General features: G+C 63.0%; 61 protein-coding genes and 1 tRNA gene (1 of these 62 only partly in view). 6 read left to right on the plus strand and 56 right to left on the minus strand.

The annotated features are described in order from the left end of the window. Both FJ956_RS18735 and glnA read left to right on the plus strand, forming a co-directional pair. Window positions 1-109 (plus strand): P-II family nitrogen regulator (locus FJ956_RS18735; RefSeq protein ID WP_281405623.1); only part of this gene is annotated, 109 nt, incomplete at its 5' end. Between the two features lie 46 nt (window positions 110-155). Further along, window positions 156-1,565: a type I glutamate--ammonia ligase gene (gene glnA / locus FJ956_RS18740; RefSeq protein WP_140646263.1), complete on the plus strand. Its 1,410-nt coding sequence runs from the start codon at window positions 156-158 to the stop codon at window positions 1,563-1,565. A gap of 161 nt (window positions 1,566-1,726) precedes the next feature. On the opposite strand, the gene FJ956_RS18745 is transcribed toward glnA, so the two are convergent. After that, the gene (locus FJ956_RS18745) at window positions 1,727-2,017 is read right to left on the minus strand and encodes a hypothetical protein (protein ID WP_140678286.1); all 291 of its coding nucleotides are present in this window, start codon (window positions 2,015-2,017) and stop codon (window positions 1,727-1,729) included. 232 nt (window positions 2,018-2,249) lie between these two features. Between FJ956_RS18745 and FJ956_RS18750 the strand changes: the two genes are divergently transcribed. After that, window positions 2,250-3,797, plus strand: coding sequence for a winged helix-turn-helix domain-containing tetratricopeptide repeat protein (locus tag FJ956_RS18750; RefSeq protein WP_140678288.1), 1,548 nt, complete (start codon window positions 2,250-2,252; stop codon window positions 3,795-3,797). 174 nt (window positions 3,798-3,971) lie between these two features. Here the strand turns inward: FJ956_RS18750 and FJ956_RS18755 are convergent, their stop codons facing one another. Further along, window positions 3,972-5,009 carry a glutamine synthetase beta-grasp domain-containing protein gene (locus FJ956_RS18755; RefSeq protein ID WP_140678290.1) on the minus strand — a complete coding sequence of 346 codons (1,038 nt, stop codon included), beginning with the start codon at window positions 5,007-5,009 and terminating at the stop codon, window positions 3,972-3,974. Window positions 5,010-5,322: 313 nt separating this feature from the next. Here FJ956_RS18755 and FJ956_RS18760 point away from each other — a divergent pair, with 313 nt between their 5' ends. Further along, window positions 5,323-5,514, plus strand: coding sequence for a DUF2735 domain-containing protein (locus tag FJ956_RS18760; RefSeq protein ID WP_140678292.1), 192 nt, complete (start codon window positions 5,323-5,325; stop codon window positions 5,512-5,514). 85 nt (window positions 5,515-5,599) lie between these two features. Here the strand turns inward: FJ956_RS18760 and FJ956_RS18765 are convergent, their stop codons facing one another. From FJ956_RS18765 to rpsL, 41 genes are all read right to left on the minus strand, one after another. Next, the gene (locus FJ956_RS18765; protein ID WP_140678294.1) at window positions 5,600-7,489 is read right to left on the minus strand and encodes an MFS transporter; all 1,890 of its coding nucleotides are present in this window, start codon (window positions 7,487-7,489) and stop codon (window positions 5,600-5,602) included. A gap of 185 nt (window positions 7,490-7,674) precedes the next feature. Next, on the minus strand, window positions 7,675-8,466 hold the full coding sequence (locus tag FJ956_RS18770) for an ATP12 family chaperone protein (protein WP_140678296.1): 792 nt from the start codon (window positions 8,464-8,466) through the stop codon (window positions 7,675-7,677). 10 nt (window positions 8,467-8,476) lie between these two features. Then, the gene (locus tag FJ956_RS18775; RefSeq protein ID WP_140678451.1) at window positions 8,477-9,352 is read right to left on the minus strand and encodes a DMT family transporter; all 876 of its coding nucleotides are present in this window, start codon (window positions 9,350-9,352) and stop codon (window positions 8,477-8,479) included. A 43-nt stretch (window positions 9,353-9,395) separates the two neighbouring features. Beyond that, window positions 9,396-10,376, minus strand: coding sequence for an RluA family pseudouridine synthase (locus tag FJ956_RS18780; protein WP_140678299.1), 981 nt, complete (start codon window positions 10,374-10,376; stop codon window positions 9,396-9,398). Window positions 10,377-10,483: 107 nt separating this feature from the next. Further along, complete coding sequence (locus tag FJ956_RS18785) at window positions 10,484-10,846, minus strand: DUF779 domain-containing protein (protein ID WP_140678301.1); 363 nt, start codon at window positions 10,844-10,846, stop codon at window positions 10,484-10,486. Between the two features lie 66 nt (window positions 10,847-10,912). Then, on the minus strand, window positions 10,913-12,430 hold the full coding sequence (adh, locus tag FJ956_RS18790) for an aldehyde dehydrogenase (RefSeq protein WP_140678303.1): 1,518 nt from the start codon (window positions 12,428-12,430) through the stop codon (window positions 10,913-10,915). Window positions 12,431-12,566: 136 nt separating this feature from the next. Next, a complete protein-coding gene (locus FJ956_RS18795) occupies window positions 12,567-13,532 on the minus strand; it encodes a helix-turn-helix domain-containing protein (protein ID WP_246672089.1) in 966 nt (321 codons plus the stop codon). A gap of 247 nt (window positions 13,533-13,779) precedes the next feature. Beyond that, on the minus strand, window positions 13,780-14,607 hold the full coding sequence (locus FJ956_RS18800; protein ID WP_140678307.1) for an aspartyl/asparaginyl beta-hydroxylase domain-containing protein: 828 nt from the start codon (window positions 14,605-14,607) through the stop codon (window positions 13,780-13,782). Between the two features lie 154 nt (window positions 14,608-14,761). Then, entirely contained in the window at window positions 14,762-16,072 is a 1,311-nt protein-coding gene (locus FJ956_RS18805; protein ID WP_140678310.1) for a replication-associated recombination protein A, read from the minus strand. 104 nt (window positions 16,073-16,176) lie between these two features. Beyond that, window positions 16,177-17,664: a DegQ family serine endoprotease gene (locus FJ956_RS18810; RefSeq protein ID WP_140678312.1), complete on the minus strand. Its 1,488-nt coding sequence runs from the start codon at window positions 17,662-17,664 to the stop codon at window positions 16,177-16,179. 193 nt (window positions 17,665-17,857) lie between these two features. Then, entirely contained in the window at window positions 17,858-18,289 is a 432-nt protein-coding gene (gene rplQ, locus FJ956_RS18815) for a 50S ribosomal protein L17 (RefSeq protein WP_140678314.1), read from the minus strand. A 104-nt stretch (window positions 18,290-18,393) separates the two neighbouring features. After that, window positions 18,394-19,404 (minus strand): DNA-directed RNA polymerase subunit alpha, encoded by a 1,011-nt coding sequence (locus FJ956_RS18820; protein ID WP_140678316.1) that lies wholly within the window; start codon window positions 19,402-19,404, stop codon window positions 18,394-18,396. Window positions 19,405-19,501: 97 nt separating this feature from the next. Then, the gene (gene rpsK, locus FJ956_RS18825) at window positions 19,502-19,891 is read right to left on the minus strand and encodes a 30S ribosomal protein S11 (protein WP_006205444.1); all 390 of its coding nucleotides are present in this window, start codon (window positions 19,889-19,891) and stop codon (window positions 19,502-19,504) included. 127 nt (window positions 19,892-20,018) lie between these two features. Further along, complete coding sequence (gene rpsM / locus FJ956_RS18830; protein ID WP_027170351.1) at window positions 20,019-20,387, minus strand: 30S ribosomal protein S13; 369 nt, start codon at window positions 20,385-20,387, stop codon at window positions 20,019-20,021. A gap of 232 nt (window positions 20,388-20,619) precedes the next feature. Then, window positions 20,620-21,210 carry an adenylate kinase gene (locus FJ956_RS18835; RefSeq protein ID WP_140678318.1) on the minus strand — a complete coding sequence of 197 codons (591 nt, stop codon included), beginning with the start codon at window positions 21,208-21,210 and terminating at the stop codon, window positions 20,620-20,622. Next, on the minus strand, window positions 21,207-22,547 hold the full coding sequence (gene secY, locus FJ956_RS18840) for a preprotein translocase subunit SecY (RefSeq protein ID WP_140678320.1): 1,341 nt from the start codon (window positions 22,545-22,547) through the stop codon (window positions 21,207-21,209). Before secY ends, FJ956_RS18835 begins: the two co-directional genes overlap by 4 nt. A 258-nt stretch (window positions 22,548-22,805) precedes the next feature. Further along, complete coding sequence (gene rplO, locus FJ956_RS18845) at window positions 22,806-23,279, minus strand: 50S ribosomal protein L15 (protein WP_095765506.1); 474 nt, start codon at window positions 23,277-23,279, stop codon at window positions 22,806-22,808. 22 nt (window positions 23,280-23,301) lie between these two features. Further along, on the minus strand, window positions 23,302-23,499 hold the full coding sequence (rpmD, locus tag FJ956_RS18850) for a 50S ribosomal protein L30 (RefSeq protein ID WP_027170355.1): 198 nt from the start codon (window positions 23,497-23,499) through the stop codon (window positions 23,302-23,304). Between the two features lie 25 nt (window positions 23,500-23,524). Then, entirely contained in the window at window positions 23,525-24,088 is a 564-nt protein-coding gene (gene rpsE, locus FJ956_RS18855; protein ID WP_032933400.1) for a 30S ribosomal protein S5, read from the minus strand. Window positions 24,089-24,236: 148 nt separating this feature from the next. Then, the gene (gene rplR / locus FJ956_RS18860; RefSeq protein ID WP_140678323.1) at window positions 24,237-24,599 is read right to left on the minus strand and encodes a 50S ribosomal protein L18; all 363 of its coding nucleotides are present in this window, start codon (window positions 24,597-24,599) and stop codon (window positions 24,237-24,239) included. Window positions 24,600-24,756: 157 nt separating this feature from the next. Further along, window positions 24,757-25,290 (minus strand): 50S ribosomal protein L6, encoded by a 534-nt coding sequence (rplF, locus tag FJ956_RS18865; RefSeq protein WP_140678326.1) that lies wholly within the window; start codon window positions 25,288-25,290, stop codon window positions 24,757-24,759. Between the two features lie 113 nt (window positions 25,291-25,403). Beyond that, window positions 25,404-25,802, minus strand: a complete 399-nt coding sequence (gene rpsH, locus FJ956_RS18870; RefSeq protein ID WP_027170358.1) for a 30S ribosomal protein S8 — start codon at window positions 25,800-25,802, stop codon at window positions 25,404-25,406. Between the two features lie 12 nt (window positions 25,803-25,814). Next, window positions 25,815-26,120, minus strand: a complete 306-nt coding sequence (gene rpsN / locus FJ956_RS18875; RefSeq protein WP_140678328.1) for a 30S ribosomal protein S14 — start codon at window positions 26,118-26,120, stop codon at window positions 25,815-25,817. Window positions 26,121-26,146: 26 nt separating this feature from the next. Continuing rightward, the gene (rplE, locus tag FJ956_RS18880) at window positions 26,147-26,725 is read right to left on the minus strand and encodes a 50S ribosomal protein L5 (RefSeq protein WP_095765509.1); all 579 of its coding nucleotides are present in this window, start codon (window positions 26,723-26,725) and stop codon (window positions 26,147-26,149) included. After that, entirely contained in the window at window positions 26,718-27,032 is a 315-nt protein-coding gene (gene rplX, locus FJ956_RS18885; RefSeq protein ID WP_040970381.1) for a 50S ribosomal protein L24, read from the minus strand. Before rplX ends, rplE begins: the two co-directional genes overlap by 8 nt. 12 nt (window positions 27,033-27,044) lie before the next feature. Further along, the gene (rplN, locus tag FJ956_RS18890) at window positions 27,045-27,413 is read right to left on the minus strand and encodes a 50S ribosomal protein L14 (RefSeq protein WP_006205457.1); all 369 of its coding nucleotides are present in this window, start codon (window positions 27,411-27,413) and stop codon (window positions 27,045-27,047) included. Between the two features lie 82 nt (window positions 27,414-27,495). Next, window positions 27,496-27,735, minus strand: coding sequence for a 30S ribosomal protein S17 (gene rpsQ / locus FJ956_RS18895; RefSeq protein ID WP_140678331.1), 240 nt, complete (start codon window positions 27,733-27,735; stop codon window positions 27,496-27,498). Between the two features lie 11 nt (window positions 27,736-27,746). Beyond that, a complete protein-coding gene (rpmC, locus tag FJ956_RS18900) occupies window positions 27,747-27,947 on the minus strand; it encodes a 50S ribosomal protein L29 (protein WP_137934271.1) in 201 nt (66 codons plus the stop codon). Between the two features lie 12 nt (window positions 27,948-27,959). After that, complete coding sequence (rplP, locus tag FJ956_RS18905; RefSeq protein WP_027170364.1) at window positions 27,960-28,373, minus strand: 50S ribosomal protein L16; 414 nt, start codon at window positions 28,371-28,373, stop codon at window positions 27,960-27,962. 27 nt (window positions 28,374-28,400) lie between these two features. Next, the gene (rpsC, locus tag FJ956_RS18910; protein ID WP_140657155.1) at window positions 28,401-29,132 is read right to left on the minus strand and encodes a 30S ribosomal protein S3; all 732 of its coding nucleotides are present in this window, start codon (window positions 29,130-29,132) and stop codon (window positions 28,401-28,403) included. Next, window positions 29,132-29,521 carry a 50S ribosomal protein L22 gene (rplV, locus tag FJ956_RS18915; RefSeq protein ID WP_006205462.1) on the minus strand — a complete coding sequence of 130 codons (390 nt, stop codon included), beginning with the start codon at window positions 29,519-29,521 and terminating at the stop codon, window positions 29,132-29,134. The genes rpsC and rplV overlap by 1 nt, the downstream gene beginning before the upstream one ends. Before the next feature lie 2 nt (window positions 29,522-29,523). Beyond that, window positions 29,524-29,802 carry a 30S ribosomal protein S19 gene (gene rpsS / locus FJ956_RS18920; RefSeq protein WP_015317982.1) on the minus strand — a complete coding sequence of 93 codons (279 nt, stop codon included), beginning with the start codon at window positions 29,800-29,802 and terminating at the stop codon, window positions 29,524-29,526. A gap of 16 nt (window positions 29,803-29,818) precedes the next feature. After that, the gene (gene rplB / locus FJ956_RS18925; RefSeq protein ID WP_140678334.1) at window positions 29,819-30,652 is read right to left on the minus strand and encodes a 50S ribosomal protein L2; all 834 of its coding nucleotides are present in this window, start codon (window positions 30,650-30,652) and stop codon (window positions 29,819-29,821) included. Between the two features lie 22 nt (window positions 30,653-30,674). Further along, complete coding sequence (locus FJ956_RS18930; RefSeq protein ID WP_040983033.1) at window positions 30,675-30,968, minus strand: 50S ribosomal protein L23; 294 nt, start codon at window positions 30,966-30,968, stop codon at window positions 30,675-30,677. Continuing rightward, window positions 30,965-31,585, minus strand: coding sequence for a 50S ribosomal protein L4 (gene rplD / locus FJ956_RS18935; RefSeq protein WP_140646283.1), 621 nt, complete (start codon window positions 31,583-31,585; stop codon window positions 30,965-30,967). The genes FJ956_RS18930 and rplD overlap by 4 nt, the downstream gene beginning before the upstream one ends. Then, entirely contained in the window at window positions 31,585-32,301 is a 717-nt protein-coding gene (gene rplC, locus FJ956_RS18940; RefSeq protein ID WP_095765515.1) for a 50S ribosomal protein L3, read from the minus strand. Before rplC ends, rplD begins: the two co-directional genes overlap by 1 nt. 107 nt (window positions 32,302-32,408) lie before the next feature. Further along, entirely contained in the window at window positions 32,409-32,717 is a 309-nt protein-coding gene (gene rpsJ, locus FJ956_RS18945; protein WP_006205468.1) for a 30S ribosomal protein S10, read from the minus strand. A gap of 69 nt (window positions 32,718-32,786) precedes the next feature. Then, complete coding sequence (tuf, locus tag FJ956_RS18950) at window positions 32,787-33,962, minus strand: elongation factor Tu (RefSeq protein WP_140646975.1); 1,176 nt, start codon at window positions 33,960-33,962, stop codon at window positions 32,787-32,789. A 65-nt stretch (window positions 33,963-34,027) separates the two neighbouring features. Continuing rightward, on the minus strand, window positions 34,028-36,118 hold the full coding sequence (fusA, locus tag FJ956_RS18955) for an elongation factor G (protein WP_140646984.1): 2,091 nt from the start codon (window positions 36,116-36,118) through the stop codon (window positions 34,028-34,030). Window positions 36,119-36,147: 29 nt separating this feature from the next. Continuing rightward, window positions 36,148-36,618: a 30S ribosomal protein S7 gene (rpsG, locus tag FJ956_RS18960; RefSeq protein WP_027170372.1), complete on the minus strand. Its 471-nt coding sequence runs from the start codon at window positions 36,616-36,618 to the stop codon at window positions 36,148-36,150. A 9-nt stretch (window positions 36,619-36,627) separates the two neighbouring features. Continuing rightward, the gene (gene rpsL, locus FJ956_RS18965) at window positions 36,628-36,999 is read right to left on the minus strand and encodes a 30S ribosomal protein S12 (protein WP_006202128.1); all 372 of its coding nucleotides are present in this window, start codon (window positions 36,997-36,999) and stop codon (window positions 36,628-36,630) included. Window positions 37,000-37,460: 461 nt separating this feature from the next. Between rpsL and FJ956_RS18970 the strand changes: the two genes are divergently transcribed. Both FJ956_RS18970 and FJ956_RS18975 read left to right on the plus strand, forming a co-directional pair. Then, window positions 37,461-37,742 (plus strand): transcriptional regulator, encoded by a 282-nt coding sequence (locus FJ956_RS18970; RefSeq protein ID WP_140646983.1) that lies wholly within the window; start codon window positions 37,461-37,463, stop codon window positions 37,740-37,742. Window positions 37,743-37,825: 83 nt separating this feature from the next. Further along, window positions 37,826-38,755, plus strand: a complete 930-nt coding sequence (locus FJ956_RS18975; protein WP_140678336.1) for a Gfo/Idh/MocA family oxidoreductase — start codon at window positions 37,826-37,828, stop codon at window positions 38,753-38,755. A 7-nt stretch (window positions 38,756-38,762) separates the two neighbouring features. Here the strand turns inward: FJ956_RS18975 and FJ956_RS18980 are convergent, their stop codons facing one another. The 13 genes from FJ956_RS18980 to tuf (FJ956_RS19040) form a co-directional block, all read right to left on the minus strand. Further along, on the minus strand, window positions 38,763-39,428 hold the full coding sequence (locus tag FJ956_RS18980; protein ID WP_140678338.1) for an O-methyltransferase: 666 nt from the start codon (window positions 39,426-39,428) through the stop codon (window positions 38,763-38,765). 80 nt (window positions 39,429-39,508) lie between these two features. Continuing rightward, window positions 39,509-43,705: a DNA-directed RNA polymerase subunit beta' gene (rpoC, locus tag FJ956_RS18985; RefSeq protein WP_140678340.1), complete on the minus strand. Its 4,197-nt coding sequence runs from the start codon at window positions 43,703-43,705 to the stop codon at window positions 39,509-39,511. A 130-nt stretch (window positions 43,706-43,835) separates the two neighbouring features. After that, complete coding sequence (gene rpoB / locus FJ956_RS18990) at window positions 43,836-47,972, minus strand: DNA-directed RNA polymerase subunit beta (RefSeq protein ID WP_140678342.1); 4,137 nt, start codon at window positions 47,970-47,972, stop codon at window positions 43,836-43,838. A 281-nt stretch (window positions 47,973-48,253) separates the two neighbouring features. Continuing rightward, entirely contained in the window at window positions 48,254-48,634 is a 381-nt protein-coding gene (gene rplL / locus FJ956_RS18995; RefSeq protein ID WP_140678344.1) for a 50S ribosomal protein L7/L12, read from the minus strand. 54 nt (window positions 48,635-48,688) lie between these two features. Continuing rightward, the gene (gene rplJ, locus FJ956_RS19000; protein ID WP_140545996.1) at window positions 48,689-49,207 is read right to left on the minus strand and encodes a 50S ribosomal protein L10; all 519 of its coding nucleotides are present in this window, start codon (window positions 49,205-49,207) and stop codon (window positions 48,689-48,691) included. A 426-nt stretch (window positions 49,208-49,633) separates the two neighbouring features. Beyond that, the gene (rplA, locus tag FJ956_RS19005) at window positions 49,634-50,332 is read right to left on the minus strand and encodes a 50S ribosomal protein L1 (protein ID WP_140637120.1); all 699 of its coding nucleotides are present in this window, start codon (window positions 50,330-50,332) and stop codon (window positions 49,634-49,636) included. A gap of 4 nt (window positions 50,333-50,336) precedes the next feature. Next, on the minus strand, window positions 50,337-50,765 hold the full coding sequence (rplK, locus tag FJ956_RS19010; protein WP_042642146.1) for a 50S ribosomal protein L11: 429 nt from the start codon (window positions 50,763-50,765) through the stop codon (window positions 50,337-50,339). Window positions 50,766-50,948: 183 nt separating this feature from the next. Further along, window positions 50,949-51,476 (minus strand): transcription termination/antitermination protein NusG, encoded by a 528-nt coding sequence (gene nusG, locus FJ956_RS19015; RefSeq protein WP_027170382.1) that lies wholly within the window; start codon window positions 51,474-51,476, stop codon window positions 50,949-50,951. 27 nt (window positions 51,477-51,503) lie between these two features. Continuing rightward, complete coding sequence (gene secE / locus FJ956_RS19020) at window positions 51,504-51,707, minus strand: preprotein translocase subunit SecE (protein ID WP_095765634.1); 204 nt, start codon at window positions 51,705-51,707, stop codon at window positions 51,504-51,506. A gap of 351 nt (window positions 51,708-52,058) precedes the next feature. Beyond that, window positions 52,059-52,134, minus strand: a tRNA-Trp gene (locus FJ956_RS19025). A gap of 138 nt (window positions 52,135-52,272) precedes the next feature. Further along, entirely contained in the window at window positions 52,273-52,758 is a 486-nt protein-coding gene (locus FJ956_RS19030) for a group II truncated hemoglobin (protein WP_140678346.1), read from the minus strand. Window positions 52,759-52,847: 89 nt separating this feature from the next. Then, entirely contained in the window at window positions 52,848-54,440 is a 1,593-nt protein-coding gene (locus FJ956_RS19035) for a hypothetical protein (protein ID WP_246672090.1), read from the minus strand. A gap of 218 nt (window positions 54,441-54,658) precedes the next feature. After that, window positions 54,659-54,969, minus strand: the final stretch of a protein-coding gene (tuf, locus tag FJ956_RS19040; RefSeq protein WP_140646975.1) for an elongation factor Tu. Its footprint extends 865 nt past the window's final position; 311 of the gene's 1,176 nt are visible here — the last part of the coding sequence; the start codon falls outside the window, past its right edge; the stop codon is at window positions 54,659-54,661.

The raw sequence follows: 54,969 nt of genomic DNA on the forward strand, positions 1-54,969 counted from the left end.
CCGCAAGGCGGCGCAGACCGGCCGCATCGGCGATGGAAAAATCTTCGTCTCCAACATAGAGGAAGTCGTGCGCATCCGCACCGGTGAGACCGGCATCGACGCCATCTGACCGACCTTCAATCATTCCGGACGTCATCACACAGGGAAGAAATGACATGACGACAGCCAAAGACATCATGAAGCAGATCAAGGACAACGACGTAAAATTCGTCGACCTGCGCTTCACCGATCCGCGGGGCAAGCTGCAGCATGTGACGATGGATGTCGTCGAGGTCGAGGAAGACATGTTCGCCGACGGCGTCATGTTCGACGGCTCCTCGATCGCCGGCTGGAAGGCGATCAACGAGTCCGACATGGTGCTGATGCCGGACACGGATACTGTCCACATGGATCCGTTCTTCGCCCAGTCGACCATGGTCATCCTGTGCGACATCCTCGATCCGGTCTCGGGCGAAGCCTATAACCGCGACCCGCGCGGCACCGCCAAGAAGGCCGAGGCGTATATGAAGTCCGAAGGCATCGGCGACACCATCTATGTCGGCCCGGAAGCCGAGTTCTTCGTGTTCGACGACGTCAAGTACAAGGCCGATCCCTATAACACCGGCTTCCGTCTCGACTCGACCGAACTGCCGTCCAACGACGACACCGACTACGAGACCGGCAATCTCGGCCACCGTCCGCGCATCAAGGGCGGCTATTTCCCGGTGCCGCCGATCGATTCATGCCAGGACATGCGCTCCGAGATGCTGACTGTGCTCGCCGAGATGGGCGTGCGGGTCGAAAAGCACCACCACGAGGTCGCCGCCGCACAGCACGAGCTCGGCATCAAGTTCGACACGCTGGTGCGCAACGCCGACAAGATGCTGATCTACAAGTATGTCGTGCACCAGGTCGCCAATGCCTACGGCAAGACGGCCACCTTCATGCCAAAGCCGGTGTTCGGCGACAACGGCTCGGGCATGCACGTCCACCAGTCGATCTGGAAGGGCGGCAAGCCGACCTTCGCCGGCAACGAATATGCCGGCCTGTCGGAGAGCTGCCTGTTCTACATCGGCGGCATCATCAAGCATGCCAAGGCGATCAACGCCTTCACCAACCCGCTCACCAACTCCTACAAGCGTCTGGTGCCGGGCTATGAGGCGCCGGTGCTGCTCGCCTATTCGGCGCGCAACCGCTCGGCCTCCTGCCGCATTCCGTTCGGCAACTCGCCGAAGTCGAAGCGCGTCGAGGTCCGCTTCCCCGATCCGGGCGCGAACCCCTATCTCGGCTTCGCCGCCATGCTGATGGCCGGCCTCGACGGCATCAAGAACAAGATCCATCCCGGACAGCCGATGGACAAGGATCTCTATGACCTGCCGCCGAAGGAGCTGAAGAAGATCCCGACCGTCTGCGGGTCGCTGCGCGAAGCGCTGCAGAGCCTCGACAAGGATCGCGGCTTCCTGAAGGCCGGCGGCGTATTCGACGACGACCAGATCGACAGCTATATCGAGCTCAAGATGGCCGAGGTCATGCGCTTCGAAATGACCCCGCATCCGGTCGAGTACGACATGTACTATTCGGTCTGAGCAATTCTCTCAGAGACAAGAAAACCCCGGCGGAGACGCCGGGGTTTTTGTTTGGTCGGATGGGCTAGGCCTCGATGCGTCAACAACAGCCACGGCGCAGGCAAATCAAGCCTGCGCCGTGGTGAATGCTCAGGCAGCAGCCGAAACCTTGCCGCTCTCCATCAGTGTTCGCCGCGAAAGCGGCGGTCAGCCATCACCTTCGCCAGGACCTCTGTCGGGTCGCGATCGACCGGCAAGGCGAAGGCGTTCTCGACATCGCAACCGGTGAGGCCGATATCACGGCGCTCGCACTCGCTCATGGCGGCCAGACATGCGAGCTGGCTGCGCGCCTTCCAGAACCGTGGCAGCCACAGCAGCGTCCATTTCGTCGCCGCGTACAACCTGAAAAGCAGGGCGAAGGAAGGGCGCTGCGCGTGGCCGGTTTCGGTACCGATCAAATGATCGGCCGTCATGGCGTTTGTCTTCGTGCTGGACATGGTTGCCTCCTGTTGCGATCGCCGACAATCGGTGCAGCCTTGGCCTACACGCCGGTTGCAGCGATCTTGCCCACGCGTTGCGGTTTGGGTTTCTTGCCACCTTCATCGTTGAGTGCGAGATTGCGCTGTTCCGACATGCTTGTCCGGAAAGCGGCCTGAAAGAGTACTGACGAAGCTCTGAAAAGTTCCGAGGAGCAGACAGTCGCGGATGAACGCCGAGCCACAGCCGATCTACCGCTTCGCCGGCTTCAACCTCGACACACGCGCCGGAGTGTTGCGTGATGGTTTGGGCGAGATCGCGCTGCGGCCGAAGTCGCTCGATCTGCTGATTTTTCTTATTCGCAATGCCGGTCGGCTGGTGTCGAAGGACGAGCTTCTGCATGCGGTGTGGAGCGACGTGATCGTCACCGAAGATTCGCTTACCCAATGCATCAGCGACATCCGCCGCGCGCTGGGCGACAAAGGGCAGACGCTGATCCGCACCATGCCGCGCCGCGGCTACATGTTCCCCGGCGAGATGCTTGAGGGACCACCAGCTGTCGAAGCGCGTCCGTCGCTTCAGCTCCCTGACAAGCCGTCGCTTGTCGTGCTTCCGTTCCAGAACCTGTCATCTGACGCGGAGCAATCCTACCTCGCTGACGGCACGGTCGAGGAGATCACGGCGGCGCTGGCGCGCATTCGCGGCCTGTTTGTCATGTCGCGTAACTCGGCTTTTGCCTACCGCGGCCAGGCGCTCGACCTGCCGCGCATCGGCCGCGAGCTCGGCGTCCGCTACGTGCTGGAAGGAAGCGTGCGCCGGCATCTCGATCAGATCCGCATCTCGGCGCGGCTGGTCGAGGCAGAGACCGGCAGTCTGATTTGGGCGGAAGGCTTCAAGGGTGACATCGCGGATGCGTTCGCGCTGCAGGACAATGTGACGGCGGGTGTCGCAGGCGCCATTCTGCCGTCGATCCAGATGGCGGAAATCGAGCGTGCGCGCCGCAAGCGGCCGGGCGACCTGCAAACCTACGATCTGGTGATGCGCAGTCTGCCGCATGTCTGGGCACTCGGCCGCCAGGACAATGCGATCGCCATCGAGACACTTGGGAAGGCTTTGCTGGGCGATTCCGATTATCCGCTGGCCCTGTCCCTGCTGTCCTGGTGCCATGCGCAGCGCAATATCTACAGTTGGTCGACCTCGCCGGAGGTCGACCGGCGCCGTGCGCTGGAGCTGGCGGAGCGATCTGCCGAACTCAACGGTGATGATCCATTTTCCCTGGCCGTGCTCGGCGCTGCCCACACCGTGTCGGGCAATTTCGTCACCGCAGCCGCTCTGCTTGAAAAGGCGCGTTCGATCGATCCCAATTCGGCCTTCGCCTGGAACAGGAGCGGCTGGGTTGCAGCCTACCGAGACGAGGTCGAGCGGGCGGCGGAATGCTTCCAGCGCTCGCTGCGACTTGGGCCATTCGATCCCATGGTTTATACCTGTCATTTGGGCTTGGCTGTCGTGCATTTCAGCGCGGGGCGGCCCGGTCAGGCGGCGGACCTATATCTGCGTATCCTGGCGGAGCATCCGAATGCCTTGTGGATACTGCGCACGCTGATCCCGGCTCTTGTCGAAGCGGGACGCCTCGACGAAGCCCGGCAGCAAATGGCGCGTTGTCAGCTCGAATATCCGGAGCTCACCTTGCGATCGGTGCGCGACTCGATGCCCTTTAGAGATGAAATTCTCGACCGACACGAAAACGCGCTGAGAAGCCTTGGAATGCCGGAATAGAAGACTACTTGCCGGATCGGTGGCCGGAACAGACAACCAAGTGGGAGACCATGAGGCTATTTCCGCCTCTGGAGCCCCCGGCAACCGGCTCGCAACAAAAAGCCCCGGCGTTTCTGCCGGGGCTTTTCTTCAGGAGTATCCCGACGGGACCTTTCAGCCCGTCGCGACAAAAGATCAGGCGGCAGCCGAAACCGCGGCCGTCGAAACCTCCGAGATCGTCTTCAGGACCTGCGAGGCGATCTGGTAGGGGTCGCCCTGCGAGTTCGGGCGGCGGTCTTCCAGATAGCCCTTATAGTCGTTCTTGACGAAGGAGTGCGGAACGCGGATCGAGGCGCCGCGATCGGCGACGCCGTAGCTGAACTTGTTCCACGGCGCGGTCTCGTGCTTGCCGGTCAGACGCTTGTCGTTATCCGGGCCGTAGACGGCGATATGGTCCATCAGGTTCTTGTCGAACTGGGCCATCAATGCCTCGAAATAGGCCTTGCCGCCGACTTCGCGCAGATAGCTGGTCGAGAAGTTGCAGTGCATGCCCGAACCGTTCCAGTCGGTGTCGCCGAGCGGCTTGCAGTGGAACTCGATGTCGATGCCGTATTTCTCGGTCAGGCGCAGCAGCAGGTAGCGCGCCATCCACATCTGGTCGGCGGCCTTCTTGGAGCCTTTGCCGAAGATCTGGAACTCCCACTGGCCCTTCGCCACTTCGGCGTTGATGCCTTCATGGTTGATGCCGGCGGCGAGGCACAGGTCGAGATGCTCCTCGACGATCGTGCGCGCGACATCGCCGACATTCTTGTAGCCGACACCGGTGTAATAAGGACCCTGCGGCGCCGGGTAGCCGCTCTCGGGAAAGCCGAGCGGACGGCCGTCCTTGTAGAAGAAATACTCCTGCTCGAAGCCGAACCAGGCGCCCTCGTCATCGAGGATGGTGGCGCGCTTGTTGGAGGCATGCGGCGTCACGCCATCGGGCATCATGACTTCGCACATGACCAGCACGCCATTGCTGCGGGCCGGATCCGGGTAGACGGCGACAGGCTTCAGCACGCAGTCGGAGCTGTGGCCCTCGGCCTGGTTGGTGGACGAGCCATCGAAGCCCCACAGCGGCAGCTGCTCCAGCGTCGGGAACTCGGCAAACTCCTTGATCTGGGTCTTGCCGCGCAGGCTGGGGGTCGGGACGTGTCCGTCGAGCCAGATATACTCGAGCTTGTATTTGGTCATTCCAGTGCCTCTCGTTGCTTGGGCGCCGCAAGTGGGCGGCGTCAATGCATGGCCGGGCTCGCCGGCCTGCCGATGGTTAAAAAGCAATTCGTATGCCACTCCGCCTTCGGCGGGTGCGGCAAAATGGTCATGGCAAGACGTTGATTTTGCTCAACGGCCTCAATACTGCGCTCGGATCGCTCAATCGATATTTCTGCACAAATAATTGGCAAATAATGATCTTTTTGTAGGCATATTGCCTAAATGAATCGCGGAACCTATCTTGCTTGGTAAGTTGAATCGGCAAGTCCCCGGACAAGCAAGGAGGTCGCCAATGCAGGTCATGCAACCGCGTCCGTCGGCAAAAATCCTGATGTTCCCGTTGGCAGGACGCAAGTCTGCCTCAAATTTAGGCGCCAAGGCGAAATTCGCGGCAGAGCTTGCGGCGCTTCGCGGCGAGCACGCCGACTTCGACGGCTGGTACCACGAAGCGGCCGTCGAGGAAGAAAATCAGCGCAAGAGCTGAGCTGACCGCCTCTTCCAATTCGGCACGAAAAAAGCCCGGCGTGATCGCTCACGCCGGGCTTTCTGTTTGAGCGGGATGACCCGGGTCAGTCCTTGGTGTGCAGGTCTGTGCCGAGCGTATCCCTGACGAAGATCATGCCGATGATGAGCGACATCGCCGCGATGATCACTGGGTACCAGAGGCCATAGTAGATATCGCCCTTATAGGCGCTGAGCGCGAACACCGTCGCCGGCAGCAGGCCGCCGAACCAGCCATTGCCGATGTGATAGGGCAGCGACATGCCGGTGTAGCGGATGCGGGTCGGGAACATCTCGACCAGGATTGCGGCGATCGGCCCGTAGACCATGGTCACGAACAGCACCAGGATGAACAGGATGCCGATCGTCAGCGGCCAATTGATGGCTGCCGGATCGGCAGTCATGGCGAACGGACCGCCGCCCGGGATGTTGTAGACGGTGACTTCCGGCGCGCCGGCTGCTTCATCCTTGGTCAGGAGCTTGTCGGCGATCGCCTTGTCGGTCGGAACCGTCGCCTTTTCGCCGCCGCGGATGGCCGCCGCGTCGAGCTTGAGCTCGGGATTGGCCGCGATGAAGGCATCGAGCTTCTGGTCCGGTACCTTGGCAGCAGGGCGCTTCAGCGGATAGCCGCCGTCCCGCAGCGACATGTTCACCGCCTTGGTGAAGGCGGCGTCCTTGGCCTTGGCCTGATCCCCGGCGGCGACGACGTCGTAGGAATCGACGGTCTCGTTGCCGATCTTGACCGTGGCCGCCGTGCCCGGTGCCGCCGTCGTGACGACGTCATAAGGCACCGAGTTTTTGGTCAGGAACGAGGTCGCGATATCGCATGACGTTGTGAATTTCGCGGTGCCGACCGGGTTGAACTGGAACTTGCAGTCGCCGGGCGCTGCCGTCACCGTCGCGCGGGTGTTCTGCTGGGCGGTGGCCAGAGCCGGATTGGCGGCCCAGGTCAGCGCCTTGAACAGCGGGAAGGTGCAGACGATGCCGAGCGCGAGGCCCGCCATGATGATCGGCTTGCGGCCGATCTTGTCCGACAGCCAGCCGAAGACGACGAAGAAGATCGAGCCGACCGCAAGCGCGATCGCGATCATGATGTTGACCGACTGTGCGTCGACCTTCAGCACGTTCGTGAGGAAGAACAGCGCGTAGAACTGGCCATTGTACCAGATCACGGCCTGGCCGGCGGTGAGGCCGAGCAGCGCCAGCAGCGCGATCTTGGCGTTCTTCCACTGTCCAAAGGCTTCCGTCAGCGGCGCCTTGGAACCTTTGCCCTCTTCCTTCATGCGCTGGAAGGTCGGCGACTCCGAGAGCGACAACCGGATCCAGATCGAAATGGCAAGCAGCAGGAAAGAAACGATGAAGGGAATGCGCCAGCCCCAGGCGGCGTAGGTTTCCTTGCTGAGCGAGCCCTGAACAATCAGGATGACGATCAGCGACAGGAACAGGCCAAGCGTCGCCGTGGTCTGGATCCACGATGTGTAGTAGCCGCGGCGGTCGTCAGGCGCGTGCTCGGCGACATAGGTCGCCGCACCGCCATATTCGCCGCCGAGCGCCAGACCTTGCAACATGCGCAACCCGATCAGGATCAGGGGGGCCAAGATGCCCAAGGTTGCGTAGCCCGGCAGCAGGCCGACCAGGAAGGTCGACAGGCCCATGATCGTCATGGTGACGAGGAAGGTATATTTGCGGCCGACGAGATCGCCGATGCGCCCGAAAAGCAACGCGCCGAACGGGCGGACAAGAAAGCCGGCGGCAAAGGCAAGCAACGCAAAGATGTTGCGCGTCGCCTCGGGAATCGCCGGGCTGAAGAAGGTCGAGCCGATGAAGGCGGCCAACGAGCCGTAGAGATAGAAATCGTACCATTCGAAAACGGTGCCGAGCGAGGAGGCGAAGATGACTTTCTTCTCCTCCCGCGTCATGCCGCGGCTGGTTCCGCCGGCGGTCGAAGCCATTGCCATTGAACTATCCTCCCGTGAGATCCCGTCTGTCCTCGATGGCTGCGCGCCACCGTCCGCGCTCCTCCGAACGCGGACTCAAAGACGCAGCCAACGAAGGAAAAAATGACAGAAAGGGCGGGCGAAAGGCACCGCGACGATGGGATTATGACTTTGGTATTAGGTGCGCTGCGAAAGCGGCGCCGCGCTCAGGCCTGCAGCGCCTCGAGCAGGCTGACCGCCGCCATCATATCGCGCTTGCGGGCCGAGCGGCGCGCCAGGGCCTCGGCATCCTGGCCCCAATGCTCGATCTGCCAGTCCTCGTCGACATGGCCAGCAGCCCAAGCTTCCTCGCTGTCGATCTCGCCGAAATCGACGGCCAAGGCCAGCAGCGCCGAACCGGTTAGCGCGGTCATGACATGAATGGCGGCCAGCCGCATCGGCTCGACACGCTGGCCAAGATGCGCGCCGAGCACGGCGATCGCCTCGCGCGGCTGCTCGACATGGATGACGCCTTCGGCGAGATTGAAGCGCGCGCCGAGGTGGGTGCGCGCCCAGTCCAGCACCGGATCCCAGAGCTTGTTCTGGCGATCGACCAGTCCCTGCGGGCCATCGGCGCGGTAGCAGAGCAGATCGGACGAGGCGAAACGCAGCACATCCTCCAGCACTGCCTGCGGATCCGAGGCGACGCCGTCGATGGCGGTGTTGACGAGCCGCATGACAGGCATCGTCACGGGATCGATGACCTCGCCTTGCGCGCTGAATTCATCGGCAACGAGCCCGGCAGCGTTTTCGGTCGGCAGCACCATCACAACCTTGCCCGGCGTGCGCACGGGCCGGCCGTCCAGATGAACGGCAAAGCCATTCTCGACGGGCACGACCGAAACCGCCTTGTAGAACCGCTTCGGCAGCGGCGTCTTCATCTGGATCTGGGCGCGGCGCACCGGATCGGGATCGGAAAGCTGCTTTCCCGCTTCGAGGTCCTCGAGAATGTCGCGCATGTCCAACTCCTTACACTGTGGGCTGCCTGCGCGCCGGGCGATTGACGATGATCAGCCCGGCGGCGATCAGGCCGAGCGCCAGGAAAATCCTAGCCGTCGGCGGCTCGCCCAGCAGCACCGCGCCGCACAGGACGCCGAACACCGGCGACAGAAAGGCGAAGCTCGACAAGCCGGCCGCCGGATAGCGCGTGAGCAGCCAGAACCACAACACATAGGTGAAGGCGACGATATAGAAAGACTGGAACAGCAGCGCCAGTGTCGGCAAGGCGGCAACCGCGCGGATCGGCGGGCCGGCGAAAGGCATCACCAGCAGGCCGACGACGGTTGCGCCCGCTAGCTGGTAGAGCAGAAGCTTTTCGGCGCTGGTTTCCACCAGTTTCGACCGCTTTATGAAGATGCTGGTCGCCGCCCAGAGAATGCCCGAGCCGAGACTGAGCAGGTCACCCGTCAGTGTCGCGTCGCTGCCGCCAACGACGCCGTCCGAGAACACTGCCACGAGGCCGCAGAAGGCCAGGACAAGCCCGCCGAGCTTGCGCGCATTGATGCGCTCGCCAAGCAGGAAATGGCCGCCGATCAGCACCCAGAACGGCATGGTGTTGACGAGGAGCGTGTTGCGGGCAACAGTCGTGTATTCGAGCCCGATATAGAGGCACAGGAACTCGACGCCGAAGAGCACGCCGACGACGATGCCGGCGGCCAGCGTCCGATCCGCCTCGAACAGACTGATGCCGCGCAGCCGGCACCAGCCAAGCACGCAGGCTCCTCCAATGAGCGATCGTGCGACCGAGACGAAGACAGGGTCGTAGCCAGCGTATGAGACCTTGGCCGCGACGTAGTTCAGGCCCCAGGAAAAGGTCAACCCGACCATGATGGCCGCTGCCGCCATGTCGACTGCATCGCGACGATCCAATGCGGGAGCGACAGCCAAGTCAGTCCTCCGCGCTCTGGTCGTCGAAGCCGATCAGGTTCCAGCTCTGGCGCATATGCGGCGGCATCGGCGCCGTGACGTCGATGACGCCCCGGTCAGGATGCGGGATGATAATGCGGCGCGCATGCAGGTGCAGGCGGTTTTGAATGCCGCCCGGGAAATCCCAGTTGGTATCGGCCTCGAAGTATTTTGGGTCGCCGATGATCGGGCAACCTATGTAGGCGGCGTGAACGCGAAGCTGATGGGTGCGGCCGGTATAGGGCTCCATCTCCAGCCAGGTCATCGTCTGCGCCGCCTGCTCGATGACGCGGTAGTAGGAGACGGCGTGGTCGGCGCCCTTCTCTCCATGCGCGGCCACGCGCACGCGGTCGCCATCCTCCGTCGGCTCCTTGATCAGCCAGGTCGAGATCTTGTCCTCGCGCTTGGGCGGCACGCCCTTGACCAGCGCCCAGTAGGTTTTCTTGGTTTCACGCGCCCGGAACGCTTCCGACAGCTTCATCGCCGCAAGACGGGTGCGGGCAACCACCAGCACGCCCGACGTGTCACGGTCGAGGCGGTGGACGAGGCGCGGCTTCTCGCCCTTTTGGTTGCGCCAGGCCTCCAGCATGTCGTCGACATTGCGGGTGACGCCGGAGCCGCCCTGCACCGCCAAGCCGGCCGGCTTGTTGAAGACGAAAACCTTCGGATCCTCATGCAGGAGCATCTTGGCGAGCACGTCGGCATCGCCCTGGTTGCGGATCGAGTGGCCGGTGAGCGGCGCATCGCCCTTCTTGTCGACGTCGAGCGGCGGAACGCGGACAGACTGGCCGGGCTCGACACGCGTGTCGGCCTTCACCCGGCCGCCATCGACGCGGATCTGGCCGGACCGCAGCAGTTTCTGCAGATGGCCGAAGCCGAGGCCGGGATAATGGACCTTGAACCAGCGGTCGAGCCGCATGCCCGCCTCGCCAGCCTCAATCGTGATCTGTTCAACACCCGCCATGACTTCGCTTTTCCGTTTGAAAGCGGCGCCATAGCACTAAGGCGAAGAGGTTGCGAGCCAAAGACCCAACAAAGCGCGACGATTACCCCAATCGTCGCGTTATTAGATCAACTCTCCGAAGGGGTCGGTACCGCGCATATGGTGGAGCGGGTCAAGAAGCGCTTCTCGCGGCCATTGTCGAGCGAGAACATGCCGCCCCTGCCCTTCACCACATCGATGATAAGATCGGTGTGCTTCCACGCCTCATATTGCGAGGCGCCGATATAGACCGGCGTGTCGCCGATTTCGCCCAACTTCACGTCATTGTCGCCGATCATGAACTCGCCACGTGGGTAGCACATTGGCGAGGAGCCGTCGCAGCAACCACCGGACTGGTGGAACAGAACCGGGCCGTGATCGGCAATGATCTCGGCGAGCAGCGCCTCGGCCTCCGGCGTGGCCGACACCTTGCCCAATGAAGGCTTGTCCATCAAATCCTCCTCCAACTGACGGGAGGACGCGGGGTGAACCGCGCCCTCCTCTTGGCCCAGGGAGGATCAGAAGAAGCCGAGCTTCTTGGGGCTGTAGCTGACCAGCATGTTCTTGGTCTGCTGGTAGTGGTCGAGCATCATCTTGTGCGTCTCGCGGCCGATGCCGGACTGCTTGTAGCCGCCGAAGGCGGCATGTGCCGGATAGGCGTGATAGCAGTTCGTCCACACGCGTCCGGCCTGGATGGCGCGGCCGAAGCGGTAGCAGCGGTTGGCGTCGCGGCTCCAGATTCCGGCGCCGAGACCGTAGAGCGTATCGTTGGCGATCGACAGCGCCTCGTCATCGTCCTTGAAGGTCGTCACGGAAACGACAGGGCCAAAGATTTCCTCCTGGAAGATGCGCATCTTGTTGTTGCCCTTGAACACGGTCGGCTTGACGTAGTAACCGCCAGCAAGGTCGCCCGGCAGATGGTTCTGCTCGCCACCGGTCAAGACTTCGGCACCTTCCTGGCGGCCGATGTCGAAGTAGGACAGGATCTTTTCCAGCTGCTCGCTCGACGCCTGCGCACCGATCATGGTGGCGGGATCGAGCGGATCGCCCTGGACGATCGCCTCGACACGCTTCAGCGCGCGCTCGATGAACCTGTCATAGATCTTCTCATGCACCAGCGCGCGGCTGGGGCACGTGCAGACCTCGCCCTGATTGAGCGCGAACATGACGAAGCCCTCGATCGCCTTGTCGAAGAAATCGTCGTCTTCGGCCGTCACATCCTGGAAGAAGATGTTGGGCGACTTGCCGCCAAGCTCGAGCGTCACCGGAATGAGGTTCTGGCTGGCATATTGCGAGATCAGGCGGCCGGTGGTGGTCTCGCCGGTGAAGGCAATCTTGGCGATGCGGTTCGACGATGCCAGCGGTTTGCCGGCCTCCAGGCCGAAACCGTTGACGATGTTGAGCACGCCTTCGGGCAAAAGGTCGCCGATCAGGTCGGCCCACAGCATGATCGTGGCGGGTGTCTGCTCGGCGGGCTTCAGCACCACGCAATTGCCGGCGGCAAGCGCCGGGGCCAGCTTCCACACCGCCATCAGTAGCGGGAAGTTCCACGGAATGATCTGGCCGACGACACCAAGCGGCTCGTGGAAGTGGTAGGCGACGGTGTCGTGGTCGATTTCCGAGATCGAGCCTTCCTGGCTGCGCAGCACGCCGGCGAAATAGCGGAAATGGTCGATGGCCAGAGGCAGGTCGGCGGCGGTCGTCTCGCGGATCGGCTTGCCATTGTCCCAGGTCTCGGCGAGCGCCAGCAGGTCGAGATTGTCCTCCATGCGGTCGGCGATGCGGTTGAGGATCAGCGCGCGGGCCGCGGGGCTGGTCTTGCCCCAGGCGTCCTTGGCCTTGTGGGCCGCGTCGAGCGCGGCCTCGATGTCATTTGCGTCCGACCGGGCGATTTCGCAGAGCGGCCGGCCGGTGACCGGCGAGATGTTTTCGAAATATCTGCCGGAGATCGGCGCCGTCCACTTGCCGCCAATAAAGTTGTCATAGCGCTTGGCGAAAGGAACCTTGGCCGTACGCGAGAATTCCACCTTGTTCATCACTGCCTCCCAATGAGCACGCCGCGGGATGCGGCGCTATGGAGGAAGGATTGCGGATCGGCGCTGGCTTGTCAGCCCGGGGCCAGTCGATCGCTGGTACCGACTGTCGCAGAACTGCGACAGGTCAGGTCTGGAATCAATGTGGTCGGCGAATGTCGAGGCGGGCGAGCTTGCGATGCAGGGTCGCGCGGGAGATGCCGAGGTTCTGCGCGGCGGCCGAGACGTTGCCGCTGGCGCGCGCCAGCGCCCGCTGAACCACACCGCGCTCGGCATCGTCCAAATCTTCAGCGGTCTTTGCACAGTCGCCGAGAATATCGGTGGCAAGCAGTCCCCTCGCCAGCGCTTCCCGCGTTATGCCGAGACCAAGGCGGGCAGAGCGCGTCGCGCCGATGACAAGATCATCTGAGTCGACCGCTATCAGCGCACCGGCGCTGCGCTCGGTGACGGGTGCGAGCAAGATGCGGGCATCTGAGAACACCATGCGGAAATTTTCCGCTTCGATCCGGCGCGCGGCGTCGCCGACCGCAACCGCGATGAGCTGGACAAAGCCCTCGGTCAGGTCCGACCGGCAGGACGAGACATCGAGCGCCGCCGCCAGATTGCCTTCATGATCATAGACCGGAGCCGTGGTGCAGCTCAGCAGCGTGTTGCGGGAGAAGAAATGCTGATCGCGGTGGATGGTCAGAGCGCGCTGGTCGGCGATGCAGGTGCCGATGCCGTTGGTGCCTTCGCTGTCCTCGCTCCAGACAGTGCCGGTCCAAAGGCCCCATTCATCGAATGTCTCGTCGTCCGCTACGGCGCCCCGGCGCTCGACCGGGATTCCGTCGCGATCCGCTAGCATGACGCAGCAGCCGACGCCGCCCACGGCGAGATAGAGCCGATTGAGGCTGGGTTCGGCCGCGCGGATCAACCGCTCCATGCGCTGCCTCGTGAGCCTGAACTCGCCTTCGGTGAGCCGCCTCGGCGCCGTGCGCGCCGCAGGGTCCAGTCCGTGCAATTGGAGGGATCGCCGCCACGAGGCGACGACCGCCGAATGGGCTGCATCGCTCTTGGCGACGGAGGCCTGGACCTGGTTCGCGTGCACGGCTAGTTGCCGTCCGATCAACCTAATCCTCCCGGTGAGCGGAACCTCCTGCCGCTCCGTCGTCATGCTCGCTAGAACATTTCCGCTATCAGTAGCGGATCAGCTTTCGATAGAACGCTGACCAGAACGTGTATTTGATCTTGCGCAATTCCGGACGAAAAATCGCTACGCATGTCCTGGAACTGCGCCGGAGTCCTAAAGGTCGCGGCTCGTCCGCGCCATAGGACGTTGGTTTAAGGCGGATCGAGGCGAGGTTTCGCCGTGGTCAGTTGGCGGCGGCCTTCGGCTTGGACGAGCCGATCATCTTCCAGTTCTTGTAGAAGATGGAATTGATGCGCTCCACGCTGACCGAGACGATGGCGAGAAGGCCCGCGATCAGCCTCGGGAACGGAGACGGACGGATGATGTCGACGAAGACGCAATAACGGCGGCCGTCATATTCGTTGACCGAGCGGTGGAAGAGCGTGTCGTCGAAGATGAACAGCGGGTTGTCGTACCAATAGTTCTTCTTGCTGCCACATTGGACGAAGATCTCGGCCTTCACCGGAATCAGATTGTAGAGGATGCGCAGGCTGAGCCGGAGCGGTCCGAAATGCCAGGACGTGGATTCGCGCTTGCTGAAAACGGATACCGCGATCGTCTTGATGTATTTGTAATCCTTGTTGAATTCGGGGACGTTGTCGATCTTGTGCTTGCCGTACCACTGGTAGACATACATGCCGCGCCGGCCGGCGCCGAAATTGGCATCGATATCGGCGATGATCTCGTCCTTGCGGGCGTTGAAGACGCCCAGCACTTCGTTGATCTCGCGCTGATAGTCCTCCGGGAACTGCTCGGGCTTCCAGACGCCGGGGTTGCGGTAGCAGAGGAGATCGACGATCAGGTTGAACGGCGACAACAGCCAAGTGAACAGGCCATTGCCGAGGAAGTAGCGCTCGAACAGGTTCTGGTTCTTCTGGTCGTTGCGCATGACATCGATCAGGCCGCAGACGACCCAGATGGCGGTCAGGATCGGGATGAAGTAGAAAGCGAGCGCGAGAACCACGACCGCGATGGCGGCCTTGCGGAGCGTCTTGACGGTTTGCTTTGTCATTGTCATTCGCGCGGGAGCGCGATCCTGTTCCATGAGCCAAAATCACGGCGACCCCCGCCAGCCGTGCGTCTTGATAAGATTTTTTGTTTCCCGGCACAATGCCGACGCAGGTGCGGTCCACCTTCGCGACGTGCCGACCGCCGGGCCGCGCAAATCAGCCGTTCCGTTCGCCGCGCAGCTTTGCCCAATATTCCAGCCGCTTGCGGATGTCGCGCTCGAAACCGCGTTCGGGCGGATCGTAGAAGGTGCGCCGGCCCATCTTTTCCGGAAAATAGTCCTGGCCTGAAAACGCGTCCGGCTCGTCATGGTCGTAGCGATAGCCGGCGCCGTAATCTTCCTGCTTCATAAGCTTGGTCGGCGCATTGAGAATGTGCTTGGGCGGCAGCAGCGAGCCGAACTCCTTGGCCGCCGCGATTGCGGCCTTGAAGGCATTGTAGACAGCGTTCGATTTCGGCGCGGTGGCGAGATAGACGGCGGCCTGTGCGAAGGCGAGCTCGCCCTCGGGCGAGCCGAGATAGTCATAGGCGTCCTTGGCCGCATTGGCGACGACAAGCGCCTGAGGGTCGGCGAGCCCGATATCCTCCACCGCCATGCGCACGAGCCGGCGCCCGAGATAGAGCGGATCCTCGCCGGCATCGAACATGCGGGCAAGATAGTAGAGCGCTGCATCCGGATCGGAGCCGCGCACCGATTTATGCAGCGCCGAGATCAGATTGTAGTGGCCGTCCTGGCCCTTGTCGTAGATCGGCGCGCGGCGCTGGATGACGCGTTGCAGGCCCTCCGGGCCGAACACCTCGCCTTTTTTCGCGGCGCGCCATACTTCCTCGGCCAGCGTCAGCGAGGCGCGGCCGTCGCCGTCCGCCATGCGGATCAGCATGGCGCGCGCCTCTTCATCGAGCGGCAGCGCCCTGCCCTCGGTTTCTTCCGCCCGCGCCAGAAGCTTGGCGATGCTTTCCTCGCCCAGCGAACGGAACACCAGAACGCGCGCGCGCGACAGAAGCGCTGCATTGAGCTCAAAGGACGGGTTCTCCGTCGTGGCGCCGACCAGCACCACCGTGCCGTCTTCCATGACAGGGAGAAAGCCGTCCTGCTGGGCGCGGTTGAAGCGATGGATCTCGTCGACGAAGAGCAGCGTCTGGCGGCCGTTGGAGCGCCTGAGCTTGGCCGCCTCGAATACTTTCTTGAGGTCCGCGACGCCGGAAAACACGGCCGAGATCTGCTCGAAGGCGAGATTGGTCTCGCCGGCGAGCAGCCGCGCCACCGTCGTCTTGCCGGTGCCGGGCGGACCCCAGAAGATCATCGAGCCGAGCGAACCGGAATCGATCAGCCTGGTCAGCGCGCCGTCAGGTCCGGTCAGATGCTCCTGGCCGACGACCTCGCCGAGGTTTTTCGGGCGCAGCCGATCGGCAAGCGGCCGGCCGGGCGGCGCCTTCTCCGGTTCATCGGAACTGAACAGATCGGCCATGCAAGTCTTTTGTTTGAAACGCGATCTTGCTCATTTTGGAGCATGATCTTATCCGAAAACCGGTTCCCACTTTTCGGGATCATGCTCTAGATGGGAAGACCGCCTCAGTAGCGCAACACCTGGCGCAGTATCTGCCCGCCGCGCTCGACGGTAAAGCGCCACCAGCGTGTGTCCTGCTGGGCAACCTGCGCCAGCGTTGCCGCGTTGTCGATGGTGGTGCCGTTGACCTCTCGCACGATATCGCCGGGCTGGAAGCCGAAATCGGCGGCCGGCGAATCGCGGCTGATATCGATGACGGTGACGCCCTTGATATCCGTGCGAAGGCCAAGGCGCTGGGCAAGCCGGGGCGACAGTTCCGCGACCTTGGCGCCGGAAAAGGGACTGCGGCCGCGCAAGGTGACTTCGCTGGGCTTGGCGCCTTCCGGCGCGCGCTCCAGCGGGATTTCCAGCGTCGCCTGCTGCCCTTTGCTCAGCACGGCAAACGTCGCCTTGGTGCCGATCGACAGCGTCGCCATGCGGTAGTCGAGCGCCTCGATGCTTTCAACCGGCGTGTTGTTGAGCGACAGGATGACGTCGCCAGCCTTGAGCCCCGCCTTGCCCGCCGGCCCAGTGGCGTCCACGGACGACACCAATGCGCCGGTCGGTTTCTCCATGCCAAGCGATTCTGCGATCTGCGGCGTCACCATTTCGAATTCCGCGCCGATATAGGGACGCTCGAAGAAGTCGAGCCCGGCCTTGGCGGCGTCGGCGAAGGCGCGCACCATGTTCGACGGAATTGCGAAGCCGATGCCGATCGAGCCGCCGCTGCGGCTGTAGATCGCCGTGTTGATGCCGACCAATTGGCCGCCCATGTTGATCAGCGCGCCGCCCGAATTGCCGGGATTGATGGCTGCATCGGTCTGGATGAAATAACCCGAATCCGAGACGCCGATATGGCTGCGGGCGAGCGCCGAGACGATGCCGCTGGTGGTGGTCTGGCCGACGCCGAACGGGTTGCCGATGGCGAGCACCAGGTCGCCGACCTCGAGCGCGTCGGAATCGCCGATGGCAATCACCGGGAACGGCTTGTCGGCCGAGATCTTGAGCACGGCGAGGTCGAGCGTCTCGTCCTTGAGCATGACCTTGGAGGTGAACTCGCGCCCGTCCGCGGTCGCGACCTTCACCTCGTCGGCGTCCTTGATGACGTGGAAGTTGGTGACGATGACGCCGCTTGGATCGACCAGCACGCCGGAGCCCAGAGAGGACTGCGCGCGCGGCTGGGCGCGGCCGAAGAATTCCTCGAAGAAGGGATCGCCCTCGAAAGGCGACGTCACCTTTGCGGTCTGCGAGGCATAGACATTGACGACGGCCGGCGCCGTCTGCTTGACCAGCGGCGCGAAGGAGAGTTGCACCTCCTCGCGGCCGAACGGCACGCGCTTGTCGGGGCCGGACGTGCCGTTCTCGCCCTCGACGCCATGCAGGAGATCGGTCAGCACATCGGAGAGGCCCGGATCGGCCGGCTTGGCGGCGTCCTCGGCAAGAGCCTGTCTTGCGGCCGGTGCCGCGGTAAAAACCGCCAGCGCGGCAACAAGAAACAGTCGTTTGAGGTGCATTCTCGAATCCCTCCAGATCGGGCGCCATTGTCCTGACGATTGTGCAGAATGAAAGGCCAATGCACACAAATGCGACACTTGTCGCGCAAAAGCGTTCGCCCTTGGGCGAAAAATCTGCACGCCTGCCCACCCTCCGGCAAATGCAAAAAGGGGCCCGCAGGCCCCTTGAAGTCATTGACGAAAACGCTTGGCCTCAGGCGGCCGCGGCTTCCTCGTTGGCGCCCTCGGCCTCGATGCGGGCCCGGTCGCCGGCGCCCTTGGCCGAGGTGTCGCGGTCGACGAACTCGATGACCGCCATGGCAGCGTTGTCGCCCTTGCGGAAGCCTGCCTTCATGATGCGCAGGTAGCCGCCGTTGCGGGTGGCGTAGCGCGGGGCGAGGGTTTCGAACAGGCGCTTGACGACGCCTTCATTGCCGATCTGCGCGATCACCTGGCGGCGGGCGTGCAGGTCGCCGCGCTTGCCGAGCGTCACCAGCTTCTCGACGATCGGTCGCAGGTCTTTCGCCTTCGGCAGGGTGGTGAGGATCTGCTCGTGCTCGATCAGAGACACGGCGAGGTTGGCGAACATTGACTTGCGGTGGCTTACGCTGCGGGCGAAGCGACGGCCTTTGAAACCGTGGCGCATGGCTCTTTTCCTTCTTCAGTTGTTCAAGAGGCCACGGCCTCTGATGGTTTTCCGCATGACCGTCGGATCGAGCGGCTCTCGCCGCCGATCCTTGGAGTTCATGCTCAATATTGGTCTTCGTAACGCTTGGCGAGGTCTTCGATGTTTTCCGGCGGCCAGTCCGGCACTTCCATGCCGAGATGGAGGCCCATGGCCGCCAGCACTTCCTTGATCTCGTTCAGCGACTTGCGGCCGAAGTTCGGGGTGCGCAGCATCTCGGCTTCGGTCTTCTGGATCAGGTCGCCGATATAGACGATGTTGTCGTTCTTCAGGCAGTTGGCCGAACGCACCGAAAGCTCGAGCTCGTCGACCTTCTTGAGCAACGCCGGGTTGAAGGCGAGCTCGGTGACGGCTTCGGCGGCGACTTCCTTCTGCGGCTCGTCGAAGTTGACGAACAGCGCGAGCTGGTCCTGCAGGATGCGGGCGGCGAAAGCGACCGCGTCCTCGCCCGTGATCGAGCCGTTGGTCTCGATGGTCATGGTCAGCTTGTCGTAGTCGAGAACCTGGCCCTCGCGGGTGTTCTCGACCTTGTAGGAGACCTTCTTGACCGGCGAGTAGAGGCTGTCGACCGGGATCAGGCCGATCGGCGCGTCCTCGGCGCGGTTGCGCTCTGCCGGCACATAGCCCTTGCCTGTGTCGACGGTGAACTCCATGCGGATCTCGGCGCCCTCGTCCAGCGTGCAGATGACGTGGTCGGGGTTGAGGATCTCGACGTCGCCCACGGTCTGGATGTCGCCTGCGAGCACGGCACCCGGGCCCTGCTTGCGCACGACCATGCGCTTGGGACCATCGCCTTCCATGCGGATGGCGATTTCCTTGATGTTGAGCACGATGTCGGTCACGTCCTCGCGCACGCCGGCGATGGACGAGAATTCATGCAGCACGCCGTCGATCTGCACGGCGGTGACGGCCGCGCCGCGCAGCGAAGACAGAAGCACGCGCCGCAGCGCGTTGCCCAGCGTCAGGCCAAAGCCGCGCTCGAGCGGCTCGGCCACCAGCGTGGTCAGCGTCTTCTTCTTCGACGAGAACTCGATCTTGTTCGGCTTGATCAGTTCTTGCCAGTTTTTCTGGATCATAAATATCTTCCTTCCTTTGCCCCGCCACCATCCAATCGTGGCGGGCGACACGGAAAACCGCGGAGGAACGCCGTGGCGTTCGCGCGGCGCTTAAAAATCAGACGCGGCGCTTCTTGCGCGGACGGCAGCCATTGTGCGGGATCGGCGTCACGTCACGGATCGAGGTGATGGTGAAGCCCGCTGCCTGCAGCGCACGGAGGGCCGATTCACGGCCGGAGCCGGGTCCGCAGACCTCGACCTCGAGCATGCGCATGCCGTGTTCCTGCGCCTTCTTGGCAACGTCCTCGGCAGCCATCTGGGCGGCGAACGGGGTCGACTTGCGCGAACCCTTGAAGCCTTGCGCGCCGGCCGACGACCAGGCAATCGAATTGCCCTGCGCGTCGGTGATGGTGATCATGGTGTTGTTGAAGGTCGAATTGACGTGGGCAACGCCCGACGAAATGTTCTTGCGTTCGCGACGGCGAACACGAGCGGCTTCCTTGGCCATGGTAGTCCTTTCAGTTGATCTCTACACCGCCGTAATGCCAGCGGCTCCACCTTTGGGAGCGAGTAGCGGGTAGGGAATAGCGAATAGGGATTCCCTATCCGCTAACGGCTACTCGCTATTCGCTTACTTACTTCTTCTTGCCGGCGATCGCCTTGGCCGGACCCTTGCGAGTGCGCGCATTGGTATGCGTGCGCTGGCCGCGGACCGGCAGCGAGCGGCGGTGACGCAGGCCGCGGTAGCAGCCGAGGTCCATGAGCCGCTTGATGTTCATCGAGACTTCGCGGCGCAGGTCGCCTTCGACCTGGTAGTCGCGGTCGATCGTCTCGCGGATCTGCAGCACTTCCGCGTCGGTCAGCTGGTTGACGCGGCGGTCCGCCGGGATGCCGACCTTGTCGACGATCTCCTGGGCAAACTTCTTGCCGATGCCGTGAATGTACTGAAGCGCGATGACGACGCGCTTGTTGGTCGGAATGTTGACGCCGGCTATACGAGCCATCTTCTTCTCTTCTCCATGTGGGCCGGGCATGCCCGGCGCTGTCAAAGTTGCCCCGCGTCCGGTGGAGGCCGGCCCTTGCGGGAGTTTCCTGGTTCAAAGCAACTGCCTTGCCCGCAAGGGCAAGCAAAGTCCATGCCTGATAGGAAGACGGGCCGCCATACCCCAGCGGTCCACTCCAGTCAAGCGCAATCTTCAATTGCCGCCAAGCGCAATCTCTAATTGCCGGCCCGGCCTACTTCGCCGCTGCCGCGACGACCTTGCCGATCTCGGCGGTCACCGCATCGATACTGGCCATGCCGTCGACGGTCCTGAGCTTGCCTTTGGCGTAGTAGTAGCCGATCAGCGGCGCCGTCTTCTTGTAGTATTCGCGCAGACGTTCCTCGAACACCGCCGGGTTGTCGTCCTTGCGCACCGGCTGGCCGGCGGCCTTGGCATCTTCGGCGCGTTTGACGATTCGGCCGACGAGCGCCTTGTCGTCGACGACGAGCTCGATGACGGTGTCGAGCGCTATGCCGCGCTCGGCGAGCATCGCCTCGACCGCGTCTGCCTGGACCAGCGTGCGCGGGTAACCGTCGAGGATGAAACCCTTGGCGCAATCCGGCTGATCGATGCGTTCGGCGACGATGGCGTTGACGATAGCATCCGAGACCAGCTCACCGGCATCCATCACCGCCTTGGCACGCTTGCCGACCTCGGTTCCGGCCTGGACGGCGGCACGCAGCATGTCACCCGTCGAGAGCTGGGGGATGCCGTGTTTTTCTACCAGTCTTTGTGCTTGCGTCCCCTTGCCCGCTCCTGGCGGCCCAAGCAATATTAGCCTCATCTGCTCCTCTTCCCCCCGCGCAACTTCGACTTCTTGATCAGGCCCTCATACTGGTGCGCGATCAGGTGACCCTGGATCTGCGCCACCGTATCGAGCGTGACACTGACCACGATCAGAAGCGATGTGCCACCGAGGTAGAAAGGTACGCCAGTCGCCGAAATCAGGAACTCCGGCAGAAGACAGACCAGCACCAGGTAGATGGCGCCGATGACGGTTATGCGCGTCAGAACATAGTCGATATAGTCGGCGGTGCGCTCGCCCGGACGATAGCCCGGAATGAAGCCAGAGTGCTTCTTGAGCTGGTCGGCCGTGTCCTTCGGGTTGAAGACGATCGCCGTGTAGAAGAAGGCGAAGAAGACGATCATGCCCGCATAGAAGATCATGTAGAGCGGCTGGCCGTGGCCGAGCGAGGCGAGGATCGTGCTTGCCCAGGCCGGCAGGTTGGTCGCCTGCGAGAAGCCCGCGACGGTCGCCGGCAGGAGCAGCAGCGAGGACGCGAAGATCGGCGGGATGACGCCAGAGGTGTTGAGCTTCAGCGGCAGATGCGAGGTATCGCCCTGGAACATGCGGTTGCCGACCTGGCGCTTCGGATACTGGATGAGCAGGCGGCGCTGCGCGCGCTCGAAGAAGACGATGAGCGCGATGACGATGATGGCCAGCACGATGATCGCGAGGATGAGGCCCGTCGACAGCGCGCCGGTGCGGCCGAGCTCCAGCGTGCCGGAGATCGCGCGGGGCAGGCCGGCGACGATGCCGGAGAAGATGATCAGCGAAATGCCGTTGCCGATGCCGCGCGCGGTGATCTGCTCACCGAGCCACATCAGGAACATGGTGCCGCCGACCAGCGTGACGACGGTCGAGATGCGGAAGAACATGCCTGGATCGTTGACGATGCCGTTGCCGCCCTCGAGGCCGATCGAAATGCCGTAGGCCTGGATCAGCGCCAGGAGCACGGTGCCGTAGCGCGTGTACTGGTTGATGATCTTGCGGCCCTGCTCGCCTTCCTTCTTCAGCGTTTCCAGCGACGGGATGACCGAGGTCATCAGCTGCATGATGATGGAGGCGGAGATGTAGGGCATGATGCCCAGCGCGAAGATCGCCATGCGCTGCACGGCGCCGCCGGCGAACATGTTGAACATGCCGAGCACGCCTTTGCTCTGCGAGGAGAAGGCTTGGGCGAAAGCGTCGGGATTGATGCCGGGAAGCGGGATATAGGTGCCGAGGCGGTAGACGAGCAGCGCGCCGATGGTGAACCAGATGCGCTTCTTGAGATCCTCGGCCTTGGCGAAGGCCGCGAAATTCAGATTGGAGGCTAGTTGTTCAGCAGCCGAGGCCATGCCTGATTCTCCGCTAGAGCATGATGCCGAAAAGTGTGGAGCGGTTTTCGGACGATATCATGCTCTACTTCTTTTGATTTCCATGTCGCGCTCGATGCCCGCAGCTCAGGCGGCGCGTGTCACCGAAGCCCACGAGATAAGCTCCGGACCGTAAACATGCAAGCGGCCGCGTTGACGCGGCCGCCCAATTCATCCGGTCAAAGCGCGGTTCGACGGAAAATGCGAAATCATCCCGGTCGGCCGCGCTTCAAATCGCCGTTATTCGGCGGCGGCCGCTTCCGGCAGCTTCACCGAACCGCCGGCCTTCTCGATCTTCTCTATCGCGGCCTTGGAGGCGCCGGCGACGTCGAAGGAGAGCTTGGCCTTGAGTTCACCGTCGGACAGCACACGCACGCCGTCCTTGGCGCGGCGGATGACGCCAGCGGCAACCAGGGCCTCGGCCGTCACGGTCGCCTTGGCGTCGAGCTTCTTGGCGTCGACAGCAGCCTGGATGCGGGCCAGCGACACGACCGTGAAGCTCTTGGCGAAGATGTTGTTGAAGCCACGCTTCGGCAGGCGCCGGTAGAGCGGCATCTGACCGCCCTCGAAGCCGTTGATGGCAACGCCCGAACGGGCCTTCTGGCCCTTGACGCCGCGACCGGCCGTCTTGCCCGAGCCGGAGCCGATGCCGCGGCCGAGACGCTTCTTCGAGTGCGTCGCGCCGTCCTTGTCACGCAGATCGTTGAGTTTCATGTTTCTTCTCCTGCGCTTTCGTTCAGGCCTCGTCCACGACGCGGACGAGGTGCTGGACGGCGGCGATCATGCCGCGCACCGAAGGGGTATCTTCCAGCGTGCGCCGCTTGTGCATCTTGTTCAGGCCGAGGCCGACCAGCGTCGCGCGCTGCTCCTTCGGCCGGCGGATCGGGGAGCCGATCTGCTCGACGGTGATGGTCTTGGTAGCTTTCTTGGCCATGGTCGAAATCCCTGGTCAGCGTCGACTATTCTTCAGCCGCAACGGCGGTGCCGCGGCGGGCCTGAAGGGTCGAGTACTTGATGCCGCGCGCGGCAGCCACATCCTTCGGATGCATCTGGCTCTTCAGCGCGTCGAAGGTGGCGCGAACCATGTTGTAGGGGTTCGACGAACCCATCGACTTGGCGACCACGTCATGCATGCCGAGCGTCTCGAAGACGGCGCGCATCGGACCGCCGGCGATGATGCCGGTACCCTGCTTGGCGGCGCGCAGCAGAACGCGTCCGGCGCCCCAGCGGCCCTCGACGTCGTGATGCAGCGTACGGCCCGAACGCAGCGGCACGAAGATCATGTCGCGCTTGGCCGACTCGGTCGCCTTGCGGATCGCTTCCGGCACTTCGCGCGCCTTGCCGTGGCCGAAGCCGACGCGGCCCTTCTGGTCGCCGACAACGACGAGAGCGGCAAAGCCGAAACGACGGCCGCCCTTCACCACCTTGGCGACGCGGTTGATGTGGACGAGCTTGTCCACCATGCCGTCGTCACGCTCTTCGCGCTCGCGGCCGCGGCCGCCTTCTCTACGTTCCTGTGCCATATCCTAGTCCTTGTTCTTTTCCGGAAGCACGGGTTGCTGTTTGCCGACGCCTCATTCGGGTCGCCGACGGCGAATTTTTCCTTTGCATGATCTCATCCGAAAAGTCTGCAACTTTTTGCTGCGCTGACCTTCGGTTCGGGATCAAGCATCAGAAGCTGAGACCGCCTTCGCGGGCAGCCTCGGCCAGCGCCTTGACGCGGCCATGATAGATGTACGGGCCGCGGTCGAAGACGACCTCCTTGACGCCGGCCTTCGTGGCACGCTCGGCGATCAGCTTGCCGACCGCGGCGGCGGCAGCGGTGTCGGCGCCGGTCTTGAGCGAACCCTTGAAGTCCTTCTCGAGCGTCGAGGCGGCGGCCAGCGTGTGGCCGTTGGCATCGTCGATCACCTGGACATAGATGTTCTTCGAGGTGCGGTGCACCGAAAGCCGCGGACGCTCGCCGGCGACCTTCTTCAGCTGGCGGCGCACGCGCTGCGCGCGGCGTTGGATGGTCTCTTTGGGGCTTGCCATAATGTCAGTTCCTTGCCTTCAGAAAACGGGGGCAACCCTGCGCGGTAGGCCAAGCCTCCCGCGGCCGCTCCCCGCGGCGTTACACTTCTGCGGCTTGGCCCTTTGCGAAAGTCTGCAACTTTTTGCTGCGCTGACCTTCGGTTCGGGGCCAGGCCTATTACTTCTTCTTGCCTTCCTTGCGCACGATGCGCTCGTCGGCATAGCGCACGCCCTTGCCCTTGTAGGGCTCGGGGCCGCGATATTCGCGGATCTCGGCGGCGACCTGACCGACCTGCTGCTTGTCGATGCCCGAGACCGTGATTTCGGTCGGCTTCGGCACCGCAATGGTGATGCCCTGCGGCGTCTGATAGACCACGTCGTGGCTGAAGCCGAGCGCCAGCTGCAGGTTCTTGCCCTGCAAGGCGGCGCGATAGCCGACGCCGGTGATCTCGAGCTTCTTCTCGAAGCCGTCCTTCACGCCCTGCAGGATGTTGACGATCTGCGTGCGCGACATGCCCCACTTGGAGCGGGCGTTCTTGGTCTGGTCGCGCGGCTCGACGGAGATCTCGTTGTTCTCCATCTTCACCAGCACTTCGTCGTTCACCACGAACTTCAGCTCGCCCTTGGGGCCCTTCGCCGTCACGGTCTGGCCGTTGACGGACGCGGTCACGCCCTGCGGCAGCGAAACGGGTTTCTTTCCGATACGAGACATTGTTGTCTCCTTCTTTCCTTAACTGCTGTGAATGGTGAATGGCAAAATGGTGAATAGCGCGATCAAGTCTCGTGCGATTTCACCATTCACTATTCACCACTGACCATTCACCCTTAGAAGATCTGGCAGAGGATCTCGCCGCCGACATTCTGCTCGCGCGCTTCATGGTCGGCCATGACGCCCTTCGGCGTCGAAAGGATGGCGATGCCGAGGCCGTTGGCGACGTGCGGGATCGACTTGGCCGAGACATAGACGCGACGGCCAGGCTTCGAGACGCGCGCAATCTCGCGTACAACCGGGGCGCCGTCGAAATATTTCAGCTCGATCTCGATTTCCGACTTGCCGTTTTCGAAGTCGGTCTGGCTGTAGTCGCGGATATAGCCTTCCGACTTCAGCACTTCGAGGACGCGGGCACGCAGACGCGAGGCTGGGGTCGAAACGCTCGACTTCTTGCGGCCATAGGCGTTGCGGATGCGGGTCAGCATATCGCCGAGAGGATCGCTCAATGACATCTCAGTGTCTCCTTACCAGCTCGACTTGACCAGGCCCGGGATCTGGCCGGTATTGCCCAGATCGCGAAGCGCGATACGCGAAAGCTTCAGCTTGCGATAATAGGCGCGCGGACGGCCCGTCACCTCGCAGCGGTTACGGATGCGGATCTTGGCCGAGTTGCGCGGCAGCGCCGAAAGCTTCAACTGGGCGCGAAAACGCTCTTCCATCGGCTGGGACTGATCCATGATGATGGCCTTGAGCGCCGTGCGCCTGGCGGCGTACTGGTCGGCGAGCTTGCGGCGCCGGTTGTTCTTCTCGACTGAGCTGGTCTTTGCCATTTCAGATGTTTCCTTTTTCGCTGCCGTTACTGGCGGAAGGGGAAGTTGAAGGCCTTGAGCAGCGCTCTTGCCTCGTCGTCCGTCTTCGCCGTCGTACAAACGATGACGTCCATGCCCCAGACCTGATCAACCTTGTCGTAGTTGATCTCCGGGAACACGATGTGTTCCTTGATGCCCATGGCGTAGTTGCCACGGCCGTCAAAGCTTTTCGGGTTCAGTCCGCGGAAGTCGCGAACGCGCGGCAGCGCGATGTTCACGAGGCGGTCCAGGAACTCGTACATGCGTTCCTTGCGCAGCGTGACCTTGGCGCCGATCGGCATGTTCTCGCGCACCTTGAAGCCGGCAATCGAGTTGCGGGCACGAGTGACGACGGCCTTCTGGCCGGCGATCAGCGCGAGATCCTCGGCCGCGACCGAGGGCTTCTTGGAGTCCGCGGTTGCTTCGCCGACACCCATGTTCAGCACGATCTTGTCGATGCGCGGAACCTGCATGTCGTTGTCGTAGCCGAACTGCTCCTGCATCGCCTTGCGGATGGTCTCGTTGTAGACCTTCTTGAGGCGCGGCTCGTTCTTGGCAGTTGCCTGCTTGGTTTCAGCCTTAGCCATTGATGACTTCTCCCGAACGCTTGGCGACGCGCACCTTCTTGCCATCCTTCTGGATGGCGAAGCCGACGCGGGTCGGCTTGCCGTCCTTGGGGTCGGCCAGCGCGATATTCGACAGGTGGATCGGCGCTTCCTTGGTGATGATCCCGCCCTCTTGGGACTGGGTCTGCTTCTGGTGACGGCGAATGAGGTTCACGCCGCGGACGACCGCGGTGTCTTCCTTCGGCTGCACCGACAGGACTTCGCCCGAACGGCCCTTGTCCTTGCCGGCAAGCACGACAACCTTGTCGCCTTTTTTGATCTTTTGCATTGGTCCGGCTCCTTACAGCACTTCAGGCGCGAGCGAGATGATCTTCATGTGGTTCTTGGCGCGCAGTTCGCGCGGAACCGGTCCGAAGATACGGGTGCCGATCGGCTCTTTCTTATTGTCGACAAGAACGGCCGCGTTCTTGTCGAAACGGATCACGCTGCCGTCCGGGCGACGGATGTCCTTGGCCGTGCGAACCACGACCGCCTTCATCACATCGCCCTTCTTAACGCGGCCGCGCGGAATGGCTTCCTTGATCGACACCACGATGATGTCGCCGACGGAGGCGTATTTCCGCTTCGAGCCGCCCAGCACCTTGATGCACATGACACGACGGGCGCCGGAATTGTCCGCGACGTCGAGGTTTGTTTGCATCTGAATCATGACTGGCCGCCTTCTTCTTTTCTAACGGGACGGGTTCTTCACCCCTCCCCGGTCTGTCCAAAATTCGGTTCGTTCGCCCGGATCAAGCCTGATCCGAAGAGACGACAACCCAGCGCTTGTCCTTGGAAATCGGCTTCGATTCCTGGATGAACACCTGGTCGCCGACCTTGTGGTCGTTGTTCTCGTCGTGCGCCTTGTACTTCTTGGTCATGCGCACGGTCTTCTTCATCACCGGATGGGTGAAGCGACGCTCGACCTTGACCACGACCGTCTTCTCGTTCTTGTCGCTGACGACGGTGCCCTGCAGGATGCGCTTTGGCATGGTTCTCGTCCTTAAGCCTTCTTGGCCGCGGACTTTTCCGCGGCGATGGTCTTGATGCGCGCGATGTCCTTGCGGACCTGCTTCACGCGCGCGGTCTTCTCGAGCTGGCCGGTGGCCTTCTGGAAGCGCAGGTTGAACTGCTCCTTCTTGAGGGCCGCCAGGTCGTCGGTCAGCTGATCCTGGGTCTTGGTCCGGATGTCTTCGGCTTTCATGATCGCCTGTCCTTATTCTGCGATGCGCTGCACGAAGCGCGTCTTGACCGAGAGCTTGGCGGCGCCGAGACGCAGCGCTTCACGAGCCGTCTCCTCGCTGACGCCGTCGATCTCGAACATGATACGGCCGGGCTTGACGCGCGCCGCCCAATAGTCGACGGCGCCCTTGCCCTTACCCATGCGGACTTCGGTCGGCTTCGAGGTGACCGGCAGGTCCGGGAACACCCGGATCCAGACGCGGCCGGCGCGCTTCATCTCGCGGGTGATCGCGCGGCGGGCCGCCTCGATCTCGCGCGCGGTGACGCGGTTCGGCTCAAGCGCCTTCAGCCCGAAACCGCCGAAATCCAGATTGGTGCCGCCCTTGGCGGTACCGTGGATACGGCCCTTGAACTGCTTGCGGAACTTTGTGCGCTTTGGCTGCAGCATCGTTCTAACTCCAAATTCTCAAATGTCTCAGGCGTTCTCGCGACGGCGGCCGCGTTCGCGCTCACCGCCAGCGCCGCCGCCATGCGCGGCATCGCCTTCGGTCGCACGGCGCTCGGAAGCCATCGGGTCATGCTCGAGGATCTCGCCCTTGAACACCCACACCTTGACGCCGCAGATACCGTAGGCCGTGTTCGCCTCGGCCGTGCCGTAGTCGACATCGGCGCGCAGCGTATGCAGCGGCACGCGGCCTTCGCGGTACCACTCCATGCGCGCGATCTCGGCGCCGCCGAGACGGCCGGAGCAGTTGATGCGGATGCCTTCGGCGCCGAGACGCATGGCCGACTGAACGGCACGCTTCATGGCGCGGCGGAACGCGATGCGGCGCTCGAGCTGCTGGGCGATCGACTGGGCAACCAGCGTGGCGTCGATTTCCGGCTTGCGCACTTCGACGATGTTGAGGTGCGTTTCGGACTTCGTCATCTCGGTCAGCTTCTTGCGAAGCTTCTCGATGTCGGCGCCCTTCTTGCCGATGATGAGGCCCGGACGCGCGGCGTGGATGGTGACGCGGCACTTCTTGTGCGGGCGCTCGATCACGACCTTCGAGATCGCAGCCTGCTTGAGTTCCTTCTCGAGATACTTACGGATCTTGAGGTCCTCATGCAGCAGCTGGCCGTATTCGCCAGTGTTCGCGAACCAGCGCGAATCCCAGGTACGGTTGATGCCGAGACGCAGCCCGATCGGATTGACTTTCTGGCCCATTATGCGGCCTCCCCTTTTTCCTCGACTTCACGAACGACGATCGTGAGGTGCGAGAACGGCTTTTCGATACGGCTGGCGCGGCCGCGGCCACGAGCGTGGAAACGCTTCATCACGATCGACTTGCCGACATAGGCTTCCGCCACGATCAGAGCGTCGACATCGAGGTCGTGATTGTTTTCCGCGTTGGCGATCGCCGATTCCAGCGTCTTCTTGACCGTGCCGGAAATCCGCTTGGCCGAGAATTCGAGGTCGGAAAGCGCTGTCGCGACCTTCTTGCCGCGGATCAGCGCGGCAACCAGGTTGAGCTTCTGCGGGCTGATGCGGATCGTGCGCAGAACGGCACGCGCCTCGTTATCAGCAAGCCTGCGCGGAGCTTTGGCCTTGCCCATGATTATTTCCTCTTCGCCTTCTTATCCGCGCCGTGACCGTAATAGGTCCGGGTCGGAGCGAATTCACCGAACTTGTGGCCGACCATGTCCTCGTTCACCGAGACGGGAACGTGCTTCTGGCCGTTGTAGACACCGAAGGTGAGGCCGACGAACTGCGGCAGGATGGTGGAGCGACGGCTCCACATCTTGATCACCTCATTGCGACCACCTTCACGAACCTTGTCCACCTTCTTGAGAAGGTAGCCGTCGATGAAGGGGCCTTTCCAAATCGAACGAGTCACTTGGCGTTACCTCTTCTTAGCTCTTGCGCTGATGACGCGAGCGCAGGATGAACTTGTCGGTCGCCTTGTTGGACCGCGTCTTCTTGCCCTTGGTCGGCTTGCCCCAGGGCGAAACCGGATGACGGCCACCCGAGGTGCGGCCTTCGCCGCCGCCATGCGGATGGTCGACCGGATTCATGGCCACGCCGCGATTGTGCGGGCGCTTGCCGCGCCACACGGTGCGACCGGCCTTGCCGTCGTTGATGTTGCCGTGGTCGGGGTTCGATACCGCACCCACGGTGGCCATGCAGGAGCCGTGCACGACACGCTGCTCGCCCGAGTTGAGGCGCAGGATCGCCAGGCCTTGGTCGCGGCCGACGAGCTGGGCATAACCGCCAGCAGAACGGGCAACCTGGCCGCCCTTGCCCGGCTTCAGCTCGATATTATGGACGATCGTGCCGACCGGCATCGAGGCCAGCGGCATCGCGTTGCCCGGCTTCACGTCGACCGCTTCGCCGGCCACGATCTTGTCGCCGGCAGCAAGACGCTGCGGGGCCAGGATGTAGGACAGCTCGCCGTCGTCATACTTGATCAGCGCGATGAAGGCGGTGCGGTTCGGATCGTATTCGATACGCTCGACCGTGCCGACGACGTCGTACTTCTTACGCTTGAAGTCGATGATGCGATACGAACGCTTGTGACCGCCGCCGATGAAGCGGGCCGTGATGCGGCCGTAATTGTTGCGGCCGCCCGACTTGGTCAGGCCTTCGGTCAGGCCCTTGACGGGCTTGCCCTTGTAGAGGCCCGAGCGGTCGACGATGACCAGCTGGCGGGTGCTCGGCGTTACCGGGTTGAATTTTTTAAGTGCCATTGTCCTGTCCTCGCGGCCTTGCTCAGAGACCCGTCGCGACGTCGATCGACTGGCCGTCGGCCAGCGTCACAACCGCCTTCTTGACGTCGCCCTGGCGGCCAACGGTGCCGCGGAAGCGCTTGATCTTGCCCTTGCGGACGAGCGTGTTCACAGCCGTCACCTTGACGCCGAAGAGAGCTTCCACGGCAGCCTTGATTTCCGGCTTCGACGCCTTCTTGGCGACGTTGAAGACGACCTGGTTCTGCTCGGAAGCCATGGTCGACTTTTCGGTGATCGCCGGCGAGACGATCACGTCGTAGTGACGAAGGTCGGTCATTTAAAGCGCTCCTCGAGAGCCTCGACGGCGGCCTTCGAAAGGACCAGCGTGCCGCGGCGCAGAATGTCGTAGACGTTGATGCCCTGGATGGGCAGCACGTCGATGTTGGGAATGTTGGTCGCGGCCAGCTTGAAGTTCTGGTCAAGCTCGGCACCGCCGATAACCAGGGCGTTGGTCAGCCCCAGCGTCTCGAGGTTTGCCACCAGCGCCTTGGTCTTGGCTTCGGTGAGCTTCAGCTCGTCGACGATGATCAGCGAAGCGCTCTTGGCCTTGGCCGAGAGAGCGTGCTTGAGGCCAAGCGCGCGGACCTTCTTCGGCAGCTCGTGCTCATGGCTGCGAACGACCGGGCCGTGTGCCTTGCCGCCGCCGCGGAACTGCGGAGCGCGAGCCGAGTGGTGACGGGCGCGGCCCGTACCCTTCTGCTTGTACATCTTGGCGCCGGTGCGCGCGATTTCGGCGCGGCCCTTGGCCTTGTGCGTGCCCTGCTGCTTCTTGGCGAGCTGCCAGCGCACGACGCGCTGCAGGATGTCCTCGCGCGGATCAAGGCCGAAAATCTCCTCGGAGAGTTTCACCTTGCCGGCGTCCTTGCCGCCCAGCGTTGTGATCTTGAGATCCATTATTCGGCTCCCTCAGTGGCCGGGGCTTCGTTCTTGGCGGCAGCGGCGCGGATCGCGGCCGGCTTCGGCGCATTGGCCGGCAGCGCAACCTTGGCGGCGTCGCGAACCAGGATCCAGGCGCCCTTGACACCGGGAACCGCGCCGCGGATCAGGATCAGGCCGCGATCGGCGTCGGTCGAGACGACCTCGACATTCTGCGTGGTGACGCGGGTGTCGCCCATGTGGCCGGCCATCTTCTTGCCCTTGAACACCTTGCCGGGGTCCTGGCGCTGGCCGGTCGAGCCGTGCGTGCGGTGCGAGACCGAGTTACCGTGCGTGGCGCGGCCACCGCCCATGTGGTGCCGCTTGATCACGCCCTGGAAACCCTTGCCGGTCGAGGTGCCGGTGACGTCGACCTTCTGACCGGCGACGAAATGCTCGACGGTCAGCTCGGCGCCGACGTCGATCATGTTGTCGGCGGAGACGCGGAACTCGGCGACCTTGGCCTTCGGCTCGACGGAAGCGGCGGCGAAATGGCCGCGCATCGCCTTCGACGTGTTCTTCACCTTGGCGAGGCCAACGCCGAGCTGGACGGCGGTGTAGCCGTTCTTCTCCTGCGTGCGCTGGGCCACGACCTGGCAGTTCTCCATCTGGAGAACGGTGACGGGAACGTGTTCGCCGGCATCGTTGTAGATGCGGGTCATTCCCACCTTCTTTGCAATCACACCTGAACGCATCGGTTCAATTCCTTTAGAGTTCCCTGTCGGGGCTATCGCCCCTCCACGCCTCTTGTTCCTTTAGAGTTCCGGCCAGGGGCACCGCCCCTTACCGCGCTCTCATTCCCTTAGAGCTTGATCTCGACGTCGACACCGGCGGCCAGATCGAGCTTCATCAAAGCATCGACCGTCTGCGGGGTCGGATCGACGATGTCGAGCAGCCGCTTGTGCGTGCGCATCTCGAACTGCTCGCGGCTCTTCTTGTCGACGTGGGGCGACCGGTTGACCGTGAATTTTTCGATCCGCGTCGGCAGCGGAATGGGGCCGCGGACGTTGGCGCCGGTGCGCTTGGCGGTCGACACGATTTCGCGCGTCGAGGCGTCGAGCACCCGGTGGTCAAACGCCTTAAGGCGGATGCGGATATTCTGTCCGTTCATGCGTCAATTCCTTGTTCTGGCGCGGCGCGGGCAGCTCCCGCGCCCGCGACAGATCGGTTTCAGTCCAAATTATTCTTTGATGGTGACGACGATGCCGGCACCGACGGTGCGGCCGCCTTCACGGATGGCGAAGCGCAGCTTCTCTTCCATCGCGATCGGCACGATCAGCTCGACGTCGACGGTGATGTTGTCGCCGGGCATCACCATCTCGGTGCCGGCCGGCAGCGTCACGATGCCCGTCACGTCCGTCGTGCGGAAGTAGAACTGCGGACGGTAGTTGGTGAAGAACGGCGTGTGACGGCCGCCCTCGTCCTTGGTCAGGATGTAGGCTTCGGCCACGAACTTCTTGTGCGGCTTGACCGTGCCGGGCTTGGCCAGAACCTGGCCGCGCTCCACGCCTTCACGGTCGACGCCGCGCAAGAGCGCGCCGATGTTGTCGCCGGCCTGGCCCTGGTCGAGCAGCTTGCGGAACATTTCGACGCCCGTGCAGGTCGTCTTGGTGGTCGGACGGATGCCGACGATCTCCAGCTCCTCGCCGACCTTGACGATGCCGCGCTCGACGCGGCCGGTCACCACCGTGCCGCGGCCCGAGATCGAGAACACGTCCTCGATCGGCATCAGGAACGGCTTGTCCAGCGGACGAACCGGCGTCGGGATATAGGCGTCGACCTGAGCCATCAGCTCGCGGATGGCGTCCTCGCCGATGGTCTTGTTGGAATCTTCCAACGCAGCCAGCGCCGAACCCTTGACGATCGGAATGTCGTCGCCGGGGAACTCGTTCTTCGACAGAAGCTCGCGAACCTCGAGCTCGACCAATTCCAGCAGCTCGGCGTCGTCGACCTGGTCGACCTTGTTCAGGAACACAACGATCGACGGCACGCCGACCTGGCGGGCAAGCAGGATGTGCTCGCGGGTCTGCGGCATCGGGCCGTCGGCGGCCGACACAACCAGGATCGCGCCGTCCATCTGCGCTGCACCCGTGATCATGTTCTTCACATAGTCGGCATGGCCGGGGCAGTCGACATGGGCATAGTGACGGTTGGCCGTCTCGTATTCCACGTGAGCCGTCGAGATCGTGATGCCGCGCGCCTTCTCTTCAGGTGCCGCGTCGATCTGGTCATAGCGCTTGTATTCGCCAAAATACTTCGTGATCGCCGCCGTCAGCGACGTCTTGCCATGATCGACATGGCCGATCGTGCCAATGTTCACATGCGGCTTGGTGCGCTCGAATTTACCTTTTGCCATGTGATCTCTCCATTCCTGCTTGCCCGTGCGGGCCTTGAATTAAGGTCTCGTGCAACCCGCTCGAGTTACGCGTATTTCTTCTGAACTTCCTGGGCGACCGCGGTCGGAACCGGCTCGTAGTGGTCGAACTGCATCGTGTACTGGGCGCGGCCCTGCGACATCGAACGCAGATTGTCGACGTACTTGAACATGTTCGCGAGCGGCACCATCGCGTTGATGACGACGGCAACGCCGCGCGCTTCCTGACCCTGGATCTGGCCACGACGACCGTTGAGGTCGCCGATGACGCCGCCGACGTAATCTTCCGGCGTCACGACCTCGACCTTCATGATCGGCTCCAGAAGCTGCACGCCGAGGCGCGGAGCCGCTTCCTTGAAGCAGGCGCGGGAGGCGATTTCGAAGGCCAGCACCGAGGAGTCGACGTCGTGGAAGGCGCCATCGATGAGCGTCGCCTTGACGCCGATCATCGGGAAGCCGGCGAACGGGCCGGAACCCATGACGCTGTTGATGCCCTTCTCGACGCCCGGGATGTATTCCTTCGGAACCGCACCGCCGACGATCTTGGACTCGAACACGAACTCTTCGCTCTCGGTGTTCGGCTCGAAGATGATCTTGACGCGGGCGAACTGACCGGTACCGCCGGTCTGCTTCTTGTGCGTGTAATCCTGCTCGTGCGTGCGGGTGATCGTCTCGCGATAGGCCACCTGCGGCGCGCCGACATTGGCTTCGACCTTGAACTCGCGACGCATGCGGTCGACGATGATGTCGAGATGCAGCTCGCCCATGCCGGCAATGATGGTCTGGCCGCTTTCCTCGTCGGTCTTGACGCGGAAGGACGGATCCTCGGCCGCCAGGCGATGCAGCGCGAGGCCCATCTTTTCCTGATCGTTCTTGGTCTTCGGCTCGATGGCGATCTGGATGACCGGATCGGGGAATTCCATGCGCTCGAGGATGACCGGATGCAGCGGATCGCAGAGCGTATCGCCGGTGGTCGTGTCCTTGAGGCCAGCCAGGGCGACGATGTCGCCGGCATAGGCCTCTTCGACGTCGGCGCGCGAATTCGCATGCATCTGCAACATGCGGCCGATGCGCTCCTTCTTGCCCTTCACGGTGTTGTCGACCGAAGTGCCCTTGGCGAGCTTGCCCGAATAGATGCGGGCAAAGGTCAGCGAACCGACAAACGGGTCGTTCATGATCTTGAAGGCCAGCATCGACAGCGGCTCGTTGTCATCGGCATGACGCTCGATCTCGGCGTCGGTCTTGGCGTCGACACCCTTGATGGCCGGCACGTCGATCGGCGACGGCAGGTATTCGACAACGGCGTCGAGCAGCGGCTGCACGCCCTTGTTCTTGAAGGCCGAGCCACAGAACATCGGGTAGAACTTGACCGCGATGGTGCCCTTGCGGATCAGCGCGCGGATCTCGTCATTCGACGGCATCTTGCCTTCGAGGTAATTCTCAAGCGCGGTCTCGTCCATCTCGACGGCGGCTTCGATCATCTTCTCGCGATACTGCTCGGCCTTTTCCTTGAGGTCGGCCGGGATCTCGACGACGTCCCAGGCAGCGCCCAGGGTCTCGTCGCGCCAGACGAGCGCGTTCATCTCGACGAGGTCGACGACGCCCTTGAACTCGGTCTCGGCGCCGATCGGCAACTGCATGACGACAGCCTGCGCACCGAGGCGCGAGGCGATCATTTCCTCGGAGCGGTAGAAGTCGGCGCCGATCTTGTCCATCTTGTTGCAGAAGATCATGCGCGGCACGTGGTACTTGTCGGCCTGACGCCACACGGTCTCGGTCTGCGGCTCCACACCGGCGTTGGCGTCGAGCAGCGCGATGGCGCCGTCGAGCACGCGCAGCGAACGCTCGACTTCGATGGTGAAGTCGACGTGTCCGGGGGTGTCGATGATGTTGAAGCGGCGCATCTTGCCGTCGCGACCCTTCCAGAAGGTCGTGGTCGCGGCCGAGGTGATGGTGATGCCGCGTTCCTGCTCCTGCTCCATCCAGTCCATGGTGGCAGCGCCGTCATGGACTTCGCCGATCTTGTGCGACTTGCCCGTGTAATAGAGGACGCGCTCGGTCGTCGTCGTCTTGCCGGCGTCGATATGCGCCATGATACCGAAATTGCGGTAGTCTTCGATCTTGTATTCGCGGGCCATGGGAGGTGCCTCTCAGTCTCGTTCGCGCTTTACCAGCGGTAGTGCGCGAAGGCGCGGTTGGCTTCCGCCATCTTGTGGGTATCTTCACGCTTCTTGACGGCCGTGCCGCGGTTGTTGGCCGCGTCCATCAGCTCGCCCGAGAGGCGGTCGACCATGGTGGTCTCGTTGCGGTTGCGCGCGGCGGCGATCAGCCAGCGGATGGCCAGCGCCTGACGACGCTCGGGGCGCACGTCGACCGGAACCTGATAGGTGGCGCCGCCGACGCGACGCGAGCGCACTTCCACATGCGGCGCGACATTGTCGAGCGCCTGGTGGAAGACGGTGACCGGCTCCTGCTTGGTCTTGGCCTGGACCTGGTCCAGCGCGCCGTAGACGATGGTCTCGGCAACCGACTTCTTGCCGTCATACATGACGGCGTTCATGAACTTGGTGACGATCAGATCGCCGAACTTGGGGTCCGGATTGATCTCACGCTTTTCTGCACTGTGACGACGGGACATGGGAAACCCTTACTTCGGACGCTTGGCGCCGTATTTCGAACGACGCTGCTTGCGGTTCTTCACACCCTGCGTGTCGAGCACGCCGCGGATGATGTGGTAGCGGACGCCCGGCAGATCCTTGACGCGGCCGCCGCGGATCATGACCACCGAGTGTTCCTGCAGGTTGTGACCTTCGCCAGGAATGTAGCCGATCACCTCAAAACCGTTGGTCAGGCGAATCTTGGCCACCTTGCGCAGCGCCGAGTTCGGCTTCTTCGGCGTCGTGGTGTAGACGCGCGTGCAGACGCCCCGCTTCTGCGGGTTCTGCTGCATGGCCGGGACCTTGTTGCGCTTCACCGGCGCCAGGCGCGGCTTGCGGATCAGCTGGTTGACGGTAGGCATTAAACCCTCTTGTCTCTCAATTCCGTGTCTGCCCTGTCAGGGCCGCTCAAAGCGTCGTTTCCATACGCAAATTCGGGCAACACACCGCGCCTCGCGGTCCTGCCCGAACAAATTGCAGAGGAAGCGGGAACCGCTTCATGCGCGCCGGAAATGTCTTTTCGCTCGTAAAACGAACCCTGTTTGAGGCAAACTCCAAAGCGTGTCGCTTCGGACGGGAGAGCCTCACATCGGTTCTGACGTGGCGGCTTCTACTCGCAACCCCAGGGTCCGTCAACCCCGGCGCGGCAAATATTGCGCCCAACCCGAGGCTGGGCAGCCATGCGAAGAACGCACGTAATTTTCTTGCGTCTTTTTTCGAGAGCGAGGAAGAAAGTGACCTGCTTTGCGCTGTCCTGTGGCCCGGCTTCGTGCCAAAAGGCGGCTTGCACCGGACAATCTCGGGGAAAACGAGGAATCAGCCCGTGAACGACAATGAAGAACGGCCGGTCACGATCATCACCGGACGGGTCTGGAAGAAGAAAGGCGGCAAGCCGGAGGGCGTGCATGTGATGCTGGTGGCGCCCGACGATGATTCTGCCGTGCGCCGCGCGCTCGAATCGCTCGCCGCGGAAGGTTACGCCGAGGCCGAGCTCGATCAGATCGGCGACATGGAAGGCGAGCCCGACGAGGAGCCGCATCTGTCGGCCTATCAGGGCGCGCTCGAAGGCGAAGTCTCGATCGTCACCTTTGAAGAGCCGATCTGAAAAGCGCGGCCAGAGTCATATTTCCCAGACCCGCCCGACAAACCTGCCCTGCCTAGACACCCCTTTCATTCCTTGGAGTTCCCATGACCAGCAATCCCATCAAGCTCGGCATCGTCGGCGTGGGAAAGATCGTCCGCGACCAGCACCTGCCGGCGGTCGCCAAGGATGGCAGCTATCGACTAACAGCCGCGGCCAGCCGCCACGGCAAGGTGGACGGCATTGCGAACTACCCCAGCATCGAAGCGATGCTTGCGGCCGAACCCGGCCTCGATGCGGTCTCGCTCTGCATGCCGCCGCAGTTCCGTTACGACGCCGCGCGCACCGCGCTGGAAGCGAAAAAGCATGTGTTCCTCGAAAAGCCGCCGGGCGCCACGGTCAGCGAAGTCGAGCACCTCAAGGCGCTTGCCGAAAAGAACGGCGTCTCGCTGTTCGCCAGCTGGCATTCGCGCTACGCGCCAGCGGTGGACGCCGCGCGTGCATTCCTAGCTTCGGCCAGACTGACTTCGGCCGCCATCAACTGGAAGGAAGACGTGCGCCGCTGGCATCCGAATCAGGAATGGATCTGGGAACCGGGCGGCTTCGGCGTGTTCGATCCCGGCATCAACGCGCTGTCGATCGCCACACACATTTTGCCTGCGATGTTCATCACCTCGGCCGAGCTCGATTTTCCCGAGAACCGCGCGGCACCGGTCGCGGCGCATGTCGCCTTCCGCACGTCCAACGGCCTGCCGGTGACAATGGAGCTCGACTGGCTTCAGACCGGTCCGCAGAGCTGGGACATCGTCGCCGAGACCGACAAGGGCAAGATGGTCCTGTCGGGCGGCGGCGCTAAGCTCGCCGTCGACGGCAAGGTCGTCCACGACGAGCCCGAGGCCGAATATCCGATGCTTTACAAGCGCTTCGCCGAGATCGTTCGCGCCGGGACGTCCGATGTCGACCTCGCGCCGCTGCAGCACGTGGCCGATGCTTTCATGCTCGGCAAGCGCAATGTGGTCGAGGCGTTCTTCGACTGAGGCATCCTCATTCTACGATCGCGATGGCAAATCCGTCATAGCCCTTGGCGCCGACGGTCTGGATGGCGGTGCCGTCCAGCCGCTTCTCGCCGCCAATGAACGAAAACGCGGCGCGAGCGCCTTCGACATTGGCGTCGCCGCTGTTCTTTTTCACGACCGCGCCGTCGCGGATGACGTTGTCGCAGACGATGACGGTGCCTGGGCGCGAGAGCTTCATCGCCCAGTCGAGATAATTCGGGTTGTTCGGCTTGTCGGCGTCGACGAAGATCAGGTCGAACGGACCGGCATTTTCGCCTGCCAGCGCGGCAAGCGACCGCAGCGCCGGACCGATGCGCAGGTCGACCCTGTCGGAAACCCCTGCCCGCTCGAAATTCGAACGCGCGACCTTGGCATGGTGTGGATCGAGCTCCAGCGTCACGACCTTGCCGTCCGCCGGCAATCCCCTTGCCATCCAGATGGTCGAATAGCCGCCAAGCGTGCCGACCTCCAACACCTTCTTAGCGCCGCGAATACGCACCAGCAGCGACAGCAATTTGCCCTGCGCGGCCGAGACGTCGATCGCCGGAAGGCCGTGGTCGCGGTTGGCCGCCAGCGTGGCATCGAGCACAGGGTCCGCTTCGAAAAGAGACGAAACGATGTAGTTGTCGACAGCCGTCCAGGTTTTGGTGCTCATAGCTCTTCCTCGGTTGCATGAAGCCAAAATGCGAAAAGGGGCCGCGTGGGCCCCTTTTCTTGTTTCTCATATCATTGCGCTTACTGCGCGGCGTTGACCATGTCGGTCAGCATCGGCTCGGCGACCTCGACACCGGAGGCCTTGCGACGCTCGTCGATGATGAGCTCGTCGCGCGAGGTGGCGATGCGCCTTATCTGGCTCATCGTGCCGCCCGTGCCGGCCGGGATCAGACGGCCGACGATGACATTTTCCTTCAGGCCCTGCAGCATGTCGGTCTTGCCGGCAACCGCAGCCTCGGTGAGCACCCTGGTCGTCTCCTGGAAGGAGGCGGCCGAGATGAAGGACGGCGTCTGCAGCGAGGCCTTGGTGATGCCAAGCAGCACCGGCTGACCTTCGGCCGGCTTCTTGCCGTCCTCGATCAGGCGCTCGTTGACCTCTTCCAGCTCGATCACATCGACGTGGTCGCCCGGGATGTAGGTCGAGTCGCCCTGCGTGGTGATCTCGACCTTCTGCAGCATCTGGCGAACGATCACCTCGATGTGCTTGTCGTTGATCGACACGCCCTGCAGACGGTAGACCTCCTGGATCTCGTTGACGAGGTAGGAGGCAAGCGCCTCCACGCCCTTGATCGCCAGGATGTCGTGCGGCGCCGGATTGCCGTCGAGGATGTAGTCGCCCTTCTCGATGACGTCGCCGTCCTGGAGATGGAACGGCTTGCCCTTCGGGATCAGGTACTCCACCGGCTCGAGCGTCGAGTCATGCGGCTCGATGATGATGCGGCGCTTGTTCTTGTAGTCGCGGCCGAAGCGGATCGTGCCATCGATCTCGGCGATGATGGCGTGATCCTTGGGACGGCGAGCCTCGAACAGTTCCGCAACACGCGGCAGACCGCCGGTGATGTCCTTGGTCTTGGCGCTTTCCATCGGGATACGCGCCAGCACGTCGCCCGGACGGACATGCGCGCCCGGCTCGACCGAGAGGATGGCCTCGACCGAGAGCAGGAAGCGTGCATCGCCGCCCTTCGACAGCTTGCCGACCTTGCCCTTGGCGTCCTGGACGACGATCGCGGGCTTCAGGTCGCTACCGCGCGGCGTCGAACGCCAGTCGATGACCTCACGCTTGGTGATGCCGGTCGACTCGTCGGCCGTTTCCTGCACGGAGATACCGTCGACCAGATCCTCGAACGCCACCCTGCCCTCGATTTCGGTGAGGATCGGGCGGGTATAGGGATCCCACTCGGCGATACGCTGGCCGCGCTTCACCTTGTCGCCATCGTCCACGAAGATACGCGAACCATAGGCGACGCGGTGCGTGGCGCGCTCCTTGCCGGTCTCGTCGAGGATGAGCACCGCCATGTTGCGGCCCATGACCATCTGCTGGCCTTCCGAGTTGCGCACCACGTTGCGGTTGCGGATCTGCACCTTGCCCTCATAGGAGGCTTCAAGGAACGAGCTATCCACCACCTGCGCCGTGCCGCCCATGTGGAAGGTACGCATGGTGAGCTGGGTGCCCGGCTCGCCGATCGACTGCGCCGCGATGACGCCGACGGCCTCGCCCTGGTTGACGGGGGTACCGCGGGCCAGGTCGCGACCGTAGCAGACCGCGCACACGCCGGTCCTGACCTCGCAGGTCAGCGCCGAGCGGATGCGGATCGACTGCACACCGGCCTTTTCGATCTGCTCCACATCGCGCTCGTCCATCAGCGTGCCGGCCTTGACCAGCAATTCGCCGGTAACCGGATGGTTGATGTCGTCGAGCGAAGTGCGGCCCAGCACGCGCTGGCCGACCGAAGCGACGACCTGACCGGCATCGACGATCGGCTGCATGGTGAGGCCCTTGTCGGTGCCGCAATCCACGGAGTTGACGATGCAGTCCTGCGCCACGTCGACGAGGCGGCGGGTGAGGTAGCCCGAGTTCGCCGTCTTCAAGGCGGTGTCGGCCAGACCCTTGCGGGCGCCGTGGGTCGAGTTGAAATACTCGAGCACGGTAAGGCCTTCCTTGAAGTTCGAGATGATCGGCGTCTCGATGATTTCACCCGAGGGCTTGGCCATCAGGCCGCGCATGCCGGCGAGCTGACGCATCTGGGTGGGCGAGCCGCGCGCACCCGAATGCGACATCATGTAGATCGAGTTCATCGGCTTCTGGCGGCCATTGTCCTCGAACTCCACCGCCTTGATGCGGGCCATCATCTCGTCGGCGACCTTTTCCGAGCACTTGGCCCAGGCGTCGACGACCTTGTTGTACTTCTCGCCCTGGGTGATCAGGCCGTCATTGTACTGCTGCTCGTATTCCTTGGCCAAAGCCTCGGTCTCGGAGACCAGCTTGATCTTGGAATCCGGGATCAGCATGTCGTCCTTGCCGAACGAGATGCCGGCGCGGCAGGCATGCGCGAAGCCGAGCGCCATGATGCGATCGCAGAAAATGACCGTCTCCTTCTGACCGCAGTGGCGGTAGACGGTGTCGATCATCTTGGAGATGTTCTTCTTGGTCATCTCCTGGTTGGCGGTCTCATACGGCACGTTGACGTTCTTCGGCAGCAGCTCGCCGATGATCATGCGGCCAGGCGTGGTGTCGTGAATCTTCGACACGACGTTGCCTTCGGCGTCGACGGTGCGGAAGCGGCCCTTGATCTTGGCGTGCAGCGTCACGGCCTTGGTCTCCAGCGCATGCTGGAGCTCGCCCATGTCGGCAAACACCATGCCTTCGCCCGGCTCGTTCTGGTTGACGATCGAGAGATAGTAGAGACCGAGAACCATGTCCTGCGACGGCACGATGATCGGCGCGCCGGAGGCCGGGTGCAGGATGTTGTTGGTCGACATCATCAGCACGCGGGCTTCCAACTGCGCTTCCAAGGACAGCGGCACGTGGACCGCCATCTGGTCGCCGTCGAAGTCGGCGTTGAAGGCGGTGCAGACCAGCGGATGCAGCTGGATCGCCTTGCCTTCGATCAGGATCGGCTCGAACGCCTGGATGCCGAGGCGGTGCAGCGTCGGCGCGCGGTTCAGGAGCACCGGATGCTCGCGGATGACCTCGTCGAGGATATCCCAGACCTCCGGACGCTCCTTCTCGACCAGCTTCTTCGCCTGCTTGACGGTCGAGGAGAAACCCTTGGCGTCGAGGCGGGCGTAGATGAAGGGCTTGAACAGCTCGAGCGCCATCTTCTTCGGCAGGCCGCACTGATGCAGCTTCAGCTCCGGACCCGTCACGATGACCGAGCGGCCCGAATAGTCGACGCGCTTGCCGAGCAGGTTCTGGCGGAACCGGCCCTGCTTGCCCTTGAGCATATCGGACAGCGACTTCAGCGGACGCTTGTTGGCGCCGGTGATGACGCGGCCGCGACGGCCGTTGTCGAACAACGCGTCGACGGCTTCCTGCAGCATGCGCTTTTCATTGCGCACGATGATGCCGGGGGCGCGCAACTCGATCAGCCGCTTCAGGCGGTTGTTGCGGTTGATGACGCGGCGATAGAGATCGTTGAGGTCGGACGTGGCGAAGCGACCGCCGTCCAGCGGGACGAGCGGACGCAGGTCCGGCGGGATCACCGGAACCACCTTCATGATCATCCATTCCGGACGATTGCCGGATTCCATGAAGTTCTCAACGACCTTGAGCCGCTTCAGGTACTTCTTCTGCTTGAGCTCGGAGGTGGTCGAGGCCAGCTCCGAACGCAGGTCGCCGGCGATCTTCTCCAGGTCCATGCCGGCCAGAAGGTCATGAATGGCCTCGGCGCCGATCATGGCGGTGAAACTGTCCTCGCCATACTCGTCGACGGCAAGCATGTACTCTTCCTCGCTGAGGAGCTGGTTCTCCTTCAACGCGGTGAGGCCGGGCTCGGTGACGATGTAGTTCTCGAAATAGAGCACGCGCTCGATATCCTTGAGCGTCATGTCGAGCAGCGTGCCGATGCGCGAGGGCAGCGACTTCAGGAACCAGATATGGGCGACGGGCGCGGCGAGCTCGATGTGGCCCATGCGCTCGCGGCGAACGCGCGACAGCGTGACTTCGACGCCGCACTTTTCGCAGATGACGCCCTTGTACTTCATGCGCTTGTACTTGCCGCACAGGCACTCATAGTCCTTGATCGGGCCAAAAATGCGCGCGCAGAACAGGCCGTCACGCTCCGGCTTGAAGGTGCGGTAGTTGATGGTCTCCGGCTTCTTGATCTCGCCGAACGACCAGGACAGAATCTTCTCTGGGCTGGCAAGCGAGATCCGGATGGAATCGAACACCTGCGCAGGCGCCTGCGGGTTGAAGAGATTCATGACCTCTTGGTTCATGCCGTTCTCCTTTTCGGGGTCCTCGATAACCCCTTGCATCGATCGCGGACGATTTGTCCGCAGACTGGCCGGTTGCCCGACCGAAAAATTTGAAGGGCGCGCCGCATCCTAGAGCGGCGCACCGTAGGCTTTACTCGGCTGCGTCGGGCAGACGCGTCGGGGTCTCTTCGACCTGGGTGTTCTCCAGCTCGACATTGAGGCCGAGCGAACGCATTTCCTTGACGAGAACGTTGAAGCTCTCCGGAATGCCCGCCTCGAACGTGTCGTCGCCGCGCACGATCGCCTCGTAGACCTTGGTGCGGCCGGCGACGTCGTCCGACTTCACCGTCAGCATTTCCTGCAGCGTGTAGGCGGCGCCGTAGGCTTCGAGCGCCCAGACCTCCATTTCGCCGAAGCGCTGGCCGCCGAACTGCGCCTTGCCGCCCAGCGGCTGCTGGGTGACGAGCGAGTACGGACCGATCGAACGCGCGTGGATCTTGTCGTCCACCAGGTGATGCAGCTTGAGCATATAGATATAGCCCATCGTCACCTTGCGATCGAACGGCTCGCCGGTGCGGCCGTCATAGAGCTGCGACTGACCGCTGGTGTGCAGGCCCGCCTGCTCCAGCATGATGTTGATGTCGGCCTCATGCGCGCCGTCGAACACCGGTGTCGCGATGGAGACGCCGCGGCGCATCTGCTCGCTCAGGCGAACGATGCTCTCGTCGTCATACTCGCGGATCGGCTCGTTGCGGTCGTTGGCCGGCATGAAGCTTTCCAGCGTCTTGCGCAGCGGCTTGATATCGCCGCCGCCCTTATACGCGTCGATCAGCTCGCCGATCTTCCTGCCCATGCCGGCGCAAGCCCAGCCCAGATGCGTTTCCAGGATCTGGCCGACATTCATGCGGCTCGGCACACCCAGCGGGTTGAGCACGATATCGGCATGCGTGCCGTCCTCGAGGAAAGGCATGTCCTCGACCGGAACGATGCGCGACACGACACCCTTGTTGCCGTGACGGCCGGCCATCTTGTCGCCCGGCTGCATCTTGCGCTTCACCGCCACGAAGACCTTGACCATCTTCATGACGCCCGGAGGCATTTCGTCGCCGCGCTGCACCTTCTCGACCTTGTCCATGAAGCGCTGCTCGAGCGCCTTCTTGGACTCGTCATACTGGCCGCGCAGGGCCTCGAGCTCGCCCTGGAGCTTCTCGTTCTCCACGGCGAACTGCCACCACTGCGAACGCGGATACTCGTCGAGCGTGTCCTTCGACAGCTTCGAGCCCTTCTTGAAGCCCTTGGGTCCGGCGATCGCCTCCTTGCCGACCAGCACGTCGGAAAGACGCGCATAGACGTTGCGGTCGAGGATCGCCTGTTCGTCGTCGCGGTCCTTGGCCAGACGCTCGATCTCCTCGCGCTCGATCGCCATCGCGCGCTCGTCCTTCTCCACGCCGTGGCGGTTGAAGACGCGCACTTCGACGACCGTGCCGAAGGTGCCCGGAGGCATGCGCATGGAGGTGTCGCGAACGTCCGAGGCCTTTTCGCCGAAGATGGCGCGGAGCAACTTTTCTTCCGGCGTCATCGGGCTTTCGCCCTTCGGCGTGATCTTGCCGACCAGGATGTCGCCCGGCTGCACCTCGGCACCGATATAGACGATGCCGGCCTCGTCGAGGTTCTTCAGCGCCTCTTCCGAAACGTTCGGAATGTCGCGCGTGATTTCCTCCGGCCCGAGCTTGGTGTCGCGCGCCATGACCTCGAACTCCTCGATGTGGATCGAGGTGAAGACGTCGTCGGCCACGATACGCTCGGAGAGCAGGATCGAGTCCTCGTAGTTGTAGCCGTTCCACGGCATGAACGCGACCAGCACGTTGCGGCCGAGCGCCAGATCGCCGAGCTCGGTCGACGGACCGTCGGCAATGATGTCGCCCTTGTTGACACGGTCGCCCATGCGCACCAGCGGACGCTGGTTGATGCAGGTGTTCTGGTTCGAACGCTGGAACTTCATCAGCCGGTAGATATCGACGCCGGACTTGCCGGGATCGAGATCTTCCGTGGCGCGGATGACGATACGGGTGGCGTCGACCTGGTCGACCACGCCGCCACGACGGGCGCCGATGGCGGCACCCGAGTCACGGGCGACGACCGGCTCCATGCCGGTGCCGACGAACGGCGCTTCGGCGCGCACCAGCGGCACGGCCTGACGCTGCATGTTCGAGCCCATCAGCGCACGGTTGGCGTCGTCGTTCTCGAGGAACGGGATGAGCGCCGCCGCGACGGACACCATCTGCTTCGGCGAGACGTCCATCAGGTCGACGTTCTCGCGCGGCGCCATCATCACTTCGCCGGCGTTACGGCAAATGACGAACTCGTCGACGAAGCTGCCGTTCTTGTCGAGCTCGGCGTTGGCCTGCGCGACATGGTGCTTGGCCTCTTCCATCGCCGACAGATAAACGACGTCATTGGTCAGCTTGCCGTTGACGATCTTGCGGTACGGGCTCTCGATGAAGCCGTACTTGTTGACGCGCGCGAAAGTGGCCAAAGAGTTGATCAGGCCGATATTCGGGCCTTCCGGCGTCTCGATCGGGCAGATGCGGCCGTAATGCGTCGGGTGCACGTCGCGCACCTCAAAGCCGGCGCGCTCGCGGGTCAGACCGCCCGGTCCAAGCGCCGACAGGCGGCGCTTGTGGGTGATCTCCGACAGCGGGTTGGTCTGGTCCATGAACTGCGACAGCTGCGAGGACCCGAAGAACTCGCGCACGGCGGCGGCCGCCGGCTTGGCGTTGATCAGGTCCTGCGGCATGACCGTGTCGATCTCGATCGAGGACATGCGTTCCTTGATCGCGCGCTCCATGCGCAGCAGGCCGACGCGGTACTGGTTCTCCATCAACTCGCCGACCGAACGCACGCGGCGGTTGCCGAGATTGTCGATGTCGTCGATCTCGCCCTTGCCGTCACGCAACTCGACCAGCGTCTTGACCACGGCCAGGATATCGTCCTTGCGCAGCACGCGCACGGTGTCCTCGGCCTTAAGCTCGAGGCGCATGTTCATCTTGACGCGGCCGACGGCCGACAGGTCGTAGCGCTCGCTGTCGAAGAACAGCGAGTTGAACATGGCTTCGGCGGTCTCGAGCGTCGGCGGCTCGCCCGGGCGCATGACACGGTAGATGTCGAACAGCGCGTCCTGGCGGCTCTCATTCTTGTCGACGTTGAGCGTGTTGCGGATGTAGGCGCCGACATTGACGTGGTCGATGTCCAGGATCTGGATCTCGTCATCGCCGGTGCCGAGCAGCACTTTCAGCGTCTTGTCGTCGATCTCGTCGCCGGCTTCGAGGAAGATCTCGCCGGTGCCGTAGTTGACGATGTCCTCGGCAAGGTAGTTGCCGAGCAGATCCTCGTCGGTCGCCTTGATGGCCTTGAGACCCTTCTCGCCGAGCTGGCGAGCCTGGCGGGCGGTGATCTTCTTGCCTTGCTCGACCACGATCTCGCCGGTGTCGGCGTCGACCAGGTCGCCGACGGCCTTGAGGCCGCGAAAACGCTCGACGTTGAACGGAATGCGCCAGTGGTCGCCGGCGCGCTTGTAGGTGATCTTGTTGTAGAAGGTCGACAGGATCTCCTCGCCGTCCATGCCGAGCGCCATCAAGAGCGACGTCACCGGAATCTTGCGGCGGCGGTCGATGCGGGCGTGCACGACGTCCTTGCTATCGAACTCGATGTCGAGCCACGAACCGCGATAGGGAATGACGCGCGCGGCAAACAGAAGCTTGCCCGACGAGTGCGACTTGCCCTTGTCATGGTCGAAGAAGACGCCCGGCGAACGGTGCATCTGCGAGACGATGACGCGCTCGGTGCCGTTGACGATGAAGGTGCCGTTCGACGTCATGAGCGGCATGTCGCCCATGTAGACGTCCTGCTCCTTGATGTCCTTGATCGACTTCGCGCCGGTATCCTCGTCGATATCGAACACGATGAGGCGCAGCGTCACCTTCAGCGGGGCGGCATAGGTCAGATCGCGCTGACGGCACTCGTCAACGTCGAATTTCGGTGCCTCGAACTCGTACTTCACGAACTCCAGCATCGAGGAGCCGGAAAAGTCGGAGATCGGGAAGACCGACTTGAAAACGGCCTGCAGCCCTTCGTCCGGACGGCCGCCCTTGGGCTCGTCCACCATCAGGAACTGGTCATAGGATGCCTTCTGGACCTCGATGAGGTTCGGCATCTCCGCAACTTCCGGGATCTTTCCGAAGAACTTGCGTACGCGTCTGCGGCCATTGAAAGTCTGGGTCTGGGCCATCGTCGCTCCTTAGCTATAAACTCGGGACGAACCTCGCCGCGGCTCGCCTTGCACCAACGGGCGGCCTCGGGGCTGCCCCTATCTGTTTTTCCGGCCGCTCTTGCCAATTTCTTGGGCCAATCGCTTGGCGGCTACCGGCTAAAACGGGAGAAAACCCGTTTCCGGAAGGCCGCTTTTCGGCCCTCAGGAAAGAGGTTTTCAAACGCCTCGCGTGACAGAACCCTCCCTTCGTCAAGGGAGAGGGCGGACGGCGCGAGACCGTCCGCCCTCGCCTAACAGGCTTACTTCAGCTCGACCTTGGCGCCAGCTGCTTCCAGCTGAGCCTTGAACTTGTCGGCGTCGGCCTTGGAAACGGCTTCCTTGACCGGCTTCGGAGCCGCTTCGACCAGATCCTTGGCTTCCTTGAGGCCAAGGCCGGTGATGGCGCGGACTTCCTTGATGACGTTGATCTTCTGGGCGCCGGCATCGGCGAGAACGACGTCGAATTCCGTCTTCTCTTCGGCCGGAGCAGCGGCAGCGGCACCAGCGCCGCCGGCAGCAGCAACCGCCACCGGAGCAGCAGCCGAAACGCCCCACTTCTCTTCCAGGAGCTTCGACAGCTCGGCCGCCTCGAGGACGGTCAGCTTCGAAAGGTCGTCTACGATCTTTGCGAGATCAGCCATTTTTGTATTCCTTCACTAGGTTCGAACGTGTGTTGTTGACAGCGAGGAACGGCCTCATGCCGCCTCGTCCTTCCGGGCGTAAGCGCCGATGACACGCGCGACCGAAGCCGCGGGCGCATTGACGATCTGGGCGATCCGGGTAGCCGGCGTGGCGATCATGCCAACCAGCCTGGCGCGCAGCTCGTCGAGCGACGGTAGCGTGGCGAGTGCCTTCACACCGTCGGCGTCGAGCGAGGTCGTGCCCATCGCGCCACCGAGAATGATCAACTTGTCATTCCCCTTGGCGAAATCGGACGCGACCTTCGGCGCCGCAATCGGATCCTCCGAATAAGCGACCAGCGTCTGTCCCTTGAACAGATCGATGATCGATGCGGAGTCCGTGCCCTGAAGAGCGATCTTGGCGAGACGGTTCTTCGCGACTTTGACGGTGCCACCGGCGGCGCGCATCTTCGACCGGAGGTCGTTCATTTGCGCGACGGTGATACCGGCGTAGTGGGCCACGACGACTGAACCAGCGCTTGAAAACGCATCATTCAGGCCCGTGACGAGTTCGCGTTTTTCCGCTCTGTCCACTGCCTATCTCCAGTTGACCCCTGCCTCATTGACGAGGTCAGGCGTCGGGTTGCCTTTTGCCGGCCGGGCCATCCAGTACGGATCTCCCGAACGACGCTCGAGGATCCTGCCCCCTTTCGCCACACCAGCCGGCACGCCGGATAGTGCGCAGACAAAAGGCAAACACGGTTCGAACCTTTCATTGGAGCTTGGCTCCTTTGTCGGGTCTTCACCCGTCTCATGCAGGCCCAAGTGAATTAAGGCTTTTGGGCCGCCTGCAATCTCGGACAGGATATCCGGAAACCCTTCGGCTTCCGGGGTACCGGGCCGCCGACGGATCGGCGGTCCGGAATTCTTGTTTGTTGGAGCATGATCTTTTCCGAAAACCGGTTTCCCACTTTTCGGGATCATGCTCTAGCGACCGGCCTGAAGCCGATCAGACGACACTTACGACGCGGCGAGCGTCGCGATGTCGAGCTTGAGGCCGGGGCCCATCGTCGAGGTGACCGACACCTTCTTGACGTAGTTGCCCTTGGCGCCCGCGGGCTTGGCCTTGGTCACCGCATCGGCGAAGGCGCGGACATTTTCTTCCAGCGCCTTGACGTCGAACGAGACCTTGCCGACGCCGGCCTGGACGATGCCGGCCTTCTCGACGCGGAACTCGACGGCGCCGCCCTTCGAAGCCTTGACGGCCGCGGCCACATCGGTGGTCACAGTGCCGACCTTCGGGTTCGGCATCATGCCGCGCGGGCCGAGAACCTTGCCCAGACGACCGACCAGCGGCATCATGTCCGGCGTGGCGATGCAGCGATCGAAATCGATCGTGCCCTTCTGGACGATGTCGACAAGGTCCTCGGCGCCAACGATATCGGCGCCGGCGGCCTTGGCTTCCTCGGCCTTGTCGCCACGGGCAAACACGGCGACGCGCACCGAGCGGCCGGTGCCGTTCGGCAGGTTGACAACGCCGCGGACCATCTGGTCGGCATGGCGCGGATCGACGCCGAGGTTCATCGAGATCTCGACGGTCTCGTCGAACTTCACCTTGGACCGATCCTTGAGCAGCTGCAGCGCCTCGGAGAGGGCGTAAGCCTTGTTCGGATCGATGCCTTCGCGGCTCTTGGCAATACGCTTTGCAATCTTTGCCATGATCTTAGCCCACCACTTCCAGGCCCATCGAGCGGGCGGAACCCTCGACCATGCGCATGGCCGCCTCGACGTCGTTTGCGTTCAGGTCCTTCATCTTCTGCTCGGCGATCGCGCGCACCTTGTCGCGGCTGATCGTGCCGACCTTGGTCTTGCCCGGCTCCTTGGAGCCCGACTTCAGGTTGGCGGCCTTCTTCAGGAAGTAGCTCACCGGCGGCGTCTTCATGACGAAGGTGAACGACTTGTCCTGGTAGTAGGTGATAACGACCGGGATCGGCGATCCCTTCTCGAGCTCCTGGGTCTGCGCGTTGAACGCCTTGCAGAATTCCATGATGTTGATGCCGCGCTGACCAAGCGCCGGGCCGATCGGGGGCGACGGCGTGGCCGAGCCCGCGGCAACCTGGAGCTTGAGCTGGCCTGCAACTTTCTTAGCCATCTCTATTCCTGCCTTTTCTCATGCCGGCCCCATTCTCGGGCAACGCCGGCGGTTGCAGTCTGGTGGTGCGGTTCCGGCGGCCGGCTATGCCGCCTTCGCCTCCCACCCGTTCATGCGGCGTCTGCCGCCGCTCCCGATGCCTTTCGGCGCGGGTCCCGACGCCTTCCGGCGCGGATATACGGATCAGCCCTTTTCGACCTGTCCGAATTCCAGATCGACGGGCACGGCGCGCCCGAAGATCGAAACTTCCACCTTGAGACGGGCACGCTCCTCGTCCACTTCCTGGACGACGCCGTTGAACGACGCAAAAGGACCGTCCGAAACGCGGATCGCCTCGCCGATCTCGAAGGTGACCGAAGGCTTAGGCCGCTCGACGCCTTCCTGGACCTGGTTCAGGATGCGCTGCGCCTCGGCCTCGGTGATCGGCACGGGCTTGGAGTCGCCCAGGAAGCCGGTGACCTTCGGCGTGTTCTTGACCAGCGAGAACACGGCGTCGGTCAGATTGGCCTTCAAGAGCACGTAGCCCGGGAAGAACTTGCGCTCGGCATCGACCTTGCGGCCGCGACGAATCTCGACGACCTTTTCGGTCGGGACCACGATCTGCTCGATGTCTCCGGACAGGCCCTTCTGCTTGGCCTTGTTCTCGATATCCTCGGCGACCTTCTTCTCGAAGTTCGAATAGGCGTGGACGATATACCACCGCGCTGTCATTTCACGACCTCTCCGTAAACCGCCGAATTAATGCCCGAGACCCAGGATCCACTCGATCGCATAGCCCATCAGAATATCGGCAGCGAAGAAGAACAGCATCGCGATCACCGCGAATATCAGGACCATCACGGTCGAGATCATGGTTTCGCGCCGCGATGGCCATGTCACCTTGGCCGTCTCCGCGCGAACCTGCTGGAGAAAGGTGAAGGGATTGGTGGTTTTCGAAGCCATGTGCCGCCTGTTTTCAAGACCCGTTGGCCGGGCCTCCTGGATGATCCCGCTGACCGGGACGTGCCGCCTGGGCTCCATGCGGCGCGAATCAGCGCCGCTATTTCACCCACGCAAATCAGACGCGTAAAGCCGGCTTCCCAGCTCCACGCGTCGCGTGTCTGTCTTGTCTACATAAAACCGATTCTTAATCCACGCAAGTGGCAAGGGTCCGCTTTATGTCCTAACGCCGCCTCGGAACCATCCAGTCGTCCCGTCCCGGCTATGCAGGGCTTATGCCCCAATTCCCACCATATGGCAAGCCACCCGCCGATTTTCAACCGCGGATGCTTCGATCGGCCACCTTTGGGAAAATGGCACGGGCAGCAGGGCTCGAACCTACGACCTGCGGTTTTGGAGACCGCCGCTCTACCAACTGAGCTATGCCCGTGCATGCGCTTGTTCGGCGCAGGCGCTTCCTAAAAGCTTCCGGGCACTCTGTAAAGAGCACTCGGCAGCGGTTTTGGAACCTTTGCCGGAAATCTGAATTGCGTGGCTGCCGGCAATCGATCACGGGCCCGCCCGCTCTTTAAGATTTCCCGGCTGGCGGCTTATAAGGTCCGCCCGGCACGCCCCAGCCCCAGGCCGGCATCGGCTCGGTCTCGGGATCGCAGGTCTCGCCCAGATTCGAGTTCATCTTCGCCAGCCGCGACCCCCATTCGACATAGCCCATGAAGGCGGAGCGGAATTCGGGGTCGTCCGGCAGGCCGACCTCGTCCGCCGCGTCGGCGAGGAGATTGATCCAGCGGCGGCGCTGCTCCTCGGTCAGATGCTTGCCAAGGTGGTGCATCACCATCTCGCGATGGCCGCCATGCTTCTCGCTGTAGGTTTTCGGCCCGCCGAAGACCTCGCCAATGAAGGCTGCGACATGCGCCGGGTGATCCGGCGACATGTGCCTGAACACCGGCCCCACGAGCGGATCCGCAGCCACCTTGTCATAAAAGGTCCGGGTCAGTTGGTTCAGCGCCTCGCCGCCACCCGCCCACGCATATAAAGTCGGGACGTCCTCGCTCATCACCGATCCTCCACTTTGCAAATGCTGAGACGGAAGATAGCGGCAGCGCCCCGGCCTGCTCAACCTCGCTCGATGGCCAGTACAACGCCTCAGAGCTTCGCTGGCGCCTTTGCCTCGGCATCGGCGGCCGGAAGAACCCGGCAATTGTCCGGCCTGGGTGCGGATCTGCAAATGGTGGCGCCCGTCAGCGCGTCCACCGATTGCGGCCCCGTCGTCAATCCGAAAGTCTGCAGTTCGTCCCGGCTGAGTTCCCTATGCTTTGCATATTCGGCCGACTGCATGGCGGCGAAAAAGCCCGAGCCGACCGCCATCTCGTCGAGGTAGGCCCTGACCTTGTCTTCCATGCCCATGGAATGCACAAGGAAGTGCGCACCGGCGCCAACCAGGCGCCGGACGCCGCCGGCGACCATCACCGCGCAGGCGGCGTCGCATTCGGCGCCGGCATCGATGGTGAGCCCGGCGTGGAGACCGTCGGCCGCGACGCACCCCACGGTGCCCGGATCGCAGTCGAGAAAATCCGTTCGGGCGACCACGATATCCAAGCCGTGCTCGCGGATCAGCCTGCCCGCGGCAAGCGCAGCCTGCACATCTCCACCCGGCGAGTTGATTACGACGGGCAACCGGCGCTCACGGATCGTATCGAGCAGCTGGCGCAGCTTGTCGGCGGTGCCTGCCGCGATCGTGCCTTCCGCCGAAATCCATTCCGGACAATCGGGATTGCAAAGCGGATTGCTGCCGCGAACAAGAACGAAGCGCATCTCCTGTTCGTGGGCCTGCGGCGCCGGCGCGGGAACCGGCGCAAGGGGTGAAGGCCCGGCCTCGACGGCCGCGACTGCGGCGGGCGCGCCGTTCGCGGGAACCTCGCGACAATTCGCCGGTGCCGGATTGCGCTGGCAAATGGTTCTCTCGGTCAGCAGGTCGAGCGAATCGAGACTGGTGACGAGCTTCATCTCCAGCATGTCTTCGGGCTCGATCTGCCTGATGTCGCTGGCAGGCGTCGCCTTCATCACGCCCAGCACGCCCTGTTCGACACCCATCTCCTTCAAATAGGCCGACAGCCGCTTCTCGATCGCCTTGCTCATCTCGTAGGTCTTGTAGCTGCCGGCATTCTTGCGGCTGACGATCCTGGTGCTGACGATCTTCTTCTTGCCGTTCACAACCCGGTAAGTGGTGCGGTAGAGCAGCTTCTCGCGCCGGTAGGTGGTGGTGATCTGGTGGACGCCGAGATAGGCCCATTCGCCGACGACGCGGCGGATGCCGCCAGCAAACATCAGCGGACAGGCCGAATTGCACATCGCGCCGCTGTCATACGCAACGCCGGAATAGGGCTGCTCCTTGCCGTCCAGGCAGTTCTTCATCCCCGGCGAGCAGCCGGAAAACTCCGTGATGCCGACCGCGATATCGAGCTTGTTCTTGCGGACCATGCGGCCAAGCTGCAGCGCGGCATCGACATTGCCGCCGGGAGAATTGACGACGATCGGCAGCTGCCGCCCGCCGAGCGTCTTCAGCAAGCGTTTCAGCAGTGTCGGCGTGCCCGCTTCGATCGAGCCTTCGGCGGAAATCCATTCCGGGCAGTTCGGCTCGCAGCCGGGCGCGCTGCTGCGCACGACGACGAAGCGCATCGTCGGGCCGTAGTCCGGCGGCTCTTCCTTTGCGGTGGCGCCGAAGGCGGCCAGCCCCATGGCGGCGGCCAGTCCCAGCCGAAGCAGCACGCGCCTACACCGCATGGTCTTTGAACGGAATGTGGAAACCACGTCTGGCAAGCCCCTAGGTACAACCCATACTAGTTGCGGGGACGGTGCTTGCAACAGAATTGAAAAGGGCCTGGCAGCACTGCTTCAAACAAAAGGGCGGCCCGAGGACCGCCCTTTCCTGATCGAACCGGCAAGTGCCGGATCGATTACTCTTTGATGGTGACGACGATGCCGGCACCGACGGTGCGGCCGCCTTCACGGATGGCGAAGCGCAGCTTCTCTTCCATCGCGATCGGCACGATCAGCTCGACGTCGACGGTGATGTTGTCGCCGGGCATCACCATCTCGGTGCCGGCCGGCAGCGTCACGATGCCCGTCACGTCCGTCGTGCGGAAGTAGAACTGCGGACGGTAGTTGGTGAAGAACGGCGTGTGACGGCCGCCCTCGTCCTTGGTCAGGATGTAGGCTTCGGCCACGAACTTCTTGTGCGGCTTGACCGTGCCGGGCTTGGCCAGAA

It is taken from the genome of Mesorhizobium sp. B2-4-3 (assembly GCF_006442815.1).
Classification (GTDB): domain Bacteria; phylum Pseudomonadota; class Alphaproteobacteria; order Rhizobiales; family Rhizobiaceae; genus Mesorhizobium.

Excerpts from the sequence above, each read along its gene's own strand:
- glnA (WP_140646263.1), top strand. The coding sequence starts at position 156 with ATGACGACAGCCAAAGACATCATGAAGCAGATCAAGGACAACGACGTA.
- FJ956_RS18745 (WP_140678286.1), bottom strand. The coding sequence starts at position 2,017 with ATGACGGCCGATCATTTGATCGGTACCGAAACCGGCCACGCGCAGCGC.
- FJ956_RS18750 (WP_140678288.1), top strand. The coding sequence starts at position 2,250 with ATGAACGCCGAGCCACAGCCGATCTACCGCTTCGCCGGCTTCAACCTC.
- FJ956_RS18755 (WP_140678290.1), bottom strand. The coding sequence starts at position 5,009 with ATGACCAAATACAAGCTCGAGTATATCTGGCTCGACGGACACGTCCCG.
- FJ956_RS18760 (WP_140678292.1), top strand. The coding sequence starts at position 5,323 with ATGCAGGTCATGCAACCGCGTCCGTCGGCAAAAATCCTGATGTTCCCG.
- FJ956_RS18765 (WP_140678294.1), bottom strand. The coding sequence starts at position 7,489 with ATGGCAATGGCTTCGACCGCCGGCGGAACCAGCCGCGGCATGACGCGG.
- FJ956_RS18770 (WP_140678296.1), bottom strand. The coding sequence starts at position 8,466 with ATGCGCGACATTCTCGAGGACCTCGAAGCGGGAAAGCAGCTTTCCGAT.
- FJ956_RS18775 (WP_140678451.1), bottom strand. The coding sequence starts at position 9,352 with ATGGCGGCAGCGGCCATCATGGTCGGGTTGACCTTTTCCTGGGGCCTG.
- FJ956_RS18780 (WP_140678299.1), bottom strand. The coding sequence starts at position 10,376 with ATGGCGGGTGTTGAACAGATCACGATTGAGGCTGGCGAGGCGGGCATG.
- FJ956_RS18785 (WP_140678301.1), bottom strand. The coding sequence starts at position 10,846 with ATGGACAAGCCTTCATTGGGCAAGGTGTCGGCCACGCCGGAGGCCGAG.
- adh (WP_140678303.1), bottom strand. The coding sequence starts at position 12,430 with ATGAACAAGGTGGAATTCTCGCGTACGGCCAAGGTTCCTTTCGCCAAG.
- FJ956_RS18800 (WP_140678307.1), bottom strand. The coding sequence starts at position 14,607 with ATGACAAAGCAAACCGTCAAGACGCTCCGCAAGGCCGCCATCGCGGTC.
- FJ956_RS18805 (WP_140678310.1), bottom strand. The coding sequence starts at position 16,072 with ATGGCCGATCTGTTCAGTTCCGATGAACCGGAGAAGGCGCCGCCCGGC.
- FJ956_RS18810 (WP_140678312.1), bottom strand. The coding sequence starts at position 17,664 with ATGCACCTCAAACGACTGTTTCTTGTTGCCGCGCTGGCGGTTTTTACC.
- rplQ (WP_140678314.1), bottom strand. The coding sequence starts at position 18,289 with ATGCGCCACGGTTTCAAAGGCCGTCGCTTCGCCCGCAGCGTAAGCCAC.
- FJ956_RS18820 (WP_140678316.1), bottom strand. The coding sequence starts at position 19,404 with ATGATCCAGAAAAACTGGCAAGAACTGATCAAGCCGAACAAGATCGAG.
- rpsK (WP_006205444.1), bottom strand. The coding sequence starts at position 19,891 with ATGGCCAAGGAAGCCGCTCGTGTTCGCCGTCGCGAACGCAAGAACATT.
- rpsM (WP_027170351.1), bottom strand. The coding sequence starts at position 20,387 with ATGGCTCGTATAGCCGGCGTCAACATTCCGACCAACAAGCGCGTCGTC.
- FJ956_RS18835 (WP_140678318.1), bottom strand. The coding sequence starts at position 21,210 with ATGAGGCTAATATTGCTTGGGCCGCCAGGAGCGGGCAAGGGGACGCAA.
- secY (WP_140678320.1), bottom strand. The coding sequence starts at position 22,547 with ATGGCCTCGGCTGCTGAACAACTAGCCTCCAATCTGAATTTCGCGGCC.
- rplO (WP_095765506.1), bottom strand. The coding sequence starts at position 23,279 with ATGAAACTCAACGATCTGCGTGACAAGGACGGCGCGACGCACTCGAAG.
- rpmD (WP_027170355.1), bottom strand. The coding sequence starts at position 23,499 with ATGGCCAAGAAAGCTACCAAGACCATCACCGTCGAGCAGATCGGCTCC.
- rpsE (WP_032933400.1), bottom strand. The coding sequence starts at position 24,088 with ATGGCACAGGAACGTAGAGAAGGCGGCCGCGGCCGCGAGCGCGAAGAG.
- rplR (WP_140678323.1), bottom strand. The coding sequence starts at position 24,599 with ATGGCAAGCCCCAAAGAGACCATCCAACGCCGCGCGCAGCGCGTGCGC.
- rplF (WP_140678326.1), bottom strand. The coding sequence starts at position 25,290 with ATGTCTCGTATCGGAAAGAAACCCGTTTCGCTGCCGCAGGGCGTGACC.
- rpsH (WP_027170358.1), bottom strand. The coding sequence starts at position 25,802 with ATGTCATTGAGCGATCCTCTCGGCGATATGCTGACCCGCATCCGCAAC.
- rpsN (WP_140678328.1), bottom strand. The coding sequence starts at position 26,120 with ATGGCAAAGACCAGCTCAGTCGAGAAGAACAACCGGCGCCGCAAGCTC.
- rplE (WP_095765509.1), bottom strand. The coding sequence starts at position 26,725 with ATGGCTAAGGCTGAAACCAAGCAGGCAACTGCCAAGAACGAGCCGCGC.
- rplX (WP_040970381.1), bottom strand. The coding sequence starts at position 27,032 with ATGCAAAAGATCAAAAAAGGCGACAAGGTTGTCGTGCTTGCCGGCAAG.
- rplN (WP_006205457.1), bottom strand. The coding sequence starts at position 27,413 with ATGATTCAGATGCAAACAAACCTCGACGTCGCGGACAATTCCGGCGCC.
- rpsQ (WP_140678331.1), bottom strand. The coding sequence starts at position 27,735 with ATGCCAAAGCGCATCCTGCAGGGCACCGTCGTCAGCGACAAGAACGAG.
- rpmC (WP_137934271.1), bottom strand. The coding sequence starts at position 27,947 with ATGAAAGCCGAAGACATCCGGACCAAGACCCAGGATCAGCTGACCGAC.
- rplP (WP_027170364.1), bottom strand. The coding sequence starts at position 28,373 with ATGCTGCAGCCAAAGCGCACAAAGTTCCGCAAGCAGTTCAAGGGCCGT.
- rpsC (WP_140657155.1), bottom strand. The coding sequence starts at position 29,132 with ATGGGCCAGAAAGTCAATCCGATCGGGCTGCGTCTCGGCATCAACCGT.
- rplV (WP_006205462.1), bottom strand. The coding sequence starts at position 29,521 with ATGGGCAAGGCCAAAGCTCCGCGCAGGCTTGCTGATAACGAGGCGCGT.
- rplB (WP_140678334.1), bottom strand. The coding sequence starts at position 30,652 with ATGGCACTTAAAAAATTCAACCCGGTAACGCCGAGCACCCGCCAGCTG.
- FJ956_RS18930 (WP_040983033.1), bottom strand. The coding sequence starts at position 30,968 with ATGACCGACCTTCGTCACTACGACGTGATCGTCTCGCCGGCGATCACC.
- rplD (WP_140646283.1), bottom strand. The coding sequence starts at position 31,585 with ATGGATCTCAAGATCACAACGCTGGGCGGCAAGGACGCCGGCAAGGTG.
- rplC (WP_095765515.1), bottom strand. The coding sequence starts at position 32,301 with ATGCGTTCAGGTGTGATTGCAAAGAAGGTGGGAATGACCCGCATCTAC.
- rpsJ (WP_006205468.1), bottom strand. The coding sequence starts at position 32,717 with ATGAACGGACAGAATATCCGCATCCGCCTTAAGGCGTTTGACCACCGG.
- tuf (WP_140646975.1), bottom strand. The coding sequence starts at position 33,962 with ATGGCAAAAGGTAAATTCGAGCGCACCAAGCCGCATGTGAACATTGGC.
- fusA (WP_140646984.1), bottom strand. The coding sequence starts at position 36,118 with ATGGCCCGCGAATACAAGATCGAAGACTACCGCAATTTCGGTATCATG.
- rpsG (WP_027170372.1), bottom strand. The coding sequence starts at position 36,618 with ATGTCCCGTCGTCACAGTGCAGAAAAGCGTGAGATCAATCCGGACCCC.
- rpsL (WP_006202128.1), bottom strand. The coding sequence starts at position 36,999 with ATGCCTACCGTCAACCAGCTGATCCGCAAGCCGCGCCTGGCGCCGGTG.
- FJ956_RS18975 (WP_140678336.1), top strand. The coding sequence starts at position 37,826 with ATGACCAGCAATCCCATCAAGCTCGGCATCGTCGGCGTGGGAAAGATC.
- FJ956_RS18980 (WP_140678338.1), bottom strand. The coding sequence starts at position 39,428 with ATGAGCACCAAAACCTGGACGGCTGTCGACAACTACATCGTTTCGTCT.
- rpoC (WP_140678340.1), bottom strand. The coding sequence starts at position 43,705 with ATGAACCAAGAGGTCATGAATCTCTTCAACCCGCAGGCGCCTGCGCAG.
- rpoB (WP_140678342.1), bottom strand. The coding sequence starts at position 47,972 with ATGGCCCAGACCCAGACTTTCAATGGCCGCAGACGCGTACGCAAGTTC.
- rplL (WP_140678344.1), bottom strand. The coding sequence starts at position 48,634 with ATGGCTGATCTCGCAAAGATCGTAGACGACCTTTCGAAGCTGACCGTC.
- rplA (WP_140637120.1), bottom strand. The coding sequence starts at position 50,332 with ATGGCAAAGATTGCAAAGCGTATTGCCAAGAGCCGCGAAGGCATCGAT.
- rplK (WP_042642146.1), bottom strand. The coding sequence starts at position 50,765 with ATGGCTAAGAAAGTTGCAGGCCAGCTCAAGCTCCAGGTTGCCGCGGGC.
- nusG (WP_027170382.1), bottom strand. The coding sequence starts at position 51,476 with ATGACAGCGCGGTGGTATATCGTCCACGCCTATTCGAACTTCGAGAAG.
- secE (WP_095765634.1), bottom strand. The coding sequence starts at position 51,707 with ATGGCTTCGAAAACCACCAATCCCTTCACCTTTCTCCAGCAGGTTCGC.
- FJ956_RS19030 (WP_140678346.1), bottom strand. The coding sequence starts at position 52,758 with ATGAGCGAGGACGTCCCGACTTTATATGCGTGGGCGGGTGGCGGCGAG.
- FJ956_RS19035 (WP_246672090.1), bottom strand. The coding sequence starts at position 54,440 with ATGGGGCTGGCCGCCTTCGGCGCCACCGCAAAGGAAGAGCCGCCGGAC.